General features: G+C 64.6%; 55 protein-coding genes (2 of these 55 cut by a window edge). 18 read left to right on the top strand and 37 right to left on the bottom strand.

Features of this window, described 5'->3' with window-relative positions:
* A protein-coding gene (locus CL52_RS08445) for a GntR family transcriptional regulator (protein WP_043223023.1) crosses the window boundary here: on the bottom strand, positions 1 to 555 show its 5' portion. The gene continues 171 nt to the left of window position 1, outside the view; only the first 555 of its 726 coding nucleotides appear in the window; the start codon lies at positions 553 to 555; the stop codon falls past the left edge of the window.
* A gap of 278 nt (positions 556 to 833) precedes the next feature.
* On the opposite strand from CL52_RS08445, the gene rloA reads away from it, so the two are divergent.
* From rloA to pabB, 4 genes are read left to right on the top strand one after another with little or no spacing between them, the layout of a single operon-like run.
* Positions 834 to 1370 (top strand): retropepsin-like aspartic peptidase RloA, encoded by a 537-nt coding sequence (gene rloA / locus CL52_RS08440; RefSeq protein WP_041105412.1) that lies wholly within the window; start codon positions 834 to 836, stop codon positions 1368 to 1370.
* 5 nt (positions 1371 to 1375) lie between these two features.
* Positions 1376 to 2899: an osmotic stress tolerance membrane protein RloB gene (rloB, locus tag CL52_RS08435; RefSeq protein ID WP_041105411.1), complete on the top strand. Its 1524-nt coding sequence runs from the start codon at positions 1376 to 1378 to the stop codon at positions 2897 to 2899.
* A 4-nt stretch (positions 2900 to 2903) separates the two neighbouring features.
* Positions 2904 to 3887 carry an alpha-L-glutamate ligase-like protein gene (locus CL52_RS08430; RefSeq protein WP_041105410.1) on the top strand — a complete coding sequence of 328 codons (984 nt, stop codon included), beginning with the start codon at positions 2904 to 2906 and terminating at the stop codon, positions 3885 to 3887.
* Between the two features lie 43 nt (positions 3888 to 3930).
* Positions 3931 to 5283, top strand: coding sequence for an aminodeoxychorismate synthase component I (pabB, locus tag CL52_RS08425; protein WP_043219815.1), 1353 nt, complete (start codon positions 3931 to 3933; stop codon positions 5281 to 5283).
* Between the two features lie 52 nt (positions 5284 to 5335).
* Here the strand turns inward: pabB and thrH are convergent, their stop codons facing one another.
* Positions 5336 to 5953, bottom strand: a complete 618-nt coding sequence (thrH, locus tag CL52_RS08420) for a bifunctional phosphoserine phosphatase/homoserine phosphotransferase ThrH (RefSeq protein WP_041105406.1) — start codon at positions 5951 to 5953, stop codon at positions 5336 to 5338.
* 187 nt (positions 5954 to 6140) lie between these two features.
* On the opposite strand from thrH, the gene CL52_RS08415 reads away from it, so the two are divergent.
* A complete protein-coding gene (locus CL52_RS08415; protein WP_041105405.1) occupies positions 6141 to 6878 on the top strand; it encodes a phosphoadenylyl-sulfate reductase in 738 nt (245 codons plus the stop codon).
* A 4-nt stretch (positions 6879 to 6882) separates the two neighbouring features.
* Here CL52_RS08415 and cysB read toward each other — a convergent pair whose 3' ends face one another.
* Both cysB and CL52_RS08405 read right to left on the bottom strand, forming a co-directional pair.
* Positions 6883 to 7857, bottom strand: coding sequence for an HTH-type transcriptional regulator CysB (cysB, locus tag CL52_RS08410; RefSeq protein WP_043219812.1), 975 nt, complete (start codon positions 7855 to 7857; stop codon positions 6883 to 6885).
* Between the two features lie 137 nt (positions 7858 to 7994).
* Positions 7995 to 8951: a putative 2-dehydropantoate 2-reductase gene (locus tag CL52_RS08405; RefSeq protein WP_043219810.1), complete on the bottom strand. Its 957-nt coding sequence runs from the start codon at positions 8949 to 8951 to the stop codon at positions 7995 to 7997.
* Positions 8952 to 9202: 251 nt separating this feature from the next.
* Here CL52_RS08405 and CL52_RS08400 point away from each other — a divergent pair, with 251 nt between their 5' ends.
* Entirely contained in the window at positions 9203 to 10285 is a 1083-nt protein-coding gene (locus CL52_RS08400) for a 3-deoxy-7-phosphoheptulonate synthase (RefSeq protein ID WP_043219808.1), read from the top strand.
* Positions 10286 to 10318: 33 nt separating this feature from the next.
* Here CL52_RS08400 and CL52_RS08395 read toward each other — a convergent pair whose 3' ends face one another.
* The gene (locus tag CL52_RS08395; protein WP_041105399.1) at positions 10319 to 10609 is read right to left on the bottom strand and encodes a GNAT family N-acetyltransferase; all 291 of its coding nucleotides are present in this window, start codon (positions 10607 to 10609) and stop codon (positions 10319 to 10321) included.
* A gap of 372 nt (positions 10610 to 10981) precedes the next feature.
* Here CL52_RS08395 and CL52_RS08390 point away from each other — a divergent pair, with 372 nt between their 5' ends.
* The gene (locus tag CL52_RS08390; RefSeq protein ID WP_003294452.1) at positions 10982 to 11236 is read left to right on the top strand and encodes an Lpp/OprI family alanine-zipper lipoprotein; all 255 of its coding nucleotides are present in this window, start codon (positions 10982 to 10984) and stop codon (positions 11234 to 11236) included.
* 109 nt (positions 11237 to 11345) lie between these two features.
* Here the strand turns inward: CL52_RS08390 and CL52_RS08385 are convergent, their stop codons facing one another.
* The 3 genes from CL52_RS08385 to CL52_RS08375 all read right to left on the bottom strand — a co-directional run bounded on the left by CL52_RS08385 (position 11346) and on the right by CL52_RS08375 (position 13343).
* Positions 11346 to 12311 (bottom strand): L,D-transpeptidase family protein, encoded by a 966-nt coding sequence (locus CL52_RS08385; RefSeq protein ID WP_043219799.1) that lies wholly within the window; start codon positions 12309 to 12311, stop codon positions 11346 to 11348.
* Positions 12312 to 12375: 64 nt separating this feature from the next.
* Positions 12376 to 12657: a hypothetical protein gene (locus tag CL52_RS08380; protein WP_041105394.1), complete on the bottom strand. Its 282-nt coding sequence runs from the start codon at positions 12655 to 12657 to the stop codon at positions 12376 to 12378.
* 80 nt (positions 12658 to 12737) lie between these two features.
* Complete coding sequence (locus tag CL52_RS08375; RefSeq protein WP_043219796.1) at positions 12738 to 13343, bottom strand: arylesterase; 606 nt, start codon at positions 13341 to 13343, stop codon at positions 12738 to 12740.
* A gap of 11 nt (positions 13344 to 13354) precedes the next feature.
* Here CL52_RS08375 and CL52_RS08370 point away from each other — a divergent pair, with 11 nt between their 5' ends.
* The 5 genes from CL52_RS08370 to CL52_RS08350 all read left to right on the top strand — a co-directional run bounded on the left by CL52_RS08370 (position 13355) and on the right by CL52_RS08350 (position 19386).
* Positions 13355 to 14041 carry an ABC transporter ATP-binding protein gene (locus CL52_RS08370; protein WP_043219793.1) on the top strand — a complete coding sequence of 229 codons (687 nt, stop codon included), beginning with the start codon at positions 13355 to 13357 and terminating at the stop codon, positions 14039 to 14041.
* Positions 14038 to 16539: an ABC transporter permease gene (locus tag CL52_RS08365; RefSeq protein ID WP_043219790.1), complete on the top strand. Its 2502-nt coding sequence runs from the start codon at positions 14038 to 14040 to the stop codon at positions 16537 to 16539. The genes CL52_RS08370 and CL52_RS08365 overlap by 4 nt, the downstream gene beginning before the upstream one ends.
* A gap of 49 nt (positions 16540 to 16588) precedes the next feature.
* A complete protein-coding gene (gene greB, locus CL52_RS08360) occupies positions 16589 to 17086 on the top strand; it encodes a transcription elongation factor GreB (RefSeq protein ID WP_041105388.1) in 498 nt (165 codons plus the stop codon).
* 291 nt (positions 17087 to 17377) lie between these two features.
* Positions 17378 to 18316: a triacylglycerol lipase gene (locus CL52_RS08355; protein ID WP_041105386.1), complete on the top strand. Its 939-nt coding sequence runs from the start codon at positions 17378 to 17380 to the stop codon at positions 18314 to 18316.
* Positions 18317 to 18363: 47 nt separating this feature from the next.
* On the top strand, positions 18364 to 19386 hold the full coding sequence (locus tag CL52_RS08350) for a lipase secretion chaperone (RefSeq protein WP_043219789.1): 1023 nt from the start codon (positions 18364 to 18366) through the stop codon (positions 19384 to 19386).
* Positions 19387 to 19391: 5 nt separating this feature from the next.
* Here CL52_RS08350 and CL52_RS08345 read toward each other — a convergent pair whose 3' ends face one another.
* The gene (locus CL52_RS08345; RefSeq protein WP_043219786.1) at positions 19392 to 20807 is read right to left on the bottom strand and encodes an MltF family protein; all 1416 of its coding nucleotides are present in this window, start codon (positions 20805 to 20807) and stop codon (positions 19392 to 19394) included.
* 148 nt (positions 20808 to 20955) lie between these two features.
* Between CL52_RS08345 and CL52_RS08340 the strand changes: the two genes are divergently transcribed.
* Complete coding sequence (locus CL52_RS08340; RefSeq protein ID WP_043219783.1) at positions 20956 to 21765, top strand: TatD family hydrolase; 810 nt, start codon at positions 20956 to 20958, stop codon at positions 21763 to 21765.
* 105 nt (positions 21766 to 21870) lie between these two features.
* Positions 21871 to 23343 carry a methyl-accepting chemotaxis protein gene (locus CL52_RS08335; protein ID WP_043219781.1) on the top strand — a complete coding sequence of 491 codons (1473 nt, stop codon included), beginning with the start codon at positions 21871 to 21873 and terminating at the stop codon, positions 23341 to 23343.
* 6 nt (positions 23344 to 23349) lie between these two features.
* Here CL52_RS08335 and CL52_RS08330 read toward each other — a convergent pair whose 3' ends face one another.
* The 7 genes from CL52_RS08330 to selD form a co-directional block, all read right to left on the bottom strand.
* Complete coding sequence (locus CL52_RS08330; RefSeq protein ID WP_043219777.1) at positions 23350 to 24147, bottom strand: acyl-CoA thioesterase; 798 nt, start codon at positions 24145 to 24147, stop codon at positions 23350 to 23352.
* Positions 24148 to 24264: 117 nt separating this feature from the next.
* Positions 24265 to 26262, bottom strand: coding sequence for a transglutaminase TgpA family protein (locus CL52_RS08325; RefSeq protein ID WP_043219775.1), 1998 nt, complete (start codon positions 26260 to 26262; stop codon positions 24265 to 24267).
* Complete coding sequence (locus tag CL52_RS08320) at positions 26259 to 27215, bottom strand: DUF58 domain-containing protein (RefSeq protein ID WP_041105373.1); 957 nt, start codon at positions 27213 to 27215, stop codon at positions 26259 to 26261. The genes CL52_RS08325 and CL52_RS08320 overlap by 4 nt, the downstream gene beginning before the upstream one ends.
* Before the next feature lie 28 nt (positions 27216 to 27243).
* Positions 27244 to 28161 (bottom strand): AAA family ATPase, encoded by a 918-nt coding sequence (locus CL52_RS08315; protein ID WP_041105372.1) that lies wholly within the window; start codon positions 28159 to 28161, stop codon positions 27244 to 27246.
* A 150-nt stretch (positions 28162 to 28311) separates the two neighbouring features.
* Positions 28312 to 28590 carry a hypothetical protein gene (locus tag CL52_RS08310; RefSeq protein WP_041105815.1) on the bottom strand — a complete coding sequence of 93 codons (279 nt, stop codon included), beginning with the start codon at positions 28588 to 28590 and terminating at the stop codon, positions 28312 to 28314.
* Between the two features lie 29 nt (positions 28591 to 28619).
* Entirely contained in the window at positions 28620 to 29723 is a 1104-nt protein-coding gene (gene mnmH, locus CL52_RS08305; RefSeq protein ID WP_043219772.1) for a tRNA 2-selenouridine(34) synthase MnmH, read from the bottom strand.
* Positions 29723 to 30757, bottom strand: coding sequence for a selenide, water dikinase SelD (selD, locus tag CL52_RS08300; RefSeq protein WP_043219769.1), 1035 nt, complete (start codon positions 30755 to 30757; stop codon positions 29723 to 29725). The genes mnmH and selD overlap by 1 nt, the downstream gene beginning before the upstream one ends.
* A gap of 148 nt (positions 30758 to 30905) precedes the next feature.
* Here selD and CL52_RS08295 point away from each other — a divergent pair, with 148 nt between their 5' ends.
* Positions 30906 to 31892 carry a patatin-like phospholipase family protein gene (locus CL52_RS08295; protein WP_043219766.1) on the top strand — a complete coding sequence of 329 codons (987 nt, stop codon included), beginning with the start codon at positions 30906 to 30908 and terminating at the stop codon, positions 31890 to 31892.
* A 13-nt stretch (positions 31893 to 31905) separates the two neighbouring features.
* Here the strand turns inward: CL52_RS08295 and CL52_RS08290 are convergent, their stop codons facing one another.
* The 8 genes from CL52_RS08290 to CL52_RS08255 form a co-directional block, all read right to left on the bottom strand.
* On the bottom strand, positions 31906 to 32988 hold the full coding sequence (locus CL52_RS08290) for an AI-2E family transporter (RefSeq protein ID WP_043219764.1): 1083 nt from the start codon (positions 32986 to 32988) through the stop codon (positions 31906 to 31908).
* Between the two features lie 80 nt (positions 32989 to 33068).
* Complete coding sequence (locus CL52_RS08285) at positions 33069 to 33875, bottom strand: DUF4892 domain-containing protein (RefSeq protein WP_043219763.1); 807 nt, start codon at positions 33873 to 33875, stop codon at positions 33069 to 33071.
* Positions 33876 to 34119: 244 nt separating this feature from the next.
* A complete protein-coding gene (locus CL52_RS08280; RefSeq protein ID WP_043219760.1) occupies positions 34120 to 34977 on the bottom strand; it encodes an alpha/beta hydrolase in 858 nt (285 codons plus the stop codon).
* Entirely contained in the window at positions 34974 to 35783 is an 810-nt protein-coding gene (locus CL52_RS08275; protein WP_043219758.1) for an alpha/beta fold hydrolase, read from the bottom strand. Before CL52_RS08275 ends, CL52_RS08280 begins: the two co-directional genes overlap by 4 nt.
* Before the next feature lie 135 nt (positions 35784 to 35918).
* Positions 35919 to 36359: a hotdog fold thioesterase gene (locus CL52_RS08270; RefSeq protein WP_041105360.1), complete on the bottom strand. Its 441-nt coding sequence runs from the start codon at positions 36357 to 36359 to the stop codon at positions 35919 to 35921.
* 51 nt (positions 36360 to 36410) lie between these two features.
* Positions 36411 to 36869 (bottom strand): phosphohistidine phosphatase SixA, encoded by a 459-nt coding sequence (gene sixA, locus CL52_RS08265; protein WP_041105358.1) that lies wholly within the window; start codon positions 36867 to 36869, stop codon positions 36411 to 36413.
* Positions 36866 to 37207 carry a DUF4389 domain-containing protein gene (locus CL52_RS08260; RefSeq protein ID WP_041105356.1) on the bottom strand — a complete coding sequence of 114 codons (342 nt, stop codon included), beginning with the start codon at positions 37205 to 37207 and terminating at the stop codon, positions 36866 to 36868. The genes sixA and CL52_RS08260 overlap by 4 nt, the downstream gene beginning before the upstream one ends.
* 21 nt (positions 37208 to 37228) lie before the next feature.
* Positions 37229 to 38251 (bottom strand): NAD(P)H-dependent glycerol-3-phosphate dehydrogenase, encoded by a 1023-nt coding sequence (locus tag CL52_RS08255; RefSeq protein ID WP_043219755.1) that lies wholly within the window; start codon positions 38249 to 38251, stop codon positions 37229 to 37231.
* A 368-nt stretch (positions 38252 to 38619) separates the two neighbouring features.
* On the opposite strand from CL52_RS08255, the gene fabA reads away from it, so the two are divergent.
* Positions 38620 to 39135: a 3-hydroxyacyl-[acyl-carrier-protein] dehydratase FabA gene (fabA, locus tag CL52_RS08250; RefSeq protein WP_041105354.1), complete on the top strand. Its 516-nt coding sequence runs from the start codon at positions 38620 to 38622 to the stop codon at positions 39133 to 39135.
* Between the two features lie 11 nt (positions 39136 to 39146).
* Positions 39147 to 40364 (top strand): beta-ketoacyl-ACP synthase I, encoded by a 1218-nt coding sequence (fabB, locus tag CL52_RS08245; protein ID WP_043219752.1) that lies wholly within the window; start codon positions 39147 to 39149, stop codon positions 40362 to 40364.
* A 138-nt stretch (positions 40365 to 40502) separates the two neighbouring features.
* On the opposite strand, the gene sstT is transcribed toward fabB, so the two are convergent.
* The 5 genes from sstT to CL52_RS08220 all read right to left on the bottom strand — a co-directional run bounded on the left by sstT (position 40503) and on the right by CL52_RS08220 (position 46997).
* Positions 40503 to 41732, bottom strand: coding sequence for a serine/threonine transporter SstT (gene sstT / locus CL52_RS08240; protein ID WP_043219749.1), 1230 nt, complete (start codon positions 41730 to 41732; stop codon positions 40503 to 40505).
* Positions 41733 to 41916: 184 nt separating this feature from the next.
* Positions 41917 to 43539, bottom strand: coding sequence for a methyl-accepting chemotaxis protein (locus CL52_RS08235; protein ID WP_052264529.1), 1623 nt, complete (start codon positions 43537 to 43539; stop codon positions 41917 to 41919).
* Positions 43540 to 43682: 143 nt separating this feature from the next.
* Positions 43683 to 45302 carry a methyl-accepting chemotaxis protein gene (locus CL52_RS08230; RefSeq protein WP_043219746.1) on the bottom strand — a complete coding sequence of 540 codons (1620 nt, stop codon included), beginning with the start codon at positions 45300 to 45302 and terminating at the stop codon, positions 43683 to 43685.
* A 149-nt stretch (positions 45303 to 45451) separates the two neighbouring features.
* Positions 45452 to 45916, bottom strand: a complete 465-nt coding sequence (locus CL52_RS08225) for a DUF3859 domain-containing protein (protein ID WP_052264528.1) — start codon at positions 45914 to 45916, stop codon at positions 45452 to 45454.
* A gap of 49 nt (positions 45917 to 45965) precedes the next feature.
* Complete coding sequence (locus tag CL52_RS08220; RefSeq protein ID WP_052264527.1) at positions 45966 to 46997, bottom strand: amidohydrolase family protein; 1032 nt, start codon at positions 46995 to 46997, stop codon at positions 45966 to 45968.
* 297 nt (positions 46998 to 47294) lie between these two features.
* On the opposite strand from CL52_RS08220, the gene CL52_RS08215 reads away from it, so the two are divergent.
* Complete coding sequence (locus CL52_RS08215) at positions 47295 to 47729, top strand: OsmC family protein (RefSeq protein ID WP_043219741.1); 435 nt, start codon at positions 47295 to 47297, stop codon at positions 47727 to 47729.
* 57 nt (positions 47730 to 47786) lie between these two features.
* On the opposite strand, the gene htpG is transcribed toward CL52_RS08215, so the two are convergent.
* The 8 genes from htpG to sucC all read right to left on the bottom strand — a co-directional run.
* Positions 47787 to 49691 (bottom strand): molecular chaperone HtpG, encoded by a 1905-nt coding sequence (gene htpG / locus CL52_RS08210; protein ID WP_043219739.1) that lies wholly within the window; start codon positions 49689 to 49691, stop codon positions 47787 to 47789.
* Positions 49692 to 49813: 122 nt separating this feature from the next.
* Positions 49814 to 51049 (bottom strand): hypothetical protein, encoded by a 1236-nt coding sequence (locus tag CL52_RS08205; protein ID WP_043219738.1) that lies wholly within the window; start codon positions 51047 to 51049, stop codon positions 49814 to 49816.
* A gap of 56 nt (positions 51050 to 51105) precedes the next feature.
* Positions 51106 to 51552 (bottom strand): PaaI family thioesterase, encoded by a 447-nt coding sequence (locus CL52_RS08200; RefSeq protein WP_043219735.1) that lies wholly within the window; start codon positions 51550 to 51552, stop codon positions 51106 to 51108.
* The gene (locus tag CL52_RS08195; RefSeq protein WP_041105341.1) at positions 51549 to 52007 is read right to left on the bottom strand and encodes a PaaI family thioesterase; all 459 of its coding nucleotides are present in this window, start codon (positions 52005 to 52007) and stop codon (positions 51549 to 51551) included. The genes CL52_RS08200 and CL52_RS08195 overlap by 4 nt, the downstream gene beginning before the upstream one ends.
* A gap of 57 nt (positions 52008 to 52064) precedes the next feature.
* A complete protein-coding gene (locus CL52_RS08190; protein WP_041105339.1) occupies positions 52065 to 52790 on the bottom strand; it encodes a DUF599 domain-containing protein in 726 nt (241 codons plus the stop codon).
* A 56-nt stretch (positions 52791 to 52846) separates the two neighbouring features.
* Positions 52847 to 54154 carry a branched-chain amino acid transport system II carrier protein gene (gene brnQ / locus CL52_RS08185; protein WP_043219733.1) on the bottom strand — a complete coding sequence of 436 codons (1308 nt, stop codon included), beginning with the start codon at positions 54152 to 54154 and terminating at the stop codon, positions 52847 to 52849.
* Between the two features lie 284 nt (positions 54155 to 54438).
* Positions 54439 to 55326 (bottom strand): succinate--CoA ligase subunit alpha, encoded by an 888-nt coding sequence (sucD, locus tag CL52_RS08180; protein WP_041105335.1) that lies wholly within the window; start codon positions 55324 to 55326, stop codon positions 54439 to 54441.
* Positions 55323 to 55679, bottom strand: the final stretch of a protein-coding gene (gene sucC, locus CL52_RS08175) for an ADP-forming succinate--CoA ligase subunit beta (RefSeq protein ID WP_041105333.1). 813 nt of this gene lie beyond the right edge of the window; the window shows 357 of its 1170 coding nt (coding positions 814-1170); its start codon lies beyond the right edge, outside the window; it ends in the stop codon at positions 55323 to 55325. The genes sucD and sucC overlap by 4 nt, the downstream gene beginning before the upstream one ends.

Below are 55679 nucleotides of genomic sequence, written 5' to 3'. Positions count from 1 at the left end.
CGGTCGGTTCGGCGTCGCCGAAAACTGGATGCGATACATGCGAACCAGCTGATAGAGCTCGTCGCACAGCAGCTTGGCCAGCGTTCGGTTGCCGCTGCCCTGGATGATCCGGTAATGGAAGTCGAAATCACCCTCCTGCTGGTAATAGCCCACTCCGGCCTGGAACGCCTCGTCGCGCTCGTGCGTACGCAGCACCGAACGCAGCTCGCCGATCTCCAGTTCGCTCATGCGCTCGGCCGCGAGACGACAGGCCATGCCTTCGAGCGACTCACGGATCTCGTAGAGTTCGATCAGCTCGGCATGGCTGAGCGAGACCACCCGCGCACCGACATGCGGAACACGAACCAGCAACTTCTGGCCTTCGAGCCGGTGGATGGCCTCGCGCAACGGCCCGCGGCTGATGCCGTAGGTCCTGGCGAGCTCCGGCTCGGAGATCTTGCTCCCCGGGGCGATTTCGCCTTTGACGATGGCCGCCTGAATTCGCCGGAAAACGTTTTCGGCCAGGGTGCCGCTATCGGCGTCATAAGCAGGAGATGCAGCCACACTATCCAACATCATTGTCGACACTCAGGTTTTGCATGGGGCAAAAGTAGACCCCACGAGAGGCACGGTCAACCTTCCAGAGGAAGATTGTCGACAATTTGACTAAAGTCGTACGCCTGGACCTACTGCTTCCACAGCGCCGGCGAATGCCTTCGCGTGTGCATGTCGCACCCGCAAAACGCCATGCTAGAATGCCAGCCCTTCGCTGCCACGCGCCGCTTGGCGCTCGGCACAGCCAGGACCGACTTGCGGCCCCGTCACTCCAATTGCACCCGACCTGATCCGGACCTATGAGAGCCAACGCCTTCTTTCTTTCGCTCTGCCTGTTATCCATACCGATCGCCAGCCAAGCAGCGGAGACGGCGATCTATGGCCTGAACGAGAATGTGGAGATACCCGAATTCGGTCTCGAGATCGCAGCCAAGCTCGACACCGGCGCGCAGACGGCATCGCTCAGCGCTCGCGATATCGAGCGATTCAAGAAGGATGGCAAGACCTGGGTGCGCTTCTACCTGGGCCTGGACAGTGAACACAGTCACCCGATCGAGCGTCCGCTGGTTCGGATCAGCAAGATCAAGCGTCGTGCCGGCGATTTCGATCCAGAGGAAGAAAAGACCTACACCGCGCGCCCTGTCATCGAGCTCGATGTCTGCATGGGACAGGTCCGCCGAACCATCGAAGTGAACCTCACGGACCGAAGCGCTTTCCAATACCCCATTCTGATTGGTTCCGATGCGCTTACCCGCTTCGGTGCACTGGTCGACCCGAGCCGTACCTACATTGCCGGCAAGCCCGGCTGCATCAACGAATCCGACGCTGACGAGTAATACCCATGCGCTCACTCACCCTGCATCTGAAAGTCCTGATCTTCGTGCTCGTCGCACTGGGTATTTCGATCACGGCTTACCAAATCTTCGTGCTCGGCATCCCCGTCACCGAAGACGAGACCGACGATCTGTGGAACATCGACGCCAAGGTCGAGTTCGTCGCCAGCCCGCGCGAGCCGGTCAAGCTGCAGATGTTCGTGCCGCCGCTGAACCAGGAGTTCGTCAGCCTCAACGAGAGCTTCATCTCCAACAACTACGGCGTCAGCGTCAACCGCGTCGACGGCAACCGCCGCGTCACCTGGTCGGCCCGCCGCGCCAGTGGCAAGCAGACCCTCTATTACCGCCTGGTGCTGACCAAGCGCTACAGCGGCGAGCAGACCAAGGCCACCGGCCCGATCTTCCGTGACAGCCTGCCGGTAGAGGGCGCCGAGAAGATTGCTGCCGAAGCGCTGCTCTCGCCGATCCGCCAGCACTCGGCCGACGTCGAGACGTTCATCAGCGAAGCCATCAAACGTGTCAACAATGTCGAAGACGACAACGTCAAGCTGTTGCTCGGCGGCGACGCCAGCACGGCGAACAAGGCGAGCGTCATCGAACTGTTGCTGTCCATCGCCCACGTGCCGATGGAACGCGTCCACACCATTCGCCTGAGTGTGGAGCAACAGACGCCGGAACTCTGGCTGCGCAGCTTCAACGGTGACCGCTGGCTGTATTTCAACCCGGAAACCGGCGAGCAGGGCCTGCCCAAGGACCGCCTGGTCTGGTGGACCGGCAACGACCCGCTGATGAACCTCGAAGGCGGGCGCAATCCGCAGATTACCTTCACGCTGAACAACAGCGAGATGAACGCCATTCGCCTGGCCAAACTGACCGACGAGAACACCGACGCGGACTTCCTCGAATATTCGCTCTACGGCCTGCCGCTGCAGACGCAGCAGACCTACCAGATCATGATCATGATCCCGATTGGCGTGCTGGTGATCCTGATCCTGCGTAACCTCGGTGGCCTGCAGACGCTGGGCACCTTCACCCCGGTACTGATCGCCCTCGCCTTCCGCGAAACCCAGCTCGGCTTCGGCATCGTGCTGTTCACCATCATCACCGCACTGGGCCTGTCGCTGCGCTCGTACCTGGAGCACCTCAAGCTGCAGATGCTGCCTCGCCTGTCGGTCGTGCTGACCTTCGTCGTGGTACTGATCGCCGTGATCAGCCTGTTCAGCCACAAGCTCGGCCTGGAGCGCGGCCTGTCGGTCGCACTGTTCCCGATGGTGATCCTGACCATGACCATCGAACGCCTGTCGATCACCTGGGAAGAGCGTGGCGGCGGCCATGCGTTCAAGGTCGCCGTAGGTACCATCATCGCGGCGACGCTGGCCTACCTGCTGATGAGCCTGGAGCAGCTGACCTACTTCATCTTCACCTTCCCGGCGGTGCTGCTGATCATGGTGGGCTTCATGCTGGCGATGGGTCGCTATCGCGGCTACCGCCTGACCGAACTGTTCCGCTTCAAAGCCTTCCTGAAGGATTGAGCCCATGTTCGGTCTGATCAAGACGTGGAAGGCCCTGTCTGCCAAGGGCATCATGGGCATCAACCGCCGCAACGCGGACTACGTGCTCAAGTACAACAAGCGCAGCCTGTACCCGATCGTCGATGACAAGATCATCACCAAGCAGCGTGCGATCGAGGCCGGCATCCATGTTCCGGAGATGTACGGGATCATCGAGACCGAGAAGGACATCGACAAGCTCAAGGACATCGTCAAGGACCACACCGATTTCGTCGTCAAGCCGGCCCAGGGTGCCGGCGGCGACGGCATCCTGGTGATCGCCGACCGCTTCGAGGGTCGCTACAAGACGGTTTCGGGCAAGATCCTGTCGCACGACGAAATCGAGCATCAGATCTCCAACATCCTCACCGGCCTCTACTCGCTGGGCGGGCACCGCGACCGCGCGCTTATCGAATATCGCGTCACCCCGGACCCGATCTTCAAGAGCATCAGCTACGAAGGCGTACCGGACATTCGCATCATCGTGCTGATGGGCTATCCGGTGATGGCCATGCTGCGCCTGCCGACCCGGCAGTCCGGGGGCAAGGCCAACCTGCACCAGGGTGCGATCGGGGTCGGCGTGGACCTGGCCACCGGCATCACGCTGCGCGGCACCTGGCTGAACAACAAGATCACCAAGCATCCGGACACCACCAACGCGGTGGACGGCGTGCAGCTACCCAACTGGGACGGTTTCATGAAACTGGCTGCCGGTTGCTACGAGCTGTGCGGCCTTGGCTACATCGGTGTCGACATGGTGCTCGATGTCGACAAGGGCCCGTTGATTCTCGAACTCAACGCTCGCCCGGGCCTGAACATCCAGATTGCCAATGACTGCGGCCTCACGCACCGCGCGCAGGCTGTGGAAGCGCGCGTCGCGGAGCTGAAGGAAAAGGGCATCCAGGAAACGCCGGAAGAGCGGGTACGCTTTTCGCAAGAACTGTTCGGCCACGTGCCGCAGCGCGATTGATCGCTGGCCGGGCCGCCGAGGCCCGGTCCAGGCCAAGCTCAGCATGAATCTCTGCACCCTCGACCCCCTGCCCTACCTGCCCGACCCGGCGGCCTACTTCGAGCGAGTCCGCGAAGCGCCGGGAGCGATCTTGCTGGACTCGGGCCGGCCGGTCGCACAGCGCGGGCGCTACGACCTGATCAGCGCCTGGCCGCTGGAGACGCTCAGCCCACTCCCCGACGAAAATGCAGCAGCCTTCTTCGTGCGCCTTCGCCTCGCGCTGGCGCGCCTCGGCCCGGCGCAATTGCCCGCAGGCGTCGAGTTGCCCTTCGCCGGGGGGCTGATCGGCCTGCTGGCATACGATTTCGGCAGGCGCGTCGAGGTGTTGCCCGCCCAGGCGGTCGATGACCTCGGTGCGCGCGACGCCCAGCTGGGCCTGTATAGCTGGGCGGTTACCACCGATCATGCAACCCAGCGCTCTTATCTGGTCTGTCACCCGCGCCTGGCGGCGGACGAGCGTCGGCGATTGCTGGCACTTTTTGGCGACAAGGCGAATACGCCAGACGCAACAGCATCCTTCGAGCTGAGCGAGCCCTTCCGCGCCGACCTCACGGCCGAGCGATACCGCGCGGCGATCGAGCGCATCCAGCAGTACATCCGCGACGGCGACTGCTATCAGGTCAACTTCGCCCAGCGCTTCCAGGCGTCTTATCACGGGCAGCCCTGGCAGGCTTACAGAGCGCTACGTCAGGCGTGCCCAACGCCCTTCGCCGGGTTTCTCTCGTTCGAACAGGGTGCTATCGCCAGCCTGTCGCCGGAGCGTTTCCTGAGTGTTGTCGATGGTCAGGTGGAAACCCGGCCGATCAAGGGCACACGTCGGCGCATGCCCGAATCCGGTGCGGACGCCGCTGCCGCTGCCGAACTCCTGGCGGCCGACAAGGATCGCGCCGAAAACCTGATGATCGTGGACCTGCTGCGCAATGACCTTGGGCGCAGCTGCCGCACCGGCAGCGTTCGGGTGCCGGAGCTGTTCGCCTTGGAGAGCTACCCGAACGTCCACCACCTGGTCAGTGCAGTGCGCGGCGAACTGGCCGCCGGCAAGGACGCACTCGACCTGCTCGCGGGCAGCTTTCCGGGCGGCTCGATCACCGGGGCGCCGAAAATCCGGGCCATGCAGATCATTGACGAGCTCGAACCCACTCGCCGCTCGATCTACTGCGGCTCGCTCCTGTATCTGGACGTCCGCGGCCGGATGGACAGTTCGATCGCCATCCGCACCTTGCTGTTCAGCGAGCAACGTGTCTATTGCTGGGGTGGCGGCGGCATCGTTGCCGACTCCAACTGGCAGGCCGAGTATCAGGAATCGCTGGACAAGGTAAACATTCTGCTGCGGACGCTGGAAGCGGCCGGCCGCTGACGGCAAACGAAAACGGCGCCACCTGGGCGCCGTTCCTGCCGCTCTCTATCGCTTAGAGCGCCAGCTTGCGGTTCGAGGCCTTGAGGAATTCCTGCTTGAGGTCCTCGTAGGTGTGCACCGCCGGGAACTGCGGAAATTCACGGATCACGTTGTCCGGCGCATGGAACAGGATGCCGGCATGCGCCTCGGCAAGCATTGTGGTGTCGTTGTACGAGTCGCCCGCTGCGATGACGCGGTAATACAGGCTCTTCAGGGCGATGACGGACTGGCGCTTGGGATCCTTCTGGCGCAGCTGGTAATCGACGACCCGGTCGCTCTCATCGGTGATCAACCGATGGCACAGCAGCGTCGGAAAGCCGAGCTGACGCATCAGCGGCTGGGAAAATTCATAGAAGGTGTCGGACAGGATCACGACCTGGAAGCGCTCGCGCAGCCAGTCGACGAACTCTACCGCCCCTTCCAGCGGCTTCAGGGTACCGATGACCTGCTGGATGTCCGACAGCTTCAGGCCGTGCTCGTCGAGAATGCGCAGGCGCTGCTTCATCAGCACGTCGTAGTCGGGAATGTCACGCGTGGTCGCCCGGAGCGACTCGATTCCGGTGGCCTCGGCAAAGGCAATCCAGATCTCCGGAACCAGTACGCCTTCCAGGTCGAGACAGGCTATTTCCACGGGCCACTCCTCATGCAGAAAATGAAAGGCGGCACTCTAACGGCACCGACGCAGCGAAGCAACGCGACGCTTATACCCAAACAGCGGGGTTTGAAACGCCAATCGTTATTTAGAAGCATATTCGCGCTTTGCTACCATCCCTCGCCCGAGAGCGCCCGAGCGCCAACAAGCCGAGGAAAGCCGTGAGATGAACCACCAACCGATCGATGTAGCTGCATTGGCTGAGCGTTACGCCAGCAAGTCGCCACAGGAAATCCTCAAGCTCGCCTTCGATCTGTTCGGCGACGATCTCTGGATATCCTTCAGCGGTGCCGAAGACGTCGTATTGGTGGACATGGCCTGGAAGCTGAACAAAAACGTTCGGGTCTTCAGCCTCGACACCGGTCGCCTGCACAGCGAGACCTACCGGTTCATCGAACAGGTGCGCGACCACTATGGCATTGCCATCGACATCCGCACGCCCGATCCGCAATTGCTCGAGCCAATGGTCCGGGAAAAAGGCCTGTTCAGCTTCTATCGCGACGGCCATGGCGAATGCTGTGGCATCCGCAAGATCGAGCCGCTACGCCGCAAGCTTTCGGAAGTCCGCGCCTGGGCGACCGGCCAGCGCCGCGACCAGAGCCCCGGCACCCGCAGCCAGGTGCCGGTACTCGAGGTCGACGGCGCCTTCTCGACGGCCGAGCACCCGCTCTACAAGTTCAATCCGCTGGCGCAGATGAGCAGCGAGGAAGTCTGGGGTTATATCCGCATGCTGGAGGTCCCCTACAACAGCCTCCACGAGCGGGGTTTCATCAGCATCGGCTGCGAGCCCTGCACCCGGCCGGTGCTGCCCAACCAGCACGAACGCGAAGGCCGCTGGTGGTGGGAAGAAGCGACCCACAAGGAATGCGGCCTGCACGCCGGCAATCTGATCGCCAAGACCTGAGCGATCAGTAGGTGGGCAACTCGACGTGTTCGAACAGGGCGTCGAGATCCGCCTTGTTCCGACACTGAATGGCCTGCTCGACCACCTTGCGATCCAGGTGCGGCGCGAACTGCTGGATGAAGTCGCACATGAAGCCACGCAGGAAGGTGCCGCGTCGAAAGCCGATCTTGGTGACGCTCGACTCGAACAGCTCGCTGGCATCGAGCGCCACCAGGTCGGCATCCTGCTGAGCATCGACCGCCATCCGCGCCACGATGCCCACGCCAAGGCCCAGGCGAACGTAGGTCTTGATCACGTCCGCATCCGCCGCGGTGAACACCACTTTTGGCGCCAGGCCGCGATGGCTGAACGCTTCATCCAGTTTCGAGCGTCCGGTGAAGCCGAACACATAGGTCACGATCGGATGCTCGGCCAGCGCCTCCAACGTGAGTTTGTCGAGCTTGGCCAGCGGATGCCCCTGCGGGACGATTACGCAACGGTTCCAGCGATAGCACGGCATCATCACCAGATCTCCGAACAGCTCCAGCCCTTCGGTGGCAATGGCAAAATCGACGGTGCCGTCGGCCGCCATTTCGGCGATCTGCGTGGGCGTACCCTGATGCATGTGCAACGCCACGTCCGGGTACTGCTTGATGAACGCGCTGATCACGCGCGGCAGCGCGTACCGCGCCTGCGTGTGCGTCGTCGCGATACTCAACGTGCCCTTCTTTTCGTTGGAGAATTCCTGGGCGATCTGCTTGATGCTCTCGCACTTGCGCAGGATCTCGCCAGCCGTGGTGATGATGCGCTCGCCGGCCGGCGTCACGCGTGTCAGGTGCTTGCCGCTACGCGCGAACACCTCGACACCGAGTTCGTCCTCCAGCAGGCGGATCTGCTTGCTGATACCCGGCTGCGAGGTGAACAGGCTCTGTGCGGTTGCCGAGACGTTGAGGTCATGGTGCGCCACTTCCCAGATGTAACGCAGTTGCTGCAGCTTCATAGATAACCCTCAGAGGCAAAGGCACCGCTACCTAGCGGCCATGCTTATAACCAGAGGAATGATACAAGCGAGAGCATAGACCGTCCTCTGGGTTTTTCCCGGCCCCGGCGGTCGCTCGTAGGGTAGCGCCGCTGCAGTCAGCCCGGCGGCTGGGCGGCTGCATCCAGGAAACACAGGGCCCGGTAAAGCACTTCGGTTCGCGGCATCGCATAACCGGCCTGCGCAGCCTGCGCCAACGGCACGGCATAAATGGCCTCGAGCTCCATCGGCCGATGCGCCCGACGATCGTGATACATGCTCGGCAGGTAGTCAGGCATCGCAGCGGTCCCTTGCAGCATCTTTTCCGTGATTGCCGGCGGCAATGTGTAGCCGCACGCCTGTGCAGCTCCCTCGACCTCCTGCATGACCAGCCGGACGAGTTCACGGCTGTCGTCGTTGCGCAGCAGGGTACGCGTGTCGGCATCGAGCAAGACCGACAGGCCATTGAAGGCTGCGTTCCAGATCAGCTTCATCCAGCGTGCCTGCGCCAGGCTCGGCATGCCTGTCGAGTCGATTCCAGCCGCCCTGAACAACGCAACACCTTCGTCGACGATCCGCTGGCGTTGTTCGGCGTCCGCTGGCCCGGTGTGATAGCCGAGATTGACCGCGCCCAGGGCCTGATGCACGACGACGCCGGGCTCGGCGCGGTGGGCGCAGATCGCGCAGAGCCCACCGAGCAGGTGCATGTCGTCACGCAACAGGGGGCGCAGGGCGTCTTCGACACCAAGCCCGTTTTGCAGCAAGACCACCTTGGCCCCCGGCGCCGCTGCCTGCACGATTGCCGGCGCCAGAGCGGCATTAGAGGTCGTCTTGGCGGCTACGAACAACCAATCGCACGGCGGCATGTCCGCAGCCTGGCGGTAGGCCTGTACCGAATCCAGCTGTAGCGCTCCATGAACCTGGCTCTCGACCCGCAGCCCCCGGGCGGTGACCGCCGCATACTCGCTGCGCAGCAGGAAATGCACGTCCTGCCCGGCCCTTGCCAACATCAGCCCGTAGAACCCGCCGATGGCGCCGGTGCCGATGATTCCAATGCGCGAATGCCCTGATGCCATGCTTTGCCGCTCCTGTTGTCGTGATCCGTCCCGCCGAGGTCACGACACGATAACAGCGCGATCGGCAGGACGCACAATCGCACCGGATCGCCCACCCGATACCTTGGTAGGAACGCAGCGAAACCGGCCATCAATCTCGTTGTCGATGCCGCCCAATAGCGCTAAGGTGCGTGTCCCGCTGCGCTCCATCGCTCTGCATTGCTGCACCGGGATTGCCAGCGCAGAGCACCTGTGACCCGGACGAGTAATACATGGCTGAGCTACCAATCGACGATCTCAACGTTTCCTCCAACGAAACCCTGATCACCCCTGAACAGCTGAAGCGCGAGCTGCCGCTGACCGACGCAGCTGCCAAGACCGTGGCACACGGGCGCCAGGTGGTGCGTGACATCCTCGATGGCAAGGACCACCGCCTGTTCCTCGTCGTGGGTCCGTGCTCCATCCACGACCTGAAAGCTGCACACGAATACGCTGAACGTCTGAAAGCGCTCGCCGAGCAGGTTTCCGACAGCCTGTTCCTGGTCATGCGTGTCTACTTCGAAAAACCGCGGACGACGGTCGGCTGGAAGGGGCTGATCAACGACCCCTACATGGATGACTCCTTCAAGATTCAGGATGGCCTGCACATCGGCCGCAAGCTGCTGCTGGATCTCGCCGAGATGGGCTTGCCCACCGCGACCGAAGCGCTGGACCCGATCTCCCCGCAGTATCTGCAGGACCTCATCAGCTGGTCGGCCATCGGCGCACGCACCACCGAATCCCAGACGCATCGGGAGATGGCCTCCGGCCTGTCCTCGGCAGTCGGTTTCAAGAACGGGACCGATGGCAGCCTCACGGTAGCCATCAATGCCCTGCAGTCGGTCTCCAGCCCACATCGTTTCCTGGGCATCAACCAATCTGGCGGCGTCTCCATCGTCACCACCAAGGGCAACAGCTACGGTCACGTGGTGCTGCGCGGCGGCAACGGCAAGCCCAATTACGACTCGGTCAGCGTCGCGCTTTGCGAGCAGGAACTGAAGAAGGCGGGGATCCCGCTGAACGTGATGATCGACTGCAGCCACGCCAACTCCAACAAGGATCCGGCACTGCAGCCGCTGGTGATGGACAACGTCGCCAACCAGATCCTCGAGGGCAACCAGTCGATCGTCGGCCTGATGGTCGAAAGCCATCTGGGCTGGGGCAACCAGCCGATCCCCAAGGATCTGTCGCAACTGAAGTACGGCGTCTCGGTCACCGACGCCTGCATCGACTGGGATACTACCGAGAAGGCTGTACGCTCGATGCACGGCAAGTTGAAGTCGGTGCTGCCGCAGCGGCAACGCAATCGCACCTGATACGACCAGAACGCCGGGCTAGCCCGGCGTTCTTCATTCTGCGCCCTCGCCTGCGCTGCTCAGCCCCTGACGCTCCATGTACCACTCCACGTACGAGCAGGACGGGATAACGCTGTAGCCTTCCTCCTCGGCAAAATCGAGCGCCCGTTGCGCCAAGGCAGCGGCAATCCCCCTTCCGCGTAGCGCGTCCGGCACGAAAGTCCGATAGATATCCAGCGTCTGTTTGCCGAGATCGACGTAGGCGAGATAAGCCATGTGCCCGTCGATCACCGTCTCGAAGCGATGTCCGTCGCGGTCGTGGCGAATGGTTAATGCATCGGTCATCTGAACTCCTAGGCAGGATCAGCCTGATTTTTCTTATTGTTGCATGCCGGTTCAGGGCCAACCTTGATATGGGCGGCCTGTTGAAACGGTGAGCCTTTCTTTCTACCCGGTTCGAACGTTCGCGGCCACCCCGAACCGCCTGCTCGCGGCGTCGAATGCCTCGCATCGTACAAAAGACGATGTTGTTGCAGACCGCAAAGTGGCTACTTTTTATCCTGACGATGGTCGAAGCAATGGATGACCGTTCGTCAGCAAAATTTTTGCTGCCGGAACGGTCCGCTCCGTTTACTTAACCAAAGTTATAGGTAGTATGTGCACGCAAACTTTCCATAACGGAAGTTGCTTATGGATTCCATATTTAAGGGGAACACGATGAACAACGTTCTGAAATTCTCTGCTCTGGCTCTGGCCGCAGTTCTGGCTACCGGTTGCAGCAACAGCATGACCAAAGAAAGCGAAGCTCGCCTGACCGCGACCGAAGACGCTGCCGCTCGCGCCCAGGCTCGCGCTGACGAAGCGTACAGCAAGGCTGACGAAGCCCTGGCCGCTGCTCAGAAGGCTCAGCAGACCGCTGACGAAGCCAACGAGCGCGCTCTGCGCATGCTGGAACGCGCCAGCCGCAAGTAATTGCAGCTGAAGCAAAAAAGCCGACCCCAGGGTCGGCTTTTTTATGCCTGAATTTCGGGGGCCATGTCCGTCACAGCCCCAGCCCCAGCCCCAGCCCCAGCCCTTCCATTTAGAACACCGGGGCTTCTTCGGAACTCGCCACGGTGGTGTGTTGCTCGGCGATCTGGATCGGCAAGCCGTCCTCACCGGCGACCACATCGCGCACCACTTCCCAGTCCAGATTGAGCTTGCCAGCCGTTTCGTCACGCTTGAGCAGGGTATTGATGACGATCGCGTGCTTGTCCATCACCGTCATGCCCTTCTCTTCGCTTTCCAGCGGGGCGTGCGCCTCGAGGTAGACCTTGCCGTCGCTGACGCCGAACTTGTACGGCTCATCGATGATCCGCACCGGCGTGCCGACGCCGACCATCCGCGAAAGCTCCAGCACGTTATGGTTCAGCATGCGGAAGCAGCCGTGGCTCACGCGCATGCCGATACCGAATTTCTTGTTCGATCCGTGAATGAGATAGCCGGACATGGCCAGGTTCATCTTGAACGGCCCCAGCGGATTGTTCGGGCCAGGCGGCACGACGGTCGGCAGCGGGTCACCCTCGGCTGCATGTTCCTCACGAATCGACTTGGGCGGATACCACGCCGGGTTCGGCGTCATGGCGGTAATCCGCGTGCTGCCCACCGGCGAACCCCAGCCTTCACGACCGATGCCCAGCGGATAGGTATGCACCACCGACTTGCCCGGCGGGTAGTAATACAGCCGGAACTCGGCGAGGTTGATGACCACGCCCTCGCGCGGGCCGGGCGGCAGAATGAAGCGGGTCGGCAGGATCACATCGGTGCCCTCGCCTGGCAGCCAGGGGTCGACCCCCGGGTTCGCCGCGACCAGCTCCGAATAACCGAGGTCATAGGTCTCGCCCAGCGCCGCAAAGGTGTCTTCGTACTTGGCCTTGATCACCTGGATCTCGCCGACGACATCCTCACCTTCCGGTGGCAGCGGCAATTCCAGCGCAGCGCTGTGGCCGGCCAGCAGCAACGTAGCAAGTGACAGACAGGAGGCGACCCGGGACGCGCGCGAGAACATTCAGAAGACCCTTGGCATGAACGACGAAATGGTTGGATTGTACTTGAACGGCCGCCCGTATGAGCTACCACGCATGCCCTGCAGACGGAAGGCCTTTGCGCCGTGCCTCGAGCAATGCGCGGCAGGACGCACAGAGCCGGCGATCCTTCAGCACCTCGCGCTGCAGGTCCTGCCAGCGTGGCTGGGCCGGCAAAAGACCGCCACAGAGCGTTCGGTCGGCATGGCCATCGAGTTCGAGCTGCCGCAGGGCCAGATGCAGGCGATTCTCGCGGCAGGCGAACAGGTCGAACTGCTCGTCCGGCACGATGAGTCGGTAGGCGTAGAGGGTCCTGGCTGAGCGCGACATCGAAGGCTCCAATCGAGGGCGCGACAGTAGCCGTGCGGAGGCCGCAAAGCAAGCGCTAGCGCGGTCTGTAGCGATACCCGCTATAGCAGCGGTTCGAGCGCCGGCCAGACATTTTGCAGCAGCCGGGCCTGTGCCCGTGCGGCCGGGTGAATGCCATCGGGTTGCATCATCGAAGCGACGCCGCCGACGCCCTCGAGAAAGAACGGCACAAGTGCGACCTGCTTGTCCTGCGCCACCTGCGAAAACACTTCGGCGAACGCTTCGGTATATCGACGGCCATAGTTGGGCGGCAATTGCATGCCGAGCAGCAGTACTTCGGCGCCGGCCTGGCGGGATTTGTCGACCATGCGGGCAAGATTCTGTTGCAATTGCGCCGGGGCCTGTCCACGCAACCCATCGTTGCCGCCGAGCTCAATGATCACCACCTGCGGACGGTGCTCGGCGAGCAGCGAATCGAGCCTGGAAAGCCCGCCAGCGCTGGTGTCGCCGCTGACCGAGGCATTGACCACCGCGTGCTCCTTGCCGGTTTCGGCGAGGCGCTCGCGCAGCAGCTGCACCCAGCCTTGCTCGGTTTCCAGGCCAAAAGCGGCGCTGATACTATCGCCCACCACCAGTACCGTGCCGGCCAGGGCATTCTGAGCCCACAGCACCAGCGCCAGCACGCCACCCTTGAGCCACATTCGCATCGGATCTCCCCATGAGCGGCAGCATTCTCATCGCCCGGCACCTTAGCAAAGTGGTCTCCAGCGCGGAAGGCGAGCTGCGGATCCTTGACGACCTGTCGCTGGAGCTGGCAAGCGGCGACAGCCTGGCCATCGTCGGCGCGTCCGGCTCGGGCAAGTCGACACTGCTCGGTCTGCTGGCTGGCCTGGATTTGCCCAGTGCCGGCGAAGTGCTGCTGGCCGGCCACGCGCTCGAACGCCTCGACGAAGATGAGCGCGCCCGCGTGCGCGGCGCCCATGTCGGCTTCGTCTTTCAGTCGTTCCAGTTGCTCGAGAGCCTGACCGCCGAAGAAAACGTCATGCTCGCCCTGGAGCTCAAAGGGGCACAGCATGCGCGCAGGCAGGCGGTCGAACTGCTCGAGCGGGTCGGCCTCGGCCTGCGTCTGCACCACTATCCGCGTCAGCTGTCGGGCGGCGAACAGCAGCGCGTCGCGCTCGCGCGCGCCTTCGCCGCGCAACCTGAGCTGCTGTTCGCAGACGAGCCGACCGGCAATCTCGACAGCCAGACCGGCGCGCACATCATCGAACTGATGTTCGAGCTCAACCGCGAGCGCGGCACTACCCTGGTCCTGGTTACGCACGAAGAGCGTTTGGCACGCCGGTGCCGACGAGTCTTGCGCCTGGAGGGTGGTCGCGAGGTTCGCGACGAGGTGACGCAATGAACGCGGTTCCGGGCCGGCGCATCCTGCAGCTGGCGTGGCGACAGCTGCTGCGCGACGCGCGGGCCGGCGAACTGCGGGTACTGTTCTTCGCATTGCTCATCGCCGTCGCCGCCAGCACCGCGATCGGCTACTTCAGTGCCCGCCTGAACGACGCCATGCTACTTCGCGCCAGCGAATTTCTCGGCGCCGATCTGGTGTTGCGCGGCAGTGCGCCGGCCCAGCCGCAGCAGGTCGAAAGCGGCCTTGCGCTTGGCCTCGCGCATGCCCGCACGGTGGAGTTTGCCAGCGTCATCGCCACCGATGAGCAGATTCAGCTGGCCAGTATCAAGGCCGCCGACGACGCTTATCCCCTGCGCGGCGAGTTACGCAGCGCAGCCGCACCGTTCCAGCCAGAGCAGGTCGGCGGCGGGCCGCGGCCGGGTGAAGCCTGGGCCGAGGCACGCCTGCTTACTGCGCTCGGCCTGCAAATCGGCGACCACATCGAAGTCGGCGATCGGTCCTTGCGACTTGCCCGTGTCCTGACCTACGAGCCCGATCGGGTCGGAGACTTCTACAGCCTTACCCCGCGCGTACTGATGCACCTCGACGACCTGGCGGCCACGGGCGTGGTGCAGCCCGGCAGCCGGGTCAGCTACCGCGACCTCTGGCGCGGCGACGCCGCCGCCCTGCAGCGCTACCAGGACGCCATCAAGCCGGGTCTGCAGCCGAATCAGCGAATCGAGACCGCCGACGACAGCAATCGCCAGATTGGCGGCGCGCTGGGTCGGGCCGAGCGCTACCTGAACCTTGCCAGCCTCGCCGCCATCGTGCTCGCCGGCGTGGCAGTGGCGCTGTCAGCGGCGCGCTTTGCCAGCCGGCGTTACGACGCCAGTGCCCTGCTCCGTTGCCTGGGCCTCAGCCGACGCGAAGCTTTGGCGCTCTATGGCGCCCAGCTCGGCATGCTCGGCCTGCTCGCCAGCGCAGCTGGCGCACTGCTGGGTGTCATCGCACAGGCCGGCCTGTTCTATCTGCTGCGTGACCTGCTGGCTCAGGAAATCCCCGCCGCGACGCCCTGGCCGGCGCTCGCCGGCGTCGCTACCGGGCTGGTCGCGCTGGCAGGTTTCGCACTGCCGCCGCTGGCTTCGCTCGGGCGTGTGCCGCCGCTGCGCGTCCTACGCCGCGACATACTGCCAATACCGCCCAGCACTTGGCTGGTCTACTGCACTGCGGTAGCCGCTCTGGGGCTGATCATGTGGCGGCTCAGCCTGGATCTTCGCCTCACGCTGTCCCTGCTTGGCGGCGGGCTGCTCGCCACGGCCATTCTCGGCGGGCTGCTGCTCCTCGCGCTGCACGGGCTGCGTCGCCTGCTCGCCAACAGCTCTCTGGTCTGGCGCCTCGGCCTAGGCCAGCTGATGCGCAATCCGCTGGCGGCAGCGGGCCAGGCGCTGGCCTTCGGCCTGATTCTGCTGGCGATGGCGCTGATCGCCCTGTTGCGCGGCGAGCTGCTCGACGCCTGGCAACAGCAGCTACCTGCGGATGCCCCCAACCACTTCGTGCTCAACGTATTGCCTGCTGACAAGGACGCGTTCGCCACCCGGATCGATGCTCTCGCGGAACATGCCGCTCCGCTCTACCCCGTCGTCCCGGGCCGGTTGGTCGCGATCAACGGCGAACCGGTGCGTGAACTGGTCAGCAAGGATTCGCAGGGTGAGCGTGCGGTACGCCGCGACCTCAGCCTGACCTGGTCGGCCGATCTGCCGAACGACAATCGGCTGGTTGCCGGCCACTGGTGGCAGCCGGATGCAAGCTCGCTGCCAGGCGTATCGGTCGAAGCCGAGCTGGCGGAAAGCCTCGGGCTGACGATCGGCGACCGCCTCAGCTTCACCGTCGGCGGCATCAGTCGTGACGCCGAGGTGACCAGCCTGCGCGAAGTCAACTGGGACAGTTTCCAGCCGAACTTCTACATGATCTTCGCGCCCGGCACCCTGAAGGACCTGCCGACCACCTACATGACGAGCTTCTACCTGCCGGGCGGCCACGACCGTGATCTGGTAGAGCTGGCGCGGGACTTCCCCTCCATCACGCTGCTGCAGGTCGATGCCCTGCTCGCGCAACTGCGCAGCATCCTGACGCAGGTCTCCCTGGCGGTCGAATACGTGCTCGTCTTCGTGCTCGCCGCCGGGCTGGCGGTACTCTTCGCGGGCTTGCAGAGTACGCTCGATGAACGGGTTCGCCAGGGGGCGCTGCTACGCGCGATGGGCGCCGAGCGTGCCGTGCTCGTCAAGGCGCGCCGCGCGGAGTTCGGCCTGCTTGGCGCGGTCAGTGGCGTGCTCGCGGCGCTCGGCTGCGAGCTGATCAGCGCCCTGCTCTACCGATTCGCCTTCGACATCCCCTGGCAACCGCATCCCTGGCTGCTGGTGCTGCCCGTCATCGGCGCCCTATTGGTCGGCGGTGCCGGCCTGTTCGGTACCCGCCGCGCACTGAACGTCAGCCCACTGCGGGTATTGCGCGAGAACTGACGAGCCGCTCGGCACTACAATCGGCCGCCTTCTCTATCAGGAACATGTTATGAGCCGCTATCGCCCACCTCGTGCCGCCGGCACTCCCCTGATCACGCCCGAAGGCGAGGCACGCCTGCGTGCAGAGCTGCATGAGCTTTGGCATGTCCGGCGTCCGCAGGTCACCCAGGCGGTCAGCGAGGCGGCAGCGCAGGGGGATCGCTCCGAAAACGCCGAGTACACCTACGGCAAGAAAATGCTGCGCGAAATCGACAGCCGTGTGCGCTTTCTGACCAAGCGCCTGGAGAAGCTGAAAGTGGTCGGCGAGCGCCCGAGCGATCCGAGCCGGGTGTACTTCGGTGCCTGGGTCACGCTTGAGGACGAAGACGGCCAGCAGGCCCGCTACCGCATCGTCGGCCCCGATGAGCTCGACCTGAAGCAAGGGCTGATCAGCATCGATTCGCCGCTCGCGCGAGCATTGGTTGGCAAGGCACTCGATGCCGAGGTGCAGGTGCAGACGCCCACCGGCCCCAGACTCTGGTACGTCATCAGCATCGACTACCCGTGACCAGCCCATCAATTTGCGACCAAACAGTCACAATTTGCGGCCATCATCGCCGAATGGGTATCGATGGAACACTGCACAAGCCACCTTCGTAGCAAGCGGTAACAGCCCGCGAACACATCGAATAAAGGCGTACTGCCAGCATCACAGGAGCGCAACGCTCTGGGCCGTGCGCTCTGCGGGCGCAACGCCAATCTGGCACAAAACGTGCGCTTGCGATCGCGCAGTACGCGCCTGGCGCGGTGAACGGCAAGGGAATGCCCTCGACCCTTCACCTTTTCGATGAGTGCGTCCATGAAGAACAAGAACAGACTGCTTGCCCTGTCGCTGTGCGCGACGTGCGTGGCCGGCCTGAGCGAAGCCCAGACCGCCGCGGCCGCTGGCTACACCGAGACCCGCTACCCCATCGTGCTGACCCACGGCATGCTCGGCTTCGACAGCCTGCTGGGCGTCGACTACTGGTACGGCATTCCCCGCGCCCTGCGGCGTGACGGTGCCGAGGTCTATGTCACGGAAGTCAGCCAGCTGAACACCTCGGAGCTGCGCGGCGAAGAACTGCTCGAGCAGGTCGAGGAAATCGTCGCACTCAGCGGCAAGCCCAAAGTCAACCTGATCGGCCACAGTCACGGCGGCCCGACCATTCGCTATGTCGCAGCGGTACGGCCCGACCTGGTGGCTTCGGTGACCAGCGTCGGCGCACCGCACAAGGGTTCGGCTGTCGCCGACATGATCCGTCAGGTACCCGAAGGCTCGGCAGGCGAAGCCTTCCTCGCAGGCCTGACGAACGCCATGGGCGCACTGATCAACTTTCTTTCCGGCAGCAACAGCAGCGCTCCGCAGAATGCACTCGGCTCGCTCGAATCGCTCAACAGCGAGGGCGCTGCGCGCTTCAACGCGAAGTACCCCCAGGGCATCCCGACCAGCGCCTGCGGCGAAGGGGCCTACGTGGTCAAGGGTGTGCGCTACTACTCCTGGAGCGGGACGAGCCCGCTGACCAACCCACTGGATGTCAGCGACGCAATGATGGGCGCGGGCTCGCTCGCGTTCGACGAAGCCAACGACGGCCTGGTCGGACGCTGCAGCTCGCATCTGGGTATGGTGATCCGCGACAACTACCGGATGAACCACCTGGACGAGGTCAACCAGGTGCTCGGCCTGACCAGCCTCTTCGAAACAGACCCAGTGAGCGTCTATCGCCAGCACGCCAACCGCCTGAGGAACGCAGGCCTTTGACCCAGGGAGCCGGGCCCGGCCCGGCGCCCCTCTGGTAGGGCAGAACCATGAAACGAATCCTTGTTGTCGGCATCCTGGCGGCGCTGGCCGCCGTTCCGCTGTTCTGGTTAACACCACCGGCCCCTGCCCCGTCGCCCGCTGCCCAGGAGCAGGCGGCCGCCTCGCCCGTCGTTCTCGACGCCCACGGAGCCAACCAGGCCTTGCCCGCAGCTGCCGTGAAGCGGGCCGCCGCGCCGGCCGCGCTGCCGCTGTCCTTTCGCGGCACCCGCATCGACGGTGAGCTGCCAGTCGATGCCTCGGGAAACCTAGTGGTCACCGAGGGCGTGCGACGCTTGTTCGATTACTTTCTCAGCACTCTTGGCGAGGAGCCCCTGAGCAGCAGCGTACTGCGCTTGCGTACCTACCTCGAACAGCAGCTTCCGCCCGCCGCAGCGGAACAGGCAGGCGCCCTGCTGACCCGCTACCTGAACTACAAGCGCCAGCTGCTCGACCTGGAGCGGGGCTTTCCGCGCGCGGACGATATCGACGCTTTGCAGCGTCGCCTCCAGGCGGTGCAGGCGCTACGGGCCCGCCTGTTTTCGCCCCAGACGCACCAGGCGTTTTTCGCCGTGGAGGAACAGTACGATCGCTACGGTCTCGAACGCCTGGCGATCCGCCTGAATCCGGCGCTCACAGCGCAGCAGAAAGGCCAGGCCCTCGACCGGTTGCACGAATCCCTGCCCGACGAGCTGAAGGATGCCATCGTTCCTGGGCTGCAGCAGGCGCTACGCGAGCAGAGCGCCAGGTTGCAGGCCTCAGGCGGGACACCGCAGGCATTGCGTCAGCTGCGCCAGCAACTGGTCGGCAATGCCGCCACGCAGCGTCTGGAAGCCCTGGATGCAAGCCGTGACCAGTGGCGGCAGCGGCTCGCGGCCTACCGCGTCGAGAAGCGCAGGATCGAAGCGAGCCGTGGCCTCAGCGAGCAGGACAAGACACGCGCCGTGGCGCAGCTGGCCGCCGAACGCTTCGACGAGACCGAGCGCCTGCGGCTCGACGCCGCCGAGCGACTGGCGGCCGCGCGCGAGGGCTGAACCACTCAGTTGGCGGCGCTGCGCGAGTCGACCTCGAGCAAATAGCGTTCACGGTTGTAGGCGAGGTAGTACTTGTTGACGCTGTTGACGTAGGCCACCACGCCCATGCCAACGGTTTCCATGGCGACGCGCTCGACCTGGAAGAACCACTGATTCGGGTCGAGCCCGCGCCGCCGTGCCTCGGCCCGCATGCTCTGCACCCGCTGCGGCCCGAGGTTGTAGGCCGCCAGCGTGAACGCCATGCGCTCGCGCTCGTTGAGACGCGGGCTGGCGAAATACTGGCGGCGAATGCTGGCCAGGTACTTGGCGCTGGCATAGACGTTGTTATCGAGCTTATGGATGTCGGCCACGCCCAGGTTGCGTGCCGTGGCCTGGGTCACCTGCATGAGGCCGGTCGCGCCGCCACTGCCCTTGGCCGCCGGATTGAGCGTGGATTCCTTGAACGCGACGGCGGCGAGATTCAGCCAGTCCAGCTCCATCTTCGCCGCGTAGCGCTGCAAGGTCGGGCGAACCTTCTCGAGCCGCTGGCGGCCGACCCGATCGAGCGGATACTGAACCTTGTACAGACGGCGGTAGACGCGCTCGAACGCCGCGTCCTGGTTTTCCGGCGGGCGGTAGTCCTTGAGAAAACGGTCGATGCTGGCGCGCAACATGCTCGCCTCCTTGCGTACGAACCAGTGCATGTCGGCCTGGTTGCCGAGCCTGACACGGTCGTCGATCCGCAGCCGCGGCATCACCTTCGCCCAACGCTCGGCAATGGTTCGCTCCACCGCCGTCACCGGGTAGATGCCTGCCTGGACCATCTCCAGAACATCCTCGACCGCCAGCGTCGGATCGACCCACTCGACGACGATAGGCGCCAGCCCTCGCGCCAGCAGCCGCTCGTTGAGCTCGTTCACCGCCCTTCCGGCAGCACTACCCGGCGGCAGCGCCAGGCTGCGCCCCGACAGTTGCTCGAGACGCTGGTACTGCGGCCCACCCTTGCGCCCCACCAACACCATGTCGACATCACGCACCACCGGCCGGCTGCGGCTCAGCCCACGGCTATTGCGCGTATCGATCAGCTCGCCGGGTGCGACCAGATCGCCCTCGCCGCGCTGCAGCGCAGCAAGCAGCTGGTCCTTCGCCTTGGGAATCAACTTCAGCGTGATACCCTGGCCCTCGCCCCGCCCCCGGTCGAGAAACTGCTCGAAGGCACGCAAGCGCGCATATTCGACACCGATCGCCTCGCCCTTGATTTCGCCCGAGCTGTTGCGACTCTGGTTGATCAGCACCCGCAGCACGCCGCTGCGGCGAATGTCGGCCAGGTCGCGCACCGAGCTCGCGCCCGCATGCCAGGGATCGGGCCCCACCACCCGTGCGGCTGCCGACCCGGTCACGAGCATCAGCAGGCAGAACAGGAGCGACGCAAGGCGTGACATGGCGTGGCGATGACCTCTTCGGCGCAGGACAGCCAATCCCCGCCGGCAAAAAATGATGCGCAGCCTCTCACAGCCGGATGGCCCATGCCAATTCGGCGGACGGATGAAACCAGTCGGCGGCCATTGCCGCCACGATCGAGGAACACAAATGGAGCTGATCGACATTGGCGTCAACCTCACCCACCCTTCGTTCAGCCATGATCCGGCCGGCGTGGTCGAGCGCGCCGCGGCAGCCGGCGTCCGCCAGCTGGTACTGACCGGCACCAGCCTGGCGGAGAGCGAGGCGGCGCTTGCGCTGTGCAGGGCGCTCGACGACAGCGGCCGGCAGCTGTTCTGCACCGCCGGCGTGCACCCGCACGACGCCAGCCAGTGGAGCGCTACGACCGCCGATACGCTGCAAGCGCTGTATCAGGAGGACCGGGTACGAGCCGTTGGCGAATGCGGGCTGGACTTCAACCGCGATTTCTCCCCCCGGGAGCAACAGGAACGGGCGCTCGAAGCACAGCTGCAGCTGGCCGCCGAGACGGGCCTGCCGGTGTTTCTCCATGAGCGCGATGCCAGTCGGCGGCTGGCCGAGATCCTGCGGCCCTATCGCGACCACCTGGGCGCAGCCGTGGTGCACTGCTTTACCGGCGAGCGCCACGCCCTGTTCGATTATCTCGACCTGGATCTTCACATCGGCATCACCGGCTGGATCTGCGACGAACGCCGCGGCAGCCATCTGCATGCGCTGGTGCGTGAGATCCCGCGGGGGCGTCTCATGCTCGAAACCGACGCCCCCTACCTGCTGCCGCGCACGCTGCGGCCGAAGCCGAAGTCAGGGCACAACGAGCCGGCCTATCTGACCGAGGTGCTGCGCGAGGTCGCCCGCCATCGCGGCGAAAGCGAGGCCGATCTGGCCACGCATACCAGCGCTTGTGCGCGGGCCTTCTTCGCCCTGCCCGCTCCCGATCGGTGAGCGACGAGGAATGACTCAAGGTCCGGCACGACCTGCCGCTAAAGCGACAACGAACCGCGACGCCGTTCGCATTCACGCATAGGCCTGAACAGAAGAAGAAACTGCATGCTCGTCTGGATTCGCGACCTGTCGCTGAAGTACAAATTCTGGGCACTGAACATGGTGTCGTTCGTCATCGCCCTGTTGCTGGTGCTGTTCGCCATTCAGCTGGAACAGAGCAGTCGGGCGACCACAGCACAGGCTGAAGCGGCATCCCGCGCCGCCTTGCTCGCCAGCTGGCCGGCAGAGGCCGCACTGCCCAGCCTGCCGGGGCTGCGGGTATTCGCTCCAGGCGAGCCGATCCGCCTCGATACCGGCTCGCTACCGGCCACGCCCGGCTGGCACGCCCTCGACCATGAGCGCCTGCTCGGCGATCAGCCGGTCATCGGGGTGCACCTCGTCGCGCGCGGCGATGGCAGCCACATCGCAATGCCGGTGGCAGTGCCCAGCGTCAGCCAGGTGCTCGCCGAGCACTTCTTCAGTTATGCCGTCGCGGTCGCCGTGCTGATGCTCGGCCTGCTGGCCGCCTCGCAACTCCTGATCCGTTTCCTGCTCAGCCACCTGAACACGCTCAAAGACGTGATGCTGCATGTCGAGCGCAGCGGCGACCTCGCGGCGCGCGTACCACTCGACAGCCGCGACGAAGTGGGTCAGATGGCCGGCGCTTTCAACGCCATGCAGAACGGCTATCAACGGATCGTCGGCACCGTCGCCCAGGCCGCGGCGCGGCTCGATGAAGGCGCCTCGCGCCTGGCGGCCAGCATGAGCGACGTTCGTCAGGGCATGCTCGGGCAGCAGAGCGAAACCGACCAGGCGGCCACCGCGATCAACGAAATGAGCGCAACGGTCTACAACATTGCCGAACATGCCGGCGCCACCCGCGACGAATCGCAGAATGCCGATCAGCTGGCCAGTGCCGGCCATCAAGTGGTGGCTCGCGTCGAGCAGTCCATTTCCAGCCTGTCGACCGGCGTGCAGCAAACGGCCGAAACCATCGAGCAGCTGGCCAGCGACAGCCAGCGGATCAATGGCGTGGTGAGCGTGATTCACGGCATTGCCGAGCAGACCAACCTGCTCGCCCTGAACGCGGCGATCGAGGCGGCGCGCGCCGGCGAGATGGGCCGCGGCTTTGCCGTCGTTGCCGATGAGGTGCGCAGCCTGGCCAAGCGTGTGCAGGACTCCACGAACGAGATCACCGACATGATCGGCAATCTGCAGGGGATGACCCGCGACGCCGTGGAGTTCATGCGCGAGAGCCAGCTCAAGGCCGATGACTGTGTACGCGAGGCGCGCGAGGCCGCGCAGGCGCTCGAGGCGATCACCTCGGCCGTGGCCCAGATGCGTGACAGCAACGTGCAGATCGCCGTGGCGGCCGAGCAGCAGAGCCAGGTCGCCGAAGAGCTGAATCGCTCGGTGACCGGCATCCGGGACGTCACCGAGCAGACGGTGCAGCAGACCGTAGCGTCGGCCAGCACCAGCGCGGAACTGGCCGCGCTCTCCGGCGAGCTCAGCCGGGCGATCGGCCAGTTACGGCTCTGAGCCTCTTCAGCCGAACACCGTAACCGTCTGCCGGCTGAGGGCGATCAGCTCGCCGGCCGGCGTCCACAGCGCGGCGGCGCAGTGCCCGTAGCCGTCACGCGCGTGTTCGATCAGCGCGCGGTACTGACACCAGTCGTGGCTGTCGAGCAGCGGTAGCGGCTGGACGAACTCGATGGTCCAGGTCAGCGACGAGGCCGGCGCGAAGCTCTTCAGGTGCGGCAACAGTGCCGGCGGCCAGGCGTCGACCAGCGCCAGCAGATGGGCCTCGTTCATCGCTTCGCCGGTCGACTCGCCACGCTGACGCACCCAGCCGCCCATTTCGCGCGAGGGGTTGCCGCTGAATGGCAAGCCGCCGAGGCCCCAGCGCATCTCCAGATGCTGGGTAAACGCCGGCACCACGCCCGGGATATAGGGCAACGCCTGGCAGGCCTCGAGTGGCGGCATGGCCGGCGCCGGCTCGGCCGCCACCACGATCGCGGAGCTGCGCGGAGCGCCAAAGCTGCCCTGCACCAGCGTCACCACCTGGCCGTTCTGCACGGCCTTGCCGAGCATCTGGCTGACCGCCTTGCCTTCACGCAGCACCTGGGCTTCGAGGCTCACGGGTTCATCGACCGCCAGCGGCCCGACAAAGGTGATTGCCAGTGAGCGCAGCGGTCGCCCTTCCGGCACCTGGGCGCGCATCACCTCGTAAACCAGCGCTGCGGCCAGCCCGCCGAAACCGGCGCGGCCCTGGCCCCAACTGGCTGGTACGGTCACGGCCTGCGGGTTGTCACGCACGGCCTGGAGCATTTCGCGAAGGGTCATTGCCACCTCTTGGTCTTATCGTTGACGCACTATAGGACGCCCAGCCAGCCGGTGGCCGGCTGCAGCGGGCCCGAAATGATCACTCATGCCGGCCGCGAATGGCGCGAGATCTGCGAGTCAAACCGGCCGATCACTGCGCCTGCGGCGCCAGGGCAGCGCGCGTCGCAGCTGGCGCAGGGCAGCCGGCAGTTCATCGGCTCGCCCGACCTGGCCAGCGTATCGCTGGGCTTCGTAGCAGCGCACGAAGCGATCGATCGCCGCAGCCTGATCGGGGAGCTGGTGCGCGGCGCGCTGTGCAAAACTGCGCGGCCCCTCGCCCGGTGCCCGCATAATGCCGTGCCGCGCGAGCAGCCGCTCGAAACGCTGGAACTCGCGCAGCTGGGGATCGCCGCGCTGCCAGGGCTTGAGCAGGAGCAGCGCCAGCAGGCCGAGCAACCCGCCGATCGCCGCCACCAGGCCGATACCCAGCCGTGTTCCATCGACGTTGCCAAACCAGCGCTGCAGCAGGCCGCTCTGCGTATCCGCCTGGTAACCGAGCACCCAGCGCTGCCAGCCATAATTGAGGCTGTCCCAGGAAAATCGCAGCCGATCAATCCAGCCGATTCCGCGAAAACGCAGCAGCGACAGCGGCTCGTCATCGAACAAGGCGCGCTCACCGGCGAGCGCTTCCTGAAGCCCGCGTTCGACCCGCTCGGGGGCCACCTGGAAGGTCGGGTCGACGCTGACCCAGCCGCGCTCGGCCGTCCAATACTCGACCCAGGCGTGCGCGTCGAACTGGCGCACGGTGAGGTAGTCGCCCGCAGGATTGAATTCGCCGCCCTGATAGCCCGCCACGACACGAGCCGGGATGCCCGCCGCACGGAGCACAAAGGCCATTGCCCCCGCGTAGTGCTCGCAGAATCCGGCGCGCGTCTCGAAAAGAAATTCGTCGACGGCGTGCTCGCCCAGGGTTGGCGGTCTGAGCGTGTAGCGATACGGCTCACGGTGGAAGTGGCGCAGCACCGCCTGGACGATGACCTCGGGCTGCCCGCCCTCGCCAAGCATCTCGGTAGCCCAGGCGCGACTGCGCGGGTTGCCCGTCCCCGGCAACGACAGCGAGCGCCCAAGGCTGGCCGGCGCCGTCTGCGCCTCACGCCGGGCCGCCGGCCAGGAGCGCGCGCGGTACAACAGCGGCTGGTTTATCGGCCGTGGCGTCTGCAGGTGGAAGTCGGCCATCAGGCGCGCCGGCACGCCTTCGACCTGCGGTACATCGAGGCTGTAGAGCCAGGGCCGACCGCTGGGCTCCATCACCACGCTGTAGGCTACCGGCGCACCGCTCGGCTGCCAGTCCGGCGCCGCGAGCAGCTGTGCGGGTCGGGATTGCGACCAGCGCCGACCATCGAAGCGCTCGAAGGTGACCGCACGCCAGTACAGCGCTTCCAGCGGCGGAGCCGCGCCGTCGAAGCTCACACGAAAGGCGAGCGCCGCCGACTGCCCAAGGCTTGCGAGGTCGCCCGGCGCCATGCTGTCGGACAGCCCCGTGCTGCCGCGCTCCGGCGCCTGCGGCAGCGACCAGAGTGGTGGCAACCGCGGAAAGAACAGAAACAGCAGGACCATCACCGGCACGGCCTGCAGCAGCAGAGTGCCCGCCAGCCGCAGCATCGGCCACGGCCGGGTGACCAGGCTGCTCTGCTGCAGACCGATCAAGGCGGCCAGCAATGCGGTGACGGGCAGCAGGCTGTAAAGGCCGGCCAACAGGCCATCCTCGAACAGGTAGCTGGTCACCACGGCGAACAGGCCGAGAAACACCAGCACCAACGCATCGCGCCGCGTGCGCATTTCCACCAGCTTGAGGATGAACGCAGCGATCAACAACACGACGCCAGCCTCCAGGCCGACCAGGCTGCCGCGCGAAAAATACACGCCAAAGCCCGCGCCGAGCATCATCAGCGCCTTGGCCCAGCCTCGCGGATAGCGCGCACGCATTCGGAATATCTGCACACGCCAGCTGGCGCAGGCCAGCCACAGCGCAATGATCCACAGCGGCAGATGGCCCAGGTGCGGCAGGATCACCAGTACCTGCGCCACCAGCAGCCAGATCAGGCTATTGCGCGGAATCAACGCGGCAGCCGTCATACTGCCGACTCCGGTTTCGACGCATACAGGGCCAGCGCGCGCAGGCAGCGCTGCTGATGTTCGCTGCCGCTAGCCGGCCCGAGACGTTCGCCCGGCAGGCTCAGGCTGAATGGTTGGCCGTAGGCGCTCAGTTGCACCACCCAGTGACAGAGCGTCGAAAGGCGCGTCTCGACATCACCGGCCAGGGCCGCGAAGTCCAGCTCCGGATCGGAGCCTGCAAGGGCCGCGAAATCCTTGACCAGAAGTCCCTGACCACGGGAAAACGCCTTCCAGTTCAGACGCCGACGGGAATCGCCCGGCTGCCAGTGACGCAGGCCCTGGTAGTCGTCCGCGCCGGCGCCGCGCGCCTGGACGCCCTCGCCAGTGTCCAGCCCGGGCATCGAGGGTAGTTCGGCGACGAGCGGCCGCGGGTAGACCAGCGCGGCCAACTGCAGGTCGACCCAGCTCCAGGCCACCAGCAGCCCGAGCGGAAAGCGGCTTTCAACCCGCAACCGCCCGGGCCGCAGCCAGCCGCGTGTGGTGGCCGGCAGATCGAGTTCGACCTCCAGGCTGCCGGCGGCCAGCACATCCAGCAGGCGCATTCCGCTGGCAGGCCAGCCCACGGCGACTGCCTGATAGCTGCGCCCGCGGCTTTCCAGACGCACCTTCAACCGAGCCTGCTCACCGACGAAAGCGGCGCTCGCCCCACCAGCGTGCAGGACCAGGCCGGCCAGGTTGCGCCAAGTGTGCAGGATGCTGACCAGAAACAGCGAACCAAGCAGAAAGGTCATCGCGTAGGCCAGGCTGTTCTGATAGTTGATGGCTGCCAGCATCATCAGCAGCAGTGCCCCCAGAAAGGCCAGCCCGGTACGCGTCGGCATGATGAAGATCCGCCGCTGGTCGAGCCGTACACTCGGCGCAGGCGGAACACGCTGCAGCAACCAGCGGTCACGGAAGCGCGGCAGCAGCCTCAAGGCCGGGCGCCCTGTTCGAGTCGCCGCATCAGAGCGCCGGTACCTCGCGCAACAGCCACTGCACCAGCGCGCCGCCACCATGCCCGCTGGCATCGGCGCTTTCGCGCAGACGATGGCCGAGTACGGCCGGCAACACGGCCTGAACGTCTTCGGGAATGACATAGTCGCGGCGATCCAGATAGGCCCAGGCGCGCGCAGCCGCCAGCAGGGCCAGACTACCGCGCGGCGAAAGGCCCCAGGCGAACTGGGGTTGACTACGCGTCGCCTCGGCCAGACGCAGGACATAATCGACCAGCGCATCGCTGACACGCACCTGCGCGACATCCTGCTGAATCGCTGCGAGCGCGGCATGGTCGAGCAGCGGCTGCAGCTCGGGCAACAGTTCGCGGCGCGACTGACCCTGCAGCAGCGCACGCTCGGCGGCACGCGCGGGATAACCGAGCGACAAGCGCATCAGGAAGCGATCCAGCTGCGATTCGGGCAGGGCAAAGGTTCCGCTCTGGCTCACCGGGTTCTGCGTGGCGATGACGAAGAACGGCTGCGGCAGGGCGCGCGTGGCGCCCTCGATGGTCACCTGCCCCTCCTCCATGGCCTCGAGCAGGGCGCTTTGGCTCTTGGGCGTGGCGCGATTGATCTCGTCGGCCAGCACCAGCTCGGCAAAGATCGGCCCGGGGTGAAAGACGAAGCCGCCACTGTCCTTGTCGAACACCGAAGTGCCGAGAATGTCGCCAGGCAACAGGTCGGAGGTGAACTGGATTCGCTGGAAACTCAATCCCATGACCCGGGCCAGCGCATGGCTCAGCGTGGTCTTGCCCATCCCGGGCAGATCTTCGAGCAGGAGGTGACCGCGCGCCAGCAGGCAGGTGACGGCCAGACGAACCTGCGACTCCTTGCCCAGCACCACCTGATTGACGGCGGCCAGACAGGCCTCGAGTCTCGCTTGCATGGGAACCCCTTTCCCGTTCGATGGCCCGATGCTACTGGCCACACGCATCGGCGCCAAGCGGCTGAAACCTCTGATGACAAACCCGTCTCACCCGAGCGCCGGGCGCTTGGCGAGGGCCGGAACCGTCGCCAAGCCGGGAACGGATGCGGTTCAGCGCCCGGCGCGCGACTCGCTCAAGTAAAAGCGTGCCTTGCGTGCCTTCTCCGTGCAGCTGCGGAAGCCTTCGAACTGCTGCTGCGTCTTGGCCGCCGTGAGCAGCGCCATGGCCTTGGTATAGCTCACCGTCCCGGCGAAGCCTTCAGCCTCGGCAAGGCTCTGTTCCTTCCACGCCGCCTCGAGCTCGGCTGCGCAGCTGTCCCGGTAAGCCGTCTTGCCGGCACAGCCGGCCAGCAGCAATGCCAGCACAGGTACTGCCACCACGATCTTCATCGTCATAACCGCATCTCCTCTGGAGCCAATCATGCCTGCCGTTTCGATGCCCGCTGGCGCAGGTACTCGACCACCTCGGCCTGGGGGCCGGAAAACTCGATACGCTGCGCCTTGCTCTGCCGCTGGTAGGCGTACATAGGATCGTAGTACTCAGCGAGCAACGCTTCGATCCAGGCGCGATGCAGATCGACCTCGCCGCTGCGCGACTGCTCGGCCAGCGCCTGATCCATCAGCAGCGCGAGGCGCTTGTAGCATTCGCCACCCAGGCGCTTCTGGATATTGACCAGGCTTTGCTGCAAACGCTCGGCGAAGGCAGCGAAGCCCGTATCACCGAACTCACTGACGAACTCGGCGCACAGGTCGATCACGTAATCCTTGAGAATGCGTTCGATCCGGCCCTCCAGGCTGTCTTCCAGCCAGACCAGCGGGTAGGCCTGCATGCCTTGGAACAGCAGCAGGGGTATCGAGCAGCGGCCCACCAGGCGCGCCTCGTCTTCGATGACGAACTGCTGGGTACCGGCCGCGCGGTACTTCAGCAGGCGAATGGCCAGTGCGTTCTCGAAGTCGATCTGCGCCGGCTGCGGTGTTGCGCGCTTGCCGAAGCTCGAGCCGCGATGATTGGCCAGCCCTTCGAGGTCGAGGCTGTTGTCCAGCTGCGCCAGCACCTCGGTCTTGCCGGTGCCGGTCATGCCGCCGACAAGCACGAAGTCGCACTCGGCCACTGCCTGATCGAGCGTGTCGAGCAGGAAATGCCGCATCGCCTTGTAGCCGCCGACCACACGGGGGTAGTCGATGCCGGCCTCGCGCAGCCACTGCTGCACGATCTGCGAGCGCAGCCCGCCACGAAAGCAGTAGAGGTAGCCGTTCGGGTGCTGTTCGGTGAAGGCGGCCCAGGCCTGCATGCGCTCGTCCTTGACCTTGCCGGAAACCAGGCGGTGTCCCAGCTCCAGCGCGGCCTTCTGGCCGTGCTGCTTGTAGCAGGTCCCCACCTTCTGCCGTTCGGCATCGTTCATCAGGGGCAGGTTGACCACCCCGGGGAACGCGCCCTTGGCGAATTCCACAGGAGCCCGCGCATCCATCATCGGTATGTCGCTGAGGAAAATCGCGCGGTAATCGCTGGTGTCCGGGCGCATCAACGAACCTCTACTGCGTGGCTGCGGGCTTCGACCAGCTCGCCTATCGGCGCCAGGTCTAGCCCGAGCTCGGCTGCCAGCGCGAGGAACTCTGCTTCGCCTTCGGGCGCGACGGCGACCAGCAGGCCGCCGCTGGTCTGCGGGTCGCACAACAGGTCGCGCTGCGTCGAGGCCAGCTCGGCGATGCGGTGGCCGTAGCTATCGAAGTTGCGCTGGCTGCCGCCGGGCACGCAGCCCTGCTCGAGGTAGTACTCCACCCCCGGCAGGCGCGGAACGCGCGCGTACTCGATCTGTGCGGTCAGGCCGCTGCCATCGGCCATTTCCACGAGGTGCCCAAGCAGCCCGAAGCCGGTGACGTCGGTCATCGCCCGCACGCCTTCGAGCCTGGCGAAGCGGCTGCCGGCCGAATTCAGGGTGCACATCCAGTCGCGCGCCAGGCCGACGTCCTCGGCGCGCAGCTTGGCCTTCTTCTCCGCGGTGGTGAGGATGCCGATGCCGAGCGGCTTGGTCAGGTATAGCCTGCAGCCAAGCGCAGCGGTGTCGTTGCGCTTCATGTGGCGCTTGTCCACCACGCCGGTCACCGCGAGGCCGAAGATCGGTTCCGGAGCATCGATCGAATGGCCACCGGCCAGCGGGATGCCCGCCGCATCGCAGGCCGCGCGGCCGCCGGCGACCACCTCGCGCGCCACCTCGGGCGGCAGCAGGTTCACCGGCCAGCCAAGGATGGCGATGGCCATCAGTGGATCGCCGCCCATGGCGTAGATATCGCTGATGGCGTTGGTTGCGGCGATACGGCCGAAATCGAACGGATCGTCGACGATGGGCATGAAGAAGTCGGTCGTGGAGACCACACCGCGCTCTTCGTCGATGCCATAGACCGCTGCATCGTCGCGCGAGGCATTGCCGACCCATAGCCGCGGGTCGAGGTTCTGCGCACCGCTGCCGGCAAGAATGACGTCCAGAACCTTGGGCGAAATCTTGCAGCCGCAGCCGGCGCCATGACTGTACTGGGTAAGGCGGATCGGTTCGCTCATGGGAAATTCTCGACGCTCGAAACGGGCGGCGATTGTAGCAAAGGGCGCCCGCCCGGGCGCGTGGCCGGCAATCGCGGCCGAGCCTCTCCGGGGCCTTGCCGAGAAGCCCTGCAGGCGTGATGCTTGTGCTCTGGCAAGGGAGGATGGCATGAGCAAGAAAGTGGCCCTGGTACTGGGCTCGGGAGGCGCAAGGGGATACGCGCACATCGGCGTGATCGATGAACTGGAACGTCGCGGCTATGAGGTCGGCTGCGTCGCGGGATGCTCGATGGGCGCCGTGGTCGGCGGCATCTATGCTGCCGGCAAGCTGGGCGAGTACCGCAGCTGGATCGAGAGCCTGGACTACTTCGACTTGCTGCGCCTGATGGACCTGAGCTTCAGCATGGGCGCGATCCGCGGTGAAAAGGTCTTTGGCCGCATTCGCGAAATGCTCGGCCAGATCAACATCGAGGACCTGCCGATCCCCTATACCGCAGTGGCCACCGACCTGACGCATCAGCAGGAAATCTGGTTCCAGGAAGGCAGGCTGGAGCTTGCCATGCGTGCCTCAGCGGCGATTCCCAGCCTGTTCACGCCGGTGGTCCAGGGCACTCGCGTACTGGTTGATGGCGGCCTGCTCAATCCGCTGCCGATCGTTCCGGTGGTCTCGGCGCACTGCGACCTGATCGTTGCGGTCAATCTCAACGGCAACAACCATCGCCAGTATCCCCTGCCCGAGATCGAACGCGCCGGACGGTTCGACAACATGTTCACGTCACTCAGCGCCCATCTGCCGTTCTGGCGCAAGGAAGCGGGAGACGCGGCCGGCGCACTGCCGCACCTGCGCGAGACGGAGCTGATCGATCAGCCGCCCGCGGCGCCAACCGGCCAGGGCGCGCCGAAATCTGCTGAAGGCGCGACGGTAATGGACGTCAGCGGGCCGGCCTCGCTGCTGGATCTGGTCAACCAGAGCTTCGACGTCATGCAGTCATCGCTGACCCAGTACAAGATTGCCGGCTACCCGCCCAATGTGCTGGTGAACATTCCCAAGCGGGCCTGCCGCTTCTATGAGTTTCACAAGGCACAGGAGCTGATCGAGCTCGGGCGCATCGTGACCCGCGACGCGCTCAGCGCCTACGAACAGGAAGGCGCCTGAGCGCCCCGGGGCCCTAGGGGTGGTGCTCCGGGCGGGGGAGAATCGCCTCTTTCTTTGCCGCTTCCGGGACTTCCTTGACCAGCCAGTCGCTGAGCAGGCTGTAGGCCACGGCCAGGAGGGTCGGCCCCAGGAACAAGCCCATGAAGCCGAAAGCCAGAATGCCGCCGAAAACGCCGAGCAGCACGACGACCAGCGGTAGGTTGCCGCCGCGGCTGATCAGATAGGGCTTGAGGATATTGTCCACGCCGCTGATCACGAACATGCCCCAGATGCCGAGAAACACGGCCATCCCGTAGTCGCCCTGCCAGACCAGCCAGCCCACCGCCGGGCCCCAGACCAGTGGCGGGACCATCACGAAACTGAAGCCGAAGGTCAGCAGCCCGAGCACCAGTGCCGCCGGTACGCCGGCGATGCTGAAACCGATGTAGGCCAGTACCGCCTGTGCCGCCGCGGTGCCGATCACCCCGTTGACCACGCGCTGGATGGTGCCGGCGACCAGTTCGAGGTAATGCTCGGCGCGGTGGCCGATCAGCCGTGCCAGCATGCGCTCGGCGAAAGCCGCCAGATAGGGGCCGTCGCGATAGAAGAAGAAGACCAGAATCAGGCTCAGCGCCAGCTCCAGCATCCCGCCGCCGATACGCGCGCTGCGCACCAGCAGCCAGTTGCCGACCTGGCCAACGTAGGGCCGCAGCTGGGCGAACAGCGCGGTGCCCTGCTCGTCCACCGTTGCCCACAGCTCCAGCAGGTTGTCGCCGACCAGCGGGATATCGCCGAGCCAGGCCGGCGGCGCCGGCAGGCCGCTGACCTGCAGGTTGTGCAGCAAGGCGTTCACCTCGCGGATCTGGTCGGCGATGTTGAAGCCCAGCCAGACCAGCGGGATAGCCACCAGCACCATCCAGCCGAGTGTCAGCAGGCCGGCCGCGAGGCTGGCATTGCCCTTCAGCCAGCGCGTGAGCAAGCGCATCAACGGCCAGCTGGCGAAGGCCAGTACCGCTGCCCAGAACAGCGTTGAGGCAAAGGGCGCCAACACCCACAGGCAGGCGCCCAATAGCGCGAGGAGCAGAATCTGCGCCAGAAGGCGGTCATTGTTGAGCATCGAGGGCACCCGAGAGGAAGGAAACACGGCTCAAGCAAACGCAGCGGCCGGCGAGCGTCTATTGCACCCGCCCTGCAGCATCAGCGCAAGAGCCGGATGGTCAGACCGCTCTCGTCGGAGTCGTCGAGTTCCAGACGGCGAGCGCTGATGCGCTCGGCAATCAGGGCGTCCCGCCAGGCCGGCGCCGCGCGCCCGGCAATCGTCACCCGCAGGGTGCTGTCGAGCCGAAGCATGCTGGCCAGCAGCGCGCCCCAATCGGCCACCGGCTCGTCCGCCAGGCCTGCCAGACGCAGCTCGCCAGCACTGCGCAACTGGCGCAGCAACGTGGCGGCATTGGGCAGGATGTCGCCGAGCGGCTGCTCCGGCACGAGCTGCTCTACATGCAGATAGGGTCGACCGTTGCCGCGGGTGATGCCATATAGCGCGATCAGTCGATCAGCGGGCTCGCGCAGCCGCGCCAGCAGGTAGGCCTGCTGGGCATCCGGCCCGTAAAGCGTGGAACGTCCGAAAATCGCATTGGCCCAGAGACTGCTCGCACCGCAATCGCGCCCCTCGCACCAGTACAACAGCTCGGCCCCCTCCTCCAGGAGCTTCACACGCGCCTGATCGAAAGCCTCGATGCCGGCATGGGTTTCCGGCAATCGATAGGTGATGGTCGTCAGCTGACCGGAGGCGGCGACCTGCGCCGCCATTCGCAAACGCCCACTGATCCGGCGTACCGAATCCCTTGGGTAGATGCGCTCGGGTACAGCTTCCTGTCGGTAATCGACGATTCGCGCCTGCGGGTAGCGTGGCAAGGTCGCGAGGTCGGCACTGGCCGGAACGTCCGCGGCAGACGCCGCGGCACCGAAGATCAAACCCAATGCGGCCATTAGCCCTGTTCGCATAATGCTCCCTTGCCCTCAGTCGAAATCTCGGTACCGTTCGAGCAAGCGGAACACATCGGCACATGCGGTCTCGATACCACCCAGCGACACCCGCAACTGGCCGCGGTCGTTCCCGGCCTGACAGAGTGCGCAAAGGTCGGCCGCATCGCCCTGGTAGACGCTTTGCTGCCCGTCAGCGCAGCCTCACCAGTTGCCGGAACCAAGTCAAGCCAGGTTTGCCACCGGATCTTGCAGGACGCCTGCTTCAGCTCGAGAGGAAGGGGCCGAGCACCGCGGCCACCCTGGCGGCGCCTGCCTCATCATCCAGATGCAGATGGTGGCCGCCGGGCATGAGCTGCACCTCGAACGGGAAAGAACGCGCCAGCTCGAGCATGCCGGCCTCCTGCATCAAGCCACGCTCGGCCACGACGAGACTGGTCGGACAGCTGACGGCGCTGGCGAAGGCCAGCGCATGGGCCCGGGTCAGCCGCATCGGCGATGGCAGCGTCAGGCGCGGATCGGTGCGCCAGGTGTAACCGCCCGGCACAGGCATCAGCCCCCTCTGCGCCAGCAGCTCGGCCGCCTCATGACTGACCTTGACCGCTGCCTTCATGCGCGCGGCCACCGCCTGTTCGAAGGAGGCATGCACCGGCTTGCGCTTGCGCGCCAGGGCCAGTTGCGCCTTGAGAGCCTCACCCAGCTTGACCGGAGCGGCCTCGGCTTCGCCGGTATAGGGAATAAACGCATCGATCAACGCGAGGCGCTCGACGCGCTCGGGCCATGCCCCGGCCAGCAGCACCGACACGATCGCCCCCATCGAGTGACCGAGCAGCGAGAAGCGTTGCCAGCCCAGCTGCTCGGCGACCTGCAGGACATCATGTGCGTAATCCCAGATCTGGTAGGTCGCGCCGGGCGGGCGATGCTGGGAATGACCATGTCCCGGCAGGTCGAGCGCGACGATGCGCAGCCCGTCGAGCCTGGGTGCCAGGCGATGAAAGCTCGCCGCGTTGTCCAGCCAGCCATGCAGTGCGATGACTGGCCGGCCGTCGACCGGCCCGTACAGATGCGCGGCAATTTCGGTGTGCGGCAGCGTCAGGCGCGTTTCTTCGAACGGCACGCTCATGCGAAGCGCCCTCGCAAGCTTGCCTCACTCCACTCGCCGAGCAGCTGGCGCAGCACGCCAGCCGTTTCCAGCGGCCGCTCGAACGGAAACATATGCCCACCCGGCACGCTCAGCGCGCGGCCATGCGGCATCAGCCGCAGCAGGTAGCTGTGATGCGGCATCACCACGTTGCTCTTTTCGCCGCGCACCATGGCAACCGGCACCTGCAGAGTCGGTGGCCAGCCCGGGGTGAGGTGCGGAACGCTGCGGTAGATGCGAATCTCCGTTTCCGGATCGAACCGCAGGCGCAAGCCCTGCTCATCCTCGGTCAGGCCATGCTCGACATAGGCATCCAGACATTCGGGATCGAAATCACGGAACAACGCCTTGTCGGCGAAGTAGTCGCGGGCCTGCTGGCGGTCATCGAAGCGCTCCCGACGTCCCAGTGTGCGGCCGGCAGGCGTCAGGCGGTCGATGAATCCCAGCCGCTTGGCCAGCCAGATCACTGTCTGATCGAACCAGGTTGGCACCGGCGAATCGAGCATCACCACGCCGCGGTACAGCTCAGGGTGTCGCAATGCGGTGTGGTAATGAAGGATGCCACCCATCGAGTGCCCGACGCCCCAGACCGGCTGATCGAGGCGCGACAATCGCTGCGCCAGCTCCTCGACCAGATTCGTCCAGTTGTCATCGACCGGAAACAGCGGGTCGTGCCCATGCAGACCGATATGGGTGACTTCGAAATCCGGCGCCAGCGCGTCGAACATCTTGCCGTAGGTGGCACAGGGGAAGCCGTTGGCGTGGGCGAAAAAGATGCGCTGTGACATGAGCCTGCAGAATGGATCCAGAGAGCACCCATTGTCTGGCGCCACAGGGGGCGCGGCAATCGCCATGGCTATGCGGAATGGGCGTCATTCATGCCAAACAGCGGGCCATCACCGACCCGCTGGCCACGGCGCCGCTCAGCTTGTCGCCGTGGTCGGCAACGGAACGATCGCCACGGTCAGCCGCGAAATGCAGCTGGCCTTTCCGTCGTCGCCGGTCAGCCGAATATCCCAGACATGCGTCGAGCGCCCCAGGTGAACAGGGCGACACACGCCGGTCACCCGGCCGCTGCGCAAGCCACGTAGATGGTTGGCATTGACTTCCAGACCGACGCAGTAGAAGCGCGACGTGTCGATGCAGTGATAGCTGGCCATCGAGCCAAGGGTTTCGGCCAGCACCACGGAAGCACCGCCGTGCAAAAGGCCGAAGGGCTGATGGGTCCGCGAATCGACCGGCATACTCGCAGTGATCGACTCGTCATCGAACGCCTCGAAACGGATGTCGAGCAGCTCGCTGATGGTGTTCTTGCGGTTTTCATGCAGTTGAGCCAGATCCGGCTCGCGCTTCCAGATGCCCACAGGCGTTCTCCGTCGTTCTTATTGGATGGATCGGGCGCGCTGCGCGCCGCGTCAGCGACTGTGACGCAGCGAAGCGAGCGACATCAACCCGGCTGCCAGCTGCTCGCCCTCGAGTTCGGCAAGCGACGCGGTGCCCATGGGTAGCGCGTCGCCACGGCTACCGGTAACCAGCCAGCCGCCCAGCGCACCGACAAATGGCTGATGGGTCACCAGCAGCAGCTCCTGTTCGCTGCGACGGTCCAGATAGAGCATGGCATCACGCAGGTCGGTGTCCGGGGTCAGCCAGTTCACCGTTTCGATCGGTGCTGCAAAACCAAGCGCCTGGCGTACCAGCTCGGCGGTCTGCTGCGCACGCAGGTAGGGGCTCGCAAGGATCGCTTGCAGCGGCCGGCCCTGCAGATGCGCGGCACTTTGCGTGACTTCATCGCGGCCGTGCGGGGTGAGGCTGCGCTCGGCATCGGTGCGCGCCCGCGGCTCGGCCTCCCCGTGACGCAACAGCCACAGCCTCATGGCGCCGGCTCTTGGCGCGGCGGCTCAGGCTCGCTCGGCGAGCGCGGCGCTGCCTGCAGATCCGCCGGGCGCGCCGTCGGCCAGTCGGACAACGGCCAAGGCTTGTGATCGGTATTGAAAGTGCCGAAACGGCCGATCTGCGCGATGTACTGGCTGAGGCTGTCGCCAAAGGCCTGCAAACTGGCGTCGGGCTGGCCTTTCATCAGACGCAGCACCAGCTGCAGCAGGACCACGGCGAGCAGCAGCAGCTCGGCCAGCTGCCAGGCAAAGAAGAAAACCAGCATCCACACGGCTCGCAGGATCAGCGACTCGCGCTCGGCGGTACGGTTGGCGTCCATTACATTCTCCGGCTTGTGATGTCAGAAACCGTCCGTGGAAATGAAATCCACGTCGGTCTTGGGCTCGCCGCGCATCAGCACGCCGATGACCTGATCGAGCGTACGCCCCTCGAAAAGCACCGCATGCAGGCCTGCGACGAGCGGCATGTAGACCTGCAGTTCCTCGGCCTTGGCCTTGAGCACCTTGATCGTGTTGACACCTTCGGCCACCTCGCCCAGGCGCGAGACGGCCTCTTCCAGGCTCAGCCCCTGCCCCAGTGCGTAGCCGACCTGAAAATTGCGGCTCTTCGACGAGGTGCAGGTGACGATCAGATCGCCTACCCCGGCCAGCCCGAGAAAGGTCATCGGATTGGCGCCCAGGCGCACGGCGAAGCGTGTCATTTCTGCCAGCGCGCGGGTTATGAGCATGCTGCGGGTGTTTTCGCCCATGCCGAGCGCCGCCGCCATGCCGGCCATGATCGCGTAGACATTCTTCAGGGCGCCGCCGAGTTCCACGCCAAAACGGTCGGCACTCGCGTAGACCCGGAACGTACGGCCATGCAGCACCGCCTGCACCGCCCGGCACAACGCTTCGTCATCGCTGGCGACAACGGTCGCGGTCAGCGCATGCTCGGCGACTTCGCGTGCCAGATTGGGTCCGGACAGCACACCGATCCGGGCGTCTGGAGCGACCTGCTCGAGAATCTGGCTCATCAGCATGAAGCCCTGCGCCTCGATGCCCTTGGTGGTGCTGACGAGCATCTTGCCGGCCAGTTGAGCTGCGCAAGGCTGCAGCACCTGGCGCAGCGCCGATGAGGGCAACGCGACGAACACTAGCTCGCAGGCCGCGAGCGTGGCGTTCAGATCGGTGGTCGCCTGCACCGTCGGCAGCAGGTCGATACCCTTCAGGTAGCGCGGATTCTGGCGCAGCGTACGGATGCTCTCGGCCTGCTGCTCGTCACGCATCCAGAGCAGGACGTCGTGCCCGTTCTCAGCCAGCAGGTTGGCGATCGCGGTACCAAAACTGCCGCCACCGAGCACGGCAATGGGTTGCTTCGTTGTCATGAATCTTCCGAATTTAGCCTTTTCGGCAGTGCCGGCATTATACGTCGCGAAGCAGGGGCGGCCAGCGCTGTGCTGCGGTGCCAAAGCACTCCCCTGCGACAAACTGACGGCCCCTGGGGCCGGCCGTGCAACGTTGGTCTAGGTCAACAAGCGGGCTAGTAGTTCTTCGCAGCCAGGCCAGTGGTGTTAAAGTAGCCGACCAATTTTGTCGCTGCGCCCGCGGGCGCCCGCGCAGGCACGTATTGCCGCGCTGTGACTTTCAGCACAGCGCGGCAGTCTATGTGCTTAGTGTTTATGATCAGGCCTCCATTGCCAGGCCCGGTGAATGCAGCAAGCCCCTTCGATGAGGGGCCCATTGAGGAAAACGCATGACCAAACAACACGCCTTTACCCGGGAAGATCTGCTTCGTTGCAGCCGCGGCGAACTGTTCGGCCCCGGTAACGCGCAACTGCCCGCCCCGAACATGCTGATGGTCGATCGCATCACGCACATCAGCGAAGTGGGTGGCAAGTACGGCAAGGGCGAGCTGGTCGCCGAGCTGGATATCAATCCAGACCTGTGGTTCTTCGGCTGCCACTTCCTCGGCGACCCGGTCATGCCCGGTTGCCTCGGCCTCGACGCCATGTGGCAGCTGGTCGGTTTCTACCTGGGCTGGCAGGGCAATCCCGGCCGCGGCCGCGCGCTCGGCTCCGGCGAGGTCAAATTCTTCGGTCAGGTGCTGCCGACCGCCAAGAAGGTGACCTACAACATCCACATCAAGCGCACCATCAATCGCTCGCTGATCCTCGGTATCGCCGACGGTACCGTCAGCGTCGACGGGCGCGAGATCTATAGTGCTGAAGGGCTGCGTGTCGGCCTGTTCACCTCCACTGACAGTTTCTGAAGGACATCCGCATGCGTCGCGTCGTGATCACCGGTCTGGGCATCGTTTCCTGCCTGGGCAATGACAAAGACACCGTTTCCGCCAACCTGCGCGCCGGCCGCCCCGGCATTCGCTGCAACCAGGCCTACGCGGACATGGGTCTGCGCAGCCAGGTGTCCGGCTCCGTTGACATCAACCTGGAAGAGCTGATCGACCGCAAGGTCATGCGCTTCATGGGTGACGCCGCGGCCTATGCCTACCTGGCGATGGAGCAGGCGGTCAAGGACGCCGGATTCAGTCTCGATGACATCTCCAACCCGCGCATCGGCCTGATCGCCGGTTCCGGCGGTGCCTCGACCATCAACCAGATGGAAGCCATCGACATCCTGCGTGAGAAGGGTGTCAAGCGCATCGGCCCATACCGCGTACCGCGCACCATGAGCAGCACCGTGTCGGCCTGCCTGGCCACGCCGTTCCGCATCAAGGGCCTGAACTACTCCATCGCTTCGGCCTGCGCCACCAGCGCTCACTGCATCGGCCATGCCATGGAGCAGATCCAGATGGGCAAGCAGGACGTGGTCTTTGCCGGTGGCGGTGAAGAAGAGCACTGGAGCCAGAGCTGCCTGTTCGACGCCATGGGCGCGCTGTCCAGCCAGTACAACGAGACGCCGGAAAAGGCCTCGCGCGCCTACGATGCCAACCGTGACGGTTTCGTCATCGCTGGCGGCGGCGGCATTGTCGTGGTCGAGGAACTGGAGCATGCGCTCAAGCGCGGCGCCAAGATCTACGCTGAAATCGTCGGCTACGGCGCGACCTCCGATGGCTATGACATGGTCGCTCCGAGCGGCGAAGGCGCGCTGCGCTGCATGCAGCAGGCGATGTCCACCGTCGAAGGGCCGATCGACTACCTCAACACCCACGGCACCTCGACGCCAGTCGGCGATGTGGCCGAGATCAAGGCCGTGCGCAACATGTTCGGCGACAAGGTGCCGGTGATCAGCTCGACCAAGAGCCTGTCGGGCCACTCGCTCGGTGCAGCCGGCGTACACGAGGCGATCTACTGCATGCTGATGATGCAGGGCAACTTCCTCGCCGCTTCTGCCAACATCGAAGAGCTCGACCCGGAAGTGGCGGACATGCCGATCTTGCGCGAGACGCGCGAGAACGCGCAGTTCGACACCGTGATGAGCAACAGCTTCGGCTTTGGTGGCACCAACGCCACTCTCGTGCTCAAGCGCTGGAAGGGCTGATCGGCCTTCTTCGTACGAGTAAAGGAAACGGCGCCCACGGGCGCCGTTTTTTTTGGTTCAGGCCGGGCTGCCGGCTGACCGATCACAGCCCCACCCTGCGAGCGGGGCCATCCATTGTCAGGCGCAACCGGCAAAGCGCTACTCGGCGTCTACCGTGTCGCCATGCGCAATACAGGACGCCGCCGTAAAGAGGGCATCCGTGGACGAGTTCAACGCCGTCTCCACCGAGTCCTGGACCACGCCGATGATGAAGCCCACCGCCACCACCTGCATGGACACATCGTTGGAAATGCCAAACAGGCTACAGGCCAAGGGGATCAGCAACAGCGAACCACCGGCCACGCCAGACGCGCCACAGGCGCACACGGCGGCCAGCAGGCTCAGCAGCAAGGCACTGGGCAGGTCCACCGGAATGCCCAACGTATGCACCGCGGCCAGAGTAAGAACCGTGATGGTGATCGCGGCACCCGCCATGTTGATCGTCGCCCCCAGTGGGATCGACACCGCATAGGTGTCCTTGTGCAATCCCAGGCGCTCGCAGAGCTGCAGGTTCACCGGAATGTTGGCGGCCGAGCTTCGGGTAAAGAACGCCGTGATGCCACTCTCACGCAGGCAGGTGAAAACCAGCGGATAGGGATTGCGGCGGATCTGCCAGTAGACGAGCACAGGGTTGAGCACCAGCGCGACGAACAGCATGCTGCCAACCAGTACCGCCAGCAGCTGGGCATAACCCACCAGTACGCCGAAGCCCGAAGTCGCCAGGATATTGGCCACCAGACCGAAGATGCCCAGCGGTGCGCAGCGGATGATCAGCTGCACGATGCCCGTCACCCCTGCCGAGAGATCGCTCACCAGGCTGCGGGTACTCTCCCCGGCCGAGCGGAACGCGAGGCCGAGCGCGATGGCCCAGGCAAGGATGCCGATGAAGTTGCCTTGCAAGAGTGCGTGCACGGGGTTGTCGACGATGTTGAACAACAGGGTCTTCAGCACCTGGGCCACCCCGGAAGGCGGCACCACGTCGCTTACTTCCGATACCAGCGTCAGGCTGGTCGGGAACAGGAAGCTCGCCACCACTGCCGTGACTGCGGCGCTGAGCGTACCCAGCGCGTAAAGGCCGAGGATCGGACGGATGTGGGTCGGCTGGCCGCGCTGGTGATTGGCCAGTGAGGCCGCCACCAGGATGAATACCAGGATCGGCGCCGCCGCTTTCAGGGCGGCAACGAAAAGGTCGCCCAGCAGGCCGACCGAACGGGCCGCCTCGGGCGCCAGCAGGGCGAGCACGACGCCGGCGATCAGGCCGACGACGATCTGCGCCACCAGGCTGGTGCGGTTCAGGAATCGAAACAGACGAGTGGAAAGATCGGACATGGGGGCCGCTTCTTGTGTTCTGGATGAGTGGCTGCGGGCGCTGCCGAGCGTTCGACCGACCGCCCCGCACAAGGCTCGGCATGGTACGCCCCCTGCCCAACGAAGCCCAGATGCGCCCCATCGCCGCGGCTAGGCTGCAGAAACAAAAAGGCCCCGCCAGAGCGGGGCCTTTGAATCAGCACGATCACACGCTGAAGCGAGCCACCAGCGTGTTCAGGTCGACGGCCAGTCGCGCCAATTCCTGACTGGCGGCCGTCGTCTGGTTGGCCCCGGCCGATGTCTGCAGCGACAGATCACGGATGTTCACCAGGTTGCGGTCCACTTCGCGCGCGACCTGCGCCTGCTCTTCCGAAGCGCTGGCGATGACCAGGTTGCGCTCACTGATCTGGCTGATCGCCAGGGCGATGCCTTCGAGCGCCTCCCCGGCGGCCTGGGCCATTTCCAGCGTAGTGCGCGCACGGTCGTTGCTGACTTGCATGGCGTGCACGGCGCTATCGGTGCCCTGATGAACCGAGCCAATCATCTGCTCGATTTCCTGCGTCGACTGTTGCGTGCGATGCGCCAGGGCGCGCACCTCGTCGGCGACCACGGCAAACCCTCGTCCGGCATCCCCTGCCCTGGCGGCTTCGATGGCGGCGTTGAGTGCCAGCAGGTTGGTCTGTTCGGCAATCGAGCGAATCACATCGAGCACCTTGCTGATATCACGCACGTGCTCGGCGAGCTGCTCGACTTCGGCGGCGGTAGCGGTGACGTCTTCGGCCAGCAGACCGATCGACTCGACCGTCCTGAGTACCTGCTCGCGGCCGTGCTGGGCCGTCGCGTCCGATTCGCGCGAGGCCTCGGACGTGGCAACGGCATTGCGGGCCACCTCATCCACAGCGGTCGTCATCTCGTTGACCGCCGTTGCCGCCTGCTGGATCTCGTCATTCTGCTGATGCATGCCACGCGTCGAGTCCTCGGTGACGGCATTGAGTTCCTCGGCCGCCGAGGCGAGCTGGTTCGACGAATCGGCGATACGCTGGATGGTGTCGCGCAGGCTGTCCTGCATGCTCGCCAGCGCCGTCAACAGGCGTGCCGGCTCGTCACGGCCCACGATGCTGATCGAGTGCGTGAGGTCACCGCTGGCCACGACCTCGGCAACGCGCACCGCCTCGTTGAGCGGCTGCACGATGCTACGTGTCAGCAGGATCGCCAGGGCAACGGTCAATATGGCCGCAAGCAGCAAGGCGACGACTACGCCATTGAAGGCATGCGAGGCCGTGTCGTCGGAAAGGCGTGCCGCCGCCATCGCCTGGCTACGAGAAAACTCGATCAACTCGCGCACGGCCCCGGATGCCTCGCTGGCATGCTGATTGAGCTCGCCGCGAGTGAGCGCCTTGGCACCGTCCAGATCGCCGACCAGCGCAAGCTCGACGATCTGCGTCTGGAATCGCTCGTATTCGGCCACAGCCTTGTCGAACCGGGCCAGCATCGCCTGGCCTTGAGCCGTTCGAATCAGCGGATCGGCTTTCTTGCGGGCCTCTTGGAACAACGACTTGATGTCATTGATCGACGACACCGCCGCCCGCTTGTTGGCATCCGTATCGGCTACCAGCAAGCGCAGGGTGGCCGCGCGGATGCGCAAGAATTCCTGGTTCAGCTCACTGAGCTGAATGATGGCGGGAAGCCAGTGTTCGTTGACCTCCTGCGACTCGCGCTGCATGGTCGACATCTGCTGAAGCGAGAAACCGCCGAGCAGAAAGACCAGCAGCGCCACGACACTGAAGCCGATGCCCGCCCGAAGCGCGATGCTGAGTTGTCTAAGCATGGATATATACCCCCTGAGGTAAAGGCTGCGTCCTGCCATGGCTATCGCCAGAAACGCGCAAAACTTTACGACGAACGGTAAAAAAACCACTCCATGCAAAGGGTTTTACGAGGGCGGTGTTTCGACGCACCGCCCTCGGCGCGTCAAATACTGAAACGCGTGACCAACCCGTTCAGCTCGACGGCCAGGCGAGCCAGCTCCTGACTGGCAGCGCTGGTTTGATTCGCCCCCGCGGCCGACTGCATCGACAAATCGCGGATATTGACCAGGTTGCGATCGACCTCGCGGGCGACCTGTGCCTGTTCCTCCGAGGCGCTGGCGATCACCAGATTGCGCTCGCTGATCTGGCTGATCGCGCTGGCGATCTCCTCCAGCGCCTCACCGGCCGCTTGCGCCAGGTCGAGCGTCGAGCGGGCGCGCTGATTGCTCGTCTGCATCGCTTGGACCGCCTTGTCGGTACCCTGGTGCACGGCACCGATCATCTGCTCGATTTCCTGCGTCGATTGCTGCGTGCGGTGCGCCAGTGCCCGCACCTCATCCGCCACCACGGCGAAACCGCGCCCGGCATCGCCCGCCCGGGCCGCTTCGATGGCCGCGTTGAGCGCAAGCAGGTTGGTCTGCTCGGCGATCGAACGGATCACATCCAGCACTTTGCTGATATCGCGCACCTGGCCGGCCAACTGTTCGACCTCGCTGGCGGTGGAGGTCACATCCGAGGCCAGCAGGCTGATCGACTCGACCGTGCGAATGACCTGCTGGCGGCCCCGCTGGGTGGTCGCATCCGACTCACGCGACGCCTCGGAGGTGGCCACGGCATTGCTGGCCACCTCGTCGACCGCGGTGGTCATCTCGTTGACCGCCGTCGCGGCCTGCTCGATTTCGTGGTTCTGCTGGTGCAGGCCGCGTGTCGAGTCCTCGGTCACCACGTTGAGTTCTTCGGCGGCCGAAGCCAGCTGATTGGACGAGTCGGCAATGCGCTGCACGGTTTCGCGCAGGCTGCCCTGCATGCTCTTGAGCGCCGCGAGCAAACGAGCCGGCTCATCCTTGCCGTCGATCTCGATCGGCCGGCGCAGATCACCAGCGGCCACGCTTTCGGCGACTTCGACCGCCTGGCTCAACGGCTGCACGATGCTGCGCGTGAAGGCCCAGGCCAGCAACCAGGTCAACACCCCCGCGGCAATGATGGTCAGAATCATCCACAGACGCGCCTCGCCGAACAGCTCGTCGGCCTTCTGCGCCGACAGCTCGGCCTGTTCATTGTTGAAGGCGATCAGCGAGCGAACTTCTTCGCTCATGGCGGACGCCACCTGATTGAGTTGCGAACCGACCAGTTCGATAGCCTGAGTCAGCTCGCCGCTCGCCTCCAGGCGCAGGATTTCACGCAGCACGGCCTCGAAGTGCTCGCGCGCGCCCTGGTACCGCTCGAACAGCGCTCGTTCTTCGGCCAGGAAGATCGTCCTGGCATAGGCCTCTTCGACTGGCCGAAGGCCCTCGACGAACTGGTTGACGTTGGCGCGGTTCTCGGTAACCCGGGCGCGGTCGAGTAGCAGGCGCAAGGTATGGATGCGGATGCGCATCGTGCGCTGGTTGAGGTCGCCCAGCGCCGTGATGCTGGGCAGCCACTGGTTGCTCACCTTGGCCGCCTCTTCGCGTATCGAGGTCATCTGCCGCAGGGCGAACAAGCCCAGCAGGAGAACGATAAGGCCGATCAGGCCGAAGCCCAGCGCTGAGCGTTTGGACAGATTCAGGTTGCGTAACGACATGAGACAGCTCACTCCATGACTGATGGCGGCAGCAGGCACTGCCAAATCAGTCACAAGTATCGGAGCCTCTTCACGAAAACTTGATTGTTTGACGTCAATAAACTGCCAAACAACCTGCCGGACCGATGAATGGTTCGGCCAGCCAGACCTCACTGTACCTTGAACGTCTGCTCGGCCAGCTTGCGATCGCCTTGAAACACCAGAAAGCGCCACTCGCCAGGGGCCAGCTCATGGGGCTCGGTGAACTCGAATGCCATGACGTCATGACTCGCTTCGGGCGCCATGGTCTGCACCACCTCGAACTTGTCGTGTCGTGCGCCATCTGGCCCCACCACGCCCGGCGTCAGGTACAGCAATGTCAGCGGGGCATCGCCTTCCCTTTTGCCGGCCAGCACGTAGCGCATACCAAACTTGGTACCTAGCCTGGCGGGAATGACGGACGTCCGCTGAATAGGCTGCTGGCCGGTGCGAAGCATGCGCTCGCCTGGCTCCAGTTCGACTTGCGGGCTTTCGAAAATACCGTATTCCACCTCACCTTCCAGCCTGACCTCGGCCAGCGCGCTGGAGGACAGGCATACCGCCGCCATGAGATGAAGCGCGGATATCAAACGCATGTCAGCTTCCTTAGTGCTGTAGGGAAGCTGAGCCTATGACACGGGCATGTCAGGGATGTGACACCTTCACTTCCTCGCGACGCTCGCGGGGCAGTACGGCGAGAAAGTTGTCGCGAGCGACCTTGCGTGCTGTGCTCTCGGAGAGCGCATCGAGGAACGGATCGAAATCGGCAAGCCCCTCGGCCAGATTCTCGAAGTGCCCGACCACATCCGACCCGAGCATGAAGCGTGTCGGGTGGCGTTCCACCAGTTCCACCCATTTCGGGTCGGGCTGGCCCTTGGCATCTATCAGATAAGGATGGAGCATCGTCCACGAGAGGTCGATGTACAGGTTGGGATACTCATCGAGCAGACGCGTCACCACCGGCAGCAGAAACTCGAGCTTTTCCTGATGCCGGTGCAACTCCATGCTGGTGCCGGCATGGGCCCAGATGAAACGTGTGTGTGGATGGTTGCGCAGCGGCTCCTCCAGTTCCTCCAGATAGAGCGGATTGCGTTCTCGCTTGGAGGTGATGTTCGAGTGCAGCATCACCGGCAGGTCGAATTCGGCAGCCAGGTGGTACACGCGCGTCAGCGCCTCGTTGTTCGCTCGCGGGGTATCACCCTCGGTAAGCGCGGTCACGTCGTCATGACGGGTGAATATCTCGCCGATGCCCTGCCATAACCCAGGGTTCAGCTCCAGCATTCGCCGAATGTGCGCGTCGGCGTTCTTGTCGTTCGGGTTGAAGCCCGACAAAAACGGGTGAAAGCGCTTGCGCTGCTCGGGGTCGACTTCCTTCATGGCAGCCGCCACCAGCACATCGGTGGCGCTGTACCAATAGACCGGTGCGTCGTCGCCAGCATAGTAGCGCGGCCGCTTGGGTTCGTTCTCGTGCCACTTCTTGGCCACGGGTATCCCGCTGATCATCACGTGCTCGATACGTCCTTCGCCCATCGCCTCCAGCAGCTTGGGCATACCCTGGGTTTCCTGGAAGAAATCAACGTAATGCAGGTGGGCATCGCTATACGCATACTCGCGCGCCTGCGCGGGCGCGCTCACGCAGAGCGCCACCAAGGCGGCGCCGGTGAAGATTCGAAACATTCAAGCCTCCTGGTCAAGGGTGCCGTTGGTTGCGTCCGCCCGATGCGCCGCGTCGCCCAGGCAGCACGGCGCCAGCATCGATGCCGGCTGCATCGGTTCGAACCAAGCCCTACGGCCTGCTCCATAGACAGATCGCCCGGCCGCCTCGTTTCATCGGCCCCGTTTCGCTTTGTGACGACAGGCCCTCAAGATACCCCCACCCCTATATGACAAGCATCAAGGTAGGACCTCCCTGGCGCCGCTAAGCTGCCCGGACTAGGCTGCGCAACGGCAGCCAGCGAACCGGAGTGAGCAAAGATGGCAAGCAAAACGATCACCGCTCGTGGACAGATGGGATCGGGCATGAACATCGAGGTCGAATGCGGCAATCACCGCCTGGTGATGGATCAGCCCAAGCACGCCGCCGGGCGTGACCTGGGCCCGACGCCGCTGGACGTGATCCTGTCAGCGATCGCCGGCTGCTTCGGCACCATCGGCCGCATCATCGCCCATCAGCAAAAGATCGACCTGCGCGGCATGCGCTTCGAACTGGAAGCGGACTATGACCCGGACGGCCTCCTGGGACGCAACCGGGACGTGCGCCCAGGGTTTGAAGAGATCCGCGTCAGGGTCGACATCGATGCCGAGTTGTCTGCCTCCGAGAAGCTCGAACTGCTGCGAGAGATCGAGCGCCGCTGTCCGGTCGCCGACAACCTTGCGCATGGTACGCGGCTGGTCAGTGAACTGGCCTGATCGCAGAAACGAAAAGGCCCGGCGATTGCCGGGCCTCTCCTAGCGGCGCGAGTTGCCTTAGGCGGACAGCTCGACCAACAGCTTGTTCAGCCGCTGCACGTAGGCCGCCGGGTCCTTCAGGCTGTCGCCGGCAGCCAGCGCCGCCTGGTCGAAGAGAATGTGCGACAGGTCGGCGAAACGGTCCTCGTCCGGCTCGCCATCGAGCTTGTCGATCAACGGATGCTGCGGGTTGATCTCGAAGATCGGCTTGGAATCCGGTACCTTCTGCCCGCTCGCTTCAAGAATCTGACGCATCTGCAGGCCCAGGTCCTGCTCGCCGATGGCGAGAATCGCCGGCGAGTCGGTCAGGCGGTGCGAGACGCGCACCTGCGAAACCTGCTCGCCCAATGCTTTCTTCAGACGCTCGACCAATCCTTCCTTGGCCTTGGCGATCTCTTCCTGCGCCTTCTTGTCGTCTTCGCTGTCGAGCTTGCCGAGGTCCAGGTCTCCGCGGGCAACATCGACGAACTGTTTGCCGTCGAATTCGGTGAGGTAGCTCATCAGCCACTCATCAATGCGGTCGGTGAGCAGCAGCACCTCGATGCCTTTCTTGCGGAACACTTCCAGGTGCGGGCTGTTGCGCACCTGCGCATAGCTCTCGCCGGTCAGGTAGTAGATCTTGTCCTGGCCATCCTTCATGCGGCCGATGTAGTCGGCCAGTGCGACCGAAGCCTCGCCGCTGGCGTCGGAGGTCGAGCCAAAGCGCAGCAGGCCGGCGATCTTCTCCTTGTTGGCGAAATCCTCCGCCGGGCCTTCCTTGAGCACCTGACCGAACTGTTTCCAGAACGACTTGTAGTCGTCCGGCTTGTCCTTGGCGAGCTTCTCGAGCATGTCGAGCACACGCTTGGTCAACGCCGACTTCATGGAGTCGATTACCGGATCCTTCTGCAGGATCTCACGCGAGACGTTCAACGACAGGTCGTTGGAATCGACCACGCCCTTGATGAAACGCAGGTACAGCGGCAGGAACTCATCGGCCTGATCCATGATGAATACGCGCTGCACATAGAGCTTCAGGCCCTTCGGCGCCTCGCGGTGATACAGGTCGAACGGCGCACGCCCCGGCACGTAGAGCAGCGAGGTGTACTCCAGCTTGCCCTCGACCTTGTTGTGGCTCCAGGCCAGCGGGTTCTCGAAGTCGTGGGAAACGTGCTTGTAGAACTCCTGGTATTCCTCGTCCTTGATTTCCGTACGCGGGCGCGTCCACAGCGCGCTGGCGCGGTTGACCGTCTCCCATTCCGGCTCGGCCGGCTTGTCCTTTTCCTCGCCGTGGAACTCCTTCGGTAGCTCGATCGGCAAGGCGATATGATCGGAATATTTCTTGACGATGTTGCGCAGGCGCCAACCGTCGGCGAACTCCTCTTCACCGCTCTTGAGGTGCAGCACGATGCGGGTGCCGCGCTCGGCCTTCTCGATCGTCTCGACCTCGAATTCGCCCTCGCCCTTGCTCGACCAGTGCACGCCCTCGCTCGCAGCGGCGCCGGCGCGGCGGGTAAACACATCGACCTGATCGGCAACGATGAACGCAGAATAAAAGCCCACGCCGAACTGACCGATGAGGTGCGAATCCTTCCGCTGATCGCCGGTCAGGTTCTTCAGAAAATCGGCAGTGCCGGACTTGGCGATCGTCCCCAGGTGCGCGATGACTTCGTCGCGACTCATGCCGATTCCGTTGTCCTCCAGGGTCACCGTCTTCGCCTCCTTGTCGAAGGACAGACGGATCTTCAGCTCTGCACCGCCCTCGAGCAGCTCGGGCTTGGCCAGTGCCTCGAAGCGCAGCTTGTCGGCGGCATCGGACGCATTGGAAATCAGCTCGCGAAGGAAGATTTCCTTGTTCGAGTAAAGCGAGTGGATCATCAGATGAAGCAGCTGCTTCACCTCGGTCTGGAAGCCCAGGGTCTGTTTTTGAGTTTCCACACTCATCGTCTACGAACTCCAGTCATCAGTGATACGGGCCGCACGCGCGGCAGTGTCAGGCAGATGGGGGTCGTAGATGTAATTTCAAGTGGAACGGCCCGCTCAATTGGTACGGGCCCGGTTGCAGCTCAGGGCTCCAGCGCTTCGAGCAGCACGATTTCGCCCGGCGCGAGATTGAAGTAAGCCTCGCCCGGGCCGCCGAGCATACGTCGAATACGCAACCGCCCCTCCGCGTCCAGCCCCGCGAAGCGTCCTTCCGCGACGCCGCCCCGCTCGGTATGCGCGCGCACCAGCATGTTGTCGTAGGTCGCTGGCTCGCGAAGCAGGCGCGCCATGGAGAAGCGCTTGCGCCGGTCGTGGCTGCGGACCGGTGGCGTACGAACCGGGGCCGGCTCGCGCGCTTCGACGGGCTGCTCCACAGCGGGCGGCAACGGGGGATAGGCGTCATCCTCGACGCTCCAGCCTTCTGCACCCTTGCTCAACGCCAGCTGCAGGTGCGTCGGGACGCCGTCCACGCGCGCCTCGACCGGCAGGCTGAACGCATGCTCGGCAAGCGGCAGTTGGCCGAGCGGGCTCGTCAGGTTCACATCGCGCGAGGCATGACGACGCTGCAGGTAATCTTCGAGGACGTAGGCGATGGTGTCCGTCGAATCGACGGTGCGGTCGACCTGCCCATCGCGGTAGCGCAGCCGATCGGTGTAGAGCTCGACTTCGCCGCTGAGGCTGGTCGCATACTGGGGCGGCAGCACCAGATGGAAACGACCCACCAGCCGGTTGGGCGCCTGCTCGGCCACCACCAGATGCAGGGTGTAGCCATGCTGGATGACACGCGATTCCGGCAGATCGCGTCCCGGCTCGAGCCAGGCGATGCGCACGGTCGGCAAAGGCCCCTCGTCATCGGGCAAGACATCCAAGCGTAGCGCATCGGCGGGCGGTTCGCGCAGCTCGATGCGCACCTCCTGGTTTGCGTAGAAGCCAGAACCGGAACGCAGGCTGAGCACGCCATCGATCAACTCGCCATGCTCGGGTCTGAAGGCTTGCCCGTTGAGCTGGCCGTGCAGCAGACCGCCCGGCTGCGCCGCCTCTGGCTGCGGCAGCCATTCGAGAGCAAGGATGGCGTCGAGCTTTTCCGGCGCCCGGGCGGCCAGCATCGACAGCCCGACCACCAGCGGGATGATGCCCAAGCCGATGGTCAATACGGCCCGACGGGCAACTGACCAGTGGGCAAAGAGATAGGCCAGGGTGAACGGCGGCATCAGGCTACCGATGCCCCAGAACAGGCTGGTGCCAAAGGCGAGCGTGACCAGCCAGACCATGCCGGCGAGCATCAGCAGCAGGCCGGCGAGAATCAACAGAGCATCCATTCCGGATCCTTGAAGCAGTGTCAGACGTCAGCTACCGCACGCCGACGGCCGCAGGATCAGGCCTGGTCGATCTTGAAATGGCAGCGGGCGGTGGCGATGGGTTCGGCCTGATGGGTCTGCCAGGCAGTGATCGCGACATTGGCGACCCGACGGCCCTGGCGCCAGACCTGGCAGGCGGCGAAAGTGTCACGATAGTGACCGGCGCGCAGATAATCTATCGAGAAGTCGATGATTTTCGGCAAATGTGGCGCCCCCATGAACATCAGCAAATGAAGCATCGCGGAATGCTCCATGAAACCCGCGATCACGCCGCCGTGAATCGCTGGCAGCATGGGATTGCCGATGTTGTCCTGGTTCTGCGGCAGGCGGAACACCATCTCGTCTCCCAGACGCAGGCATTGCATGCCGATCAGCTTCGCGTAGGGCACCGACTCGATCAGCGGCTCGTAATTGTTGGTCTCCAGCGCCTGGCGGACCATGGAATCGAAATCCACCCGAGTCATGCCGCGCCCTCCCCGCCGCGGCCGCCGGCCTGCTTGCCCATGCGCATGAAGGTGCCGACCACGTGCGCGATCGGCTCGTTGATGTCGCGCTGGTAGGCCACGCCCCGCGTGAAGATCACGTGCGGCGTCACTCGGTAGCATTCGGCGAAGCCGAACACGTCGTGACCCGGCTCGGCCGGGTGCATGTAATCGATACGCAGGTCGAGCGTCGGGCAGACCTCCAGTTCCGGCAACGCGCAGGCGGTCGAGATGCCGCAGGTGGTGTCCATCAGCGTGGTGATCGCCCCGCCATGAATGCCGCCGGTCTCGGGATTGCCAATCAGGCTCTCGTTATAGGGCAGGCGCAACGTCAGACCCTTGCTGTCAGCGTGCTCCACGCTGAGCCCGAGCACCTGGCAATGACGCAGAAAGGAAAGAAAGCGCTGAGTGCGCTCGAGAATCTGGCTGTCGCTCATTCGATCTCTCGGCGATGGAATCGAGCCGGCCATGATACCGGGCGGCAAGGTTGCGCCCTACTCCCGGGACGTATCTCCGAGCGAAGTTGGCGTAAACACCATGACCTTCAGCACATCGGAATGGAACTCGCGGCGGTAGAGCACCAGCACCACGCCGGTGGTGACCGCCATGAAGAACCAGGGATTGATAAACCAGGCCAGCGTGGCCATGCCGAAATAGTAGGCACGCAGACCAAAGTTGAACTGGTTGGCAGCCATCGACAGCACGCGCGCCGCGCGCTCGGCGAATGCCTTGCGCTCGAGGTCATTGACGTTGCGCTCACCAGCCATCGGTGCCGACGCGACGAGGACCGCGCCGAAATTGTATTGGCGCATGCACCAGCTGAAGGTGAAGAAGGCATAGACGAAGACCACGGCTAGGCCGAGCAGCTTGATTTCCGACAGCCCGCGGCTGACCGGCTGCGCGAGCGGCAGATCGGCGAGCAGGGAAACGGCGCGATCAGACGCGCCGAGCGCTGTGAGGATGCCGGCAAGGATGATCAGTGTGCTGGAGGCGAAGAACGAGGCGTTGCGCTCGAGATTACCGATGACGTTGGCATCGGCAATCCGGTTGTCGCGCTGCAGCAGTCGCTGCATCCAGTCCTGGCGATAGAGATGCAGCACACTGGCCAGGCAGGCCGTGTCACGCCCGCGCCAGCTTGCGTAACGGGTATAGCCCACCCAGCAGACGACGAACCAGATGACCGCGGCGACGTCGGGCGTTAGCAGTTCGGTTAAGGCCATGGCCTGTCCTCTTCAAACCTGACGCGATTATAGCCAGCTGCCATCTACCGCTGCGCTCAGGCGCGCGCAGGAGCGGCCAGCAGGCGATCCGCGGCGGCCGCGAGCATCAGCGTGATGAGCGCCGGCAGCAGCCATCCCATGCTCTGCCCCGCCAGCGGGAGTTCACCGAAGAAGGCTGGCACTGCGTCACCGAAGCCGGCTGCCGCCATGCCATCGACGAAACCGAACACCAGGGTGACCGCCATCACCGGCATCATCACCCGGGCGGGCGAACGCCACAGCCGGTCGGCCAGGCTGAGCGCAACCAAGACGATCGCCAGCGGGTAAAGCCCTACCAGTACCGGGACCGAGACACTGATCAGCTGGGTCAAGCCCTGATTGGCCACCAGCAGGCTGAACAGCGAGAAGGTGATCACCACGCTGCGGTAGGATACCGGCAGCAGGTTGCTGAAGAACTCACCACACGCAGCCGTGAGCCCTACCGCCGTCGTCAGGCATGCGAGGGTGATGACTGCGGCGAGCAACAGGCTGCCGGTCGTGCCAAAGGTGTGCTGTACGTAGGTCGTGAGCACCTGCACGCCATTCTGCGCATCGGCGGCGATGCCCTGGCTGGTTGCGCCCAGGTAGAACAACGCCAGATACACCGCCGAAAGCCCGACGGCGGCGATCACGCCGGCAATCATCGAATAGCGCGTCACCAGCGCCGCATCGGTCACCCCATGGTCGCGGATGGCGGTCGCGATGACGATGCCGAAAACCAGGGCGCCCAGGGTGTCCATGGTCAGGTAGCCCTCGAGAAAGCCCTTGAGCATCGGCGCGCTGCGATAACTCTCGGCACTGACCCCGATCTCGCCGGCGGGAAGAAACAGCGCGGCGCCGCCAAGCAGGATCAGTGAAAGCAACAGCACGGGAGTGATGATCTTGCCGACGTTCTCTACCAGGCGCCCGGGATTGAGCACCAGCACCAGCACCGCCGCAAAGAACAGCAGCGTATAGATCAGCAAAGGCGTACCGCTGTCGCCGGTGAACGGGGCGATGCCCATTTCGAACGACACCACGGCGGTTCGCGGCGTCGCGAACAGCGGCCCGATGGCCAGGTACACGGCTATCGCCAGCAGCGTGCCGGCGAACCGACCCAGAGGCGCAGTCAGGCGGTCCATCCCGCCACCGACGCGAGCGAGCGCGACGACCGTCAGCAGCGGCAGGCCCACGCCTGTCAGCAGAAAGCCGGCTGCCGCCTGCCAGATATGTTCGCCTGCGGCCAGTCCGGCGCTGGGCGGGAAAATGATGTTGCCGGCGCCGAGAAACAGCGCAAAGGTCATGAAACCAAGGGCGACGAGGTCAAAGCCTTTCAAACGAGTCATGGGAAACCATTACCAGGGGAATGCGCCGCCGCCGCGCCAGCGAGCGTGTTGCTCGAGCGATGGGCGATTCGGGACGACGGGAAACGGAAACGATGTGGGGATTTCTCCAGGGGTAAGGGAAATGTCACCCGGCCGGTTGAGCCAGGCCCTGCGTGACACGCATCTCTCGTGAAGACGGCGCCATGATGGGAGGCGCGCATGATGCCATGATCGGCCGAGCATGCCGACCGCTTTGTACCCACAAACGAAAGGGCCACCCGAAGGTGGCCCTGTCACGGCGCTGGTCAGGCGCCCTTCATTTCCCAACCTGTCACGTCAGCCAGGGCCTTGCCAATATCGGCCAGCGAACGCACCGTTCGCACGCCCGCGTCCTGCAGCGCAGCGAACTTCTCCTCCGCCGTGCCCTTGCCTCCGGAGATGATCGCTCCGGCATGCCCCATTCGCTTGCCCGCCGGTGCGGTAACGCCCGCGATGTACGACACCACCGGCTTTGTCACGTTGGCCTTGATGAAGGCCGCCGCCTCTTCCTCGGCCGAACCACCGATCTCGCCGATCATGACGATTGCCTCGGTCTGAGGGTCGTTCTGGAAAAGCTCCAGGATGTCGATGAAGCTCGAGCCGGGAATCGGATCGCCACCAATGCCGACACAGGTGGACTGGCCGAAGCCCGCATCGGTCGTCTGTTTGACCGCCTCGTAGGTCAGCGTGCCGGAACGCGAAACGATGCCTACCTTGCCCGGCTGGTGGATGTGGCCGGGCTGAATGCCGATCTTGCATTCACCCGGGGTGATTACACCTGGGCAGTTCGGACCGATCAGACGCACACCGAGCTCATCGCACTTGATCTTGACTTCCAGCATATCCAGCGTCGGGATGCCCTCGGTGATGCATACGATCAGCTTGATGCCGCCAAACGCGGCTTCGAGGATCGAGTCCTTGCAGAAAGGTGCCGGTACGTAGATTACCGAGGCATCGGCGCCGGTGGCTTCCACGGCTTCCTTGACCGTATTGAACACCGGCAGACCAAGATGCATGGTGCCGCCCTTGCCAGGCGTCACCCCACCGACCATGCGCGTGCCATAGGCGATGGCCTGCTCGGAGTGGAACGTTCCTTGTGAGCCGGTAAAGCCTTGGCAGATGACCTTGGTGTCCTTGTTGATCAGAATGCTCATTGCTTGCCCTCCGCGGCTTTGACTACCTGAATGGCCGCATCGGTCAGGCTCTGCGCCCCGATGATGTTCAGCCCGCTCTCGCTCAGCATCTTCGCGCCCAGCTCGGCGTTGTTGCCCTCCAGGCGCACGACCACGGGTACCTTGACCCCCACCTCGCGCACGGCACCGATGATCCCCTCGGCGATCATGTCGCAGCGCACGATACCGCCGAAGATGTTCACCAGCACTGCGGCGACATTGCTATCCGAGAGAATGATCTTGAACGCTTCGGTAACGCGCTCTTCCGTTGCGCCACCGCCGACATCGAGGAAGTTCGCCGGACGACCGCCGTGCAGGTTGACGATGTCCATGGT

Origin of the sequence: Stutzerimonas balearica DSM 6083 (assembly GCF_000818015.1) — a bacterium.
Classification (GTDB): domain Bacteria; phylum Pseudomonadota; class Gammaproteobacteria; order Pseudomonadales; family Pseudomonadaceae; genus Stutzerimonas; species Stutzerimonas balearica.
This window is presented reverse-complemented; position numbering and strand designations above follow the sequence as displayed.

What these genes read in the sequence shown, in the direction of transcription:
- fabB (WP_043219752.1), top strand. Translation starts at nt 39,147, where the DNA reads ATGCGTCGCGTCGTGATCACCGGTCTGGGCATCGTTTCCTGCCTGGGC.
- brnQ (WP_043219733.1), bottom strand. Translation starts at nt 54,154, where the DNA reads ATGACTCGTTTGAAAGGCTTTGACCTCGTCGCCCTTGGTTTCATGACC.
- CL52_RS08290 (WP_043219764.1), bottom strand. Translation starts at nt 32,988, where the DNA reads ATGCTCAACAATGACCGCCTTCTGGCGCAGATTCTGCTCCTCGCGCTA.
- CL52_RS08325 (WP_043219775.1), bottom strand. Translation starts at nt 26,262, where the DNA reads ATGACGGCTGCCGCGTTGATTCCGCGCAATAGCCTGATCTGGCTGCTG.
- fabA (WP_041105354.1), top strand. Translation starts at nt 38,620, where the DNA reads ATGACCAAACAACACGCCTTTACCCGGGAAGATCTGCTTCGTTGCAGC.
- CL52_RS08255 (WP_043219755.1), bottom strand. Translation starts at nt 38,251, where the DNA reads ATGACAACGAAGCAACCCATTGCCGTGCTCGGTGGCGGCAGTTTTGGT.
- greB (WP_041105388.1), top strand. Translation starts at nt 16,589, where the DNA reads ATGAGCCGCTATCGCCCACCTCGTGCCGCCGGCACTCCCCTGATCACG.
- rloB (WP_041105411.1), top strand. Translation starts at nt 1,376, where the DNA reads ATGCGCTCACTCACCCTGCATCTGAAAGTCCTGATCTTCGTGCTCGTC.
- CL52_RS08385 (WP_043219799.1), bottom strand. Translation starts at nt 12,311, where the DNA reads ATGTTCTCGCGCGCGTCCCGGGTCGCCTCCTGTCTGTCACTTGCTACG.
- CL52_RS08225 (WP_052264528.1), bottom strand. Translation starts at nt 45,916, where the DNA reads ATGCGTTTGATATCCGCGCTTCATCTCATGGCGGCGGTATGCCTGTCC.
- CL52_RS08280 (WP_043219760.1), bottom strand. Translation starts at nt 34,977, where the DNA reads ATGAGCGTGCCGTTCGAAGAAACGCGCCTGACGCTGCCGCACACCGAA.
- CL52_RS08370 (WP_043219793.1), top strand. Translation starts at nt 13,355, where the DNA reads ATGAGCGGCAGCATTCTCATCGCCCGGCACCTTAGCAAAGTGGTCTCC.
- CL52_RS08405 (WP_043219810.1), bottom strand. Translation starts at nt 8,951, where the DNA reads ATGGCATCAGGGCATTCGCGCATTGGAATCATCGGCACCGGCGCCATC.
- CL52_RS08230 (WP_043219746.1), bottom strand. Translation starts at nt 45,302, where the DNA reads ATGTCGTTACGCAACCTGAATCTGTCCAAACGCTCAGCGCTGGGCTTC.
- CL52_RS08190 (WP_041105339.1), bottom strand. Translation starts at nt 52,790, where the DNA reads ATGGCCTTAACCGAACTGCTAACGCCCGACGTCGCCGCGGTCATCTGG.
- CL52_RS08390 (WP_003294452.1), top strand. Translation starts at nt 10,982, where the DNA reads ATGAACAACGTTCTGAAATTCTCTGCTCTGGCTCTGGCCGCAGTTCTG.
- CL52_RS08195 (WP_041105341.1), bottom strand. Translation starts at nt 52,007, where the DNA reads ATGAGCGACAGCCAGATTCTCGAGCGCACTCAGCGCTTTCTTTCCTTT.
- CL52_RS08310 (WP_041105815.1), bottom strand. Translation starts at nt 28,590, where the DNA reads ATGAAGATCGTGGTGGCAGTACCTGTGCTGGCATTGCTGCTGGCCGGC.
- CL52_RS08200 (WP_043219735.1), bottom strand. Translation starts at nt 51,552, where the DNA reads ATGACTCGGGTGGATTTCGATTCCATGGTCCGCCAGGCGCTGGAGACC.
- CL52_RS08355 (WP_041105386.1), top strand. Translation starts at nt 17,378, where the DNA reads ATGAAGAACAAGAACAGACTGCTTGCCCTGTCGCTGTGCGCGACGTGC.
- CL52_RS08205 (WP_043219738.1), bottom strand. Translation starts at nt 51,049, where the DNA reads ATGGATGCTCTGTTGATTCTCGCCGGCCTGCTGCTGATGCTCGCCGGC.
- cysB (WP_043219812.1), bottom strand. Translation starts at nt 7,857, where the DNA reads ATGAAGCTGCAGCAACTGCGTTACATCTGGGAAGTGGCGCACCATGAC.
- pabB (WP_043219815.1), top strand. Translation starts at nt 3,931, where the DNA reads ATGAATCTCTGCACCCTCGACCCCCTGCCCTACCTGCCCGACCCGGCG.
- CL52_RS08340 (WP_043219783.1), top strand. Translation starts at nt 20,956, where the DNA reads ATGGAGCTGATCGACATTGGCGTCAACCTCACCCACCCTTCGTTCAGC.
- CL52_RS08330 (WP_043219777.1), bottom strand. Translation starts at nt 24,147, where the DNA reads ATGACCCTTCGCGAAATGCTCCAGGCCGTGCGTGACAACCCGCAGGCC.
- CL52_RS08345 (WP_043219786.1), bottom strand. Translation starts at nt 20,807, where the DNA reads ATGTCACGCCTTGCGTCGCTCCTGTTCTGCCTGCTGATGCTCGTGACC.
- CL52_RS08235 (WP_052264529.1), bottom strand. Translation starts at nt 43,539, where the DNA reads ATGCTTAGACAACTCAGCATCGCGCTTCGGGCGGGCATCGGCTTCAGT.
- CL52_RS08380 (WP_041105394.1), bottom strand. Translation starts at nt 12,657, where the DNA reads ATGTCGCGCTCAGCCAGGACCCTCTACGCCTACCGACTCATCGTGCCG.
- CL52_RS08335 (WP_043219781.1), top strand. Translation starts at nt 21,871, where the DNA reads ATGCTCGTCTGGATTCGCGACCTGTCGCTGAAGTACAAATTCTGGGCA.
- CL52_RS08400 (WP_043219808.1), top strand. Translation starts at nt 9,203, where the DNA reads ATGGCTGAGCTACCAATCGACGATCTCAACGTTTCCTCCAACGAAACC.
- CL52_RS08415 (WP_041105405.1), top strand. Translation starts at nt 6,141, where the DNA reads ATGAACCACCAACCGATCGATGTAGCTGCATTGGCTGAGCGTTACGCC.
- CL52_RS08220 (WP_052264527.1), bottom strand. Translation starts at nt 46,997, where the DNA reads ATGTTTCGAATCTTCACCGGCGCCGCCTTGGTGGCGCTCTGCGTGAGC.
- CL52_RS08285 (WP_043219763.1), bottom strand. Translation starts at nt 33,875, where the DNA reads ATGCGAACAGGGCTAATGGCCGCATTGGGTTTGATCTTCGGTGCCGCG.
- CL52_RS08260 (WP_041105356.1), bottom strand. Translation starts at nt 37,207, where the DNA reads ATGGACGCCAACCGTACCGCCGAGCGCGAGTCGCTGATCCTGCGAGCC.
- CL52_RS08215 (WP_043219741.1), top strand. Translation starts at nt 47,295, where the DNA reads ATGGCAAGCAAAACGATCACCGCTCGTGGACAGATGGGATCGGGCATG.
- CL52_RS08430 (WP_041105410.1), top strand. Translation starts at nt 2,904, where the DNA reads ATGTTCGGTCTGATCAAGACGTGGAAGGCCCTGTCTGCCAAGGGCATC.
- selD (WP_043219769.1), bottom strand. Translation starts at nt 30,757, where the DNA reads ATGAGCGAACCGATCCGCCTTACCCAGTACAGTCATGGCGCCGGCTGC.
- CL52_RS08275 (WP_043219758.1), bottom strand. Translation starts at nt 35,783, where the DNA reads ATGTCACAGCGCATCTTTTTCGCCCACGCCAACGGCTTCCCCTGTGCC.
- mnmH (WP_043219772.1), bottom strand. Translation starts at nt 29,723, where the DNA reads ATGCGCCCGGACACCAGCGATTACCGCGCGATTTTCCTCAGCGACATA.
- sucD (WP_041105335.1), bottom strand. Translation starts at nt 55,326, where the DNA reads ATGAGCATTCTGATCAACAAGGACACCAAGGTCATCTGCCAAGGCTTT.
- CL52_RS08350 (WP_043219789.1), top strand. Translation starts at nt 18,364, where the DNA reads ATGAAACGAATCCTTGTTGTCGGCATCCTGGCGGCGCTGGCCGCCGTT.
- sixA (WP_041105358.1), bottom strand. Translation starts at nt 36,869, where the DNA reads ATGAGGCTGTGGCTGTTGCGTCACGGGGAGGCCGAGCCGCGGGCGCGC.
- CL52_RS08315 (WP_041105372.1), bottom strand. Translation starts at nt 28,161, where the DNA reads ATGCAAGCGAGACTCGAGGCCTGTCTGGCCGCCGTCAATCAGGTGGTG.
- CL52_RS08365 (WP_043219790.1), top strand. Translation starts at nt 14,038, where the DNA reads ATGAACGCGGTTCCGGGCCGGCGCATCCTGCAGCTGGCGTGGCGACAG.
- sstT (WP_043219749.1), bottom strand. Translation starts at nt 41,732, where the DNA reads ATGTCCGATCTTTCCACTCGTCTGTTTCGATTCCTGAACCGCACCAGC.
- CL52_RS08375 (WP_043219796.1), bottom strand. Translation starts at nt 13,343, where the DNA reads ATGCGAATGTGGCTCAAGGGTGGCGTGCTGGCGCTGGTGCTGTGGGCT.
- CL52_RS08395 (WP_041105399.1), bottom strand. Translation starts at nt 10,609, where the DNA reads ATGACCGATGCATTAACCATTCGCCACGACCGCGACGGACATCGCTTC.
- CL52_RS08295 (WP_043219766.1), top strand. Translation starts at nt 30,906, where the DNA reads ATGAGCAAGAAAGTGGCCCTGGTACTGGGCTCGGGAGGCGCAAGGGGA.
- rloA (WP_041105412.1), top strand. Translation starts at nt 834, where the DNA reads ATGAGAGCCAACGCCTTCTTTCTTTCGCTCTGCCTGTTATCCATACCG.
- htpG (WP_043219739.1), bottom strand. Translation starts at nt 49,691, where the DNA reads ATGAGTGTGGAAACTCAAAAACAGACCCTGGGCTTCCAGACCGAGGTG.